The following is a 56,957-nucleotide window of genomic DNA, read 5'->3' as shown; positions in this document are numbered from 1 at the left end:
ACCAGTCTGATCTAGAAAGTCGCACACCGGGCTGGAACACCCGTTTGTCCGGCCACCACGCCGGGTACCAGGTGACTGTGAGTAATGGTATTCGCATTCCCCCGGCTCCCCGGCCGACGACATTCGCGACGCGGATGCCGCGCGCGGCACCGCGGACCGGACCCGATCGAGGTGGCGCGTGATGCGGTCAGAACCCGGTGCGCGATCGGGTCCCGGAGTCCGCCCGGCGAGGCCGGGCTCCGGGCCCGGAACGAGGTTCCCCAGCGCAAAGCGAGGTGTACCAGTGTCAGCACCCCAGCCCGCACGCGGTGAGCAGACCGCTCCCGCTCCCCGTCCGAGCGCGGACTCCGCCTCGGGGGCGTCCGTCGTGGAGGTCCGGGTCGCCGCGGAGGCGTCCCAGTTGTCGGTCCTGCGGGCCGTGACCGGAGACCTCGCGATGCGGGCCGATTTCGACGTGGACTCGATCGCCGACGTGCGACTGGCGGTGGACGAGGCGTGCTCCTCGCTGATCCGGCTCGCCGCGAGCGGACAGACCCTGACCTGCCGGTTCCAGGGCGACGAGCAGGGCCTGAGCGTCTCCGCCTCGGTCGTCAGCGACCATCCGCAGGAGGCCAGGCAGGACACGTTCAGCTGGCGCGTGCTCAGCGCGCTCACCGACGATGTGTCAACCTCGGTGGAATCGGACGCGGACACCGGCAGTGGCCATGTGGTTCGCATCGACTTGACCAAGGGACGGGCACACGAGTGAAGCAGGCGGATTCCGATCACGCTGCGCACTCGCGACATCAACGCTACGACGAACTGGCGCCCCTGTTCGCCGAACTCGCGGGTGTGGATGAACAAGATCCCCGCCATGCGCGGCTCCGGGACCGGCTGGTCACGGCGCACCTGCCGGTGGCGGAGCACATCGCGCGGCGGTTCAGCCACCGCGGCGAAGCGCAGGAGGACCTCACCCAGGTCGCCACCCTCGGGCTGATCAACGCGGTGGACCGGTTCGACCCGGACCGCGGGGTGGACTTCCTGTCCTACGCCGTTCCCACGATCATGGGCGAGGTGCGCAGGCACTTCCGGGACACGGGCTGGGCGGTGCGGATGCCCCGCAGGCTCCAGGAGCTGCACCTGGCGGTGTCCTCGGCCATCGCCCGGCTCTCGCAGGAGCTCGGCCGCGCGCCCACTCCCAGCGAGCTGGCCGAGCACCTCGACATCAGCCGGGACGACGTCTTCCGCGGGCTGGAGGCGGGCAACGCCTACCGCAGCGCCTCGCTGGACGAACTGCTCACCGCCACCGACGAGATCCCGCTGGGCGCGGCGATCGGTTCCGACGACGCCGAACTGCTCGAAGTGGAGAACCGGGAGACGATCCGCCCGCTGCTGGCCGAACTCGACGAGCGGGAACGGCGGATCCTCGTGATGCGGTTCTTCAGGTCCATGACGCAGACCCAGATCGCCGAGCAGATCGGCATCTCCCAGATGCACGTGTCGAGACTGCTGTCCCGGACCTTGACCTGGCTCCGCGACCGCCTCGAAACCGCCGAGTCACCAACGGAGTCGGCCGCTACCGACTGACCGGCCACCGCACCACACCTCCTACGGCGAGGACGTGCTTTGCGGCGAAGCCGTGCAGTGGACGAGCGAAGCGAGTCTGCCTTGCGGCCGAAGGCCGTGCCTGTATTCGCGCAGCGAATAGCCCACGCAAGCAAGGCGACCACCGGCGGGTTCTCAGTCGGTCTCTCGCGAGGACGGCTTTTTCCCTCGTGGCGGAGCCACTCGGGAAAAAGATCCCGCAGCGAGAAGACGACTGAGGTTCCGCCACCCGACCCCTGCTCACGCCAAGAACAAGACATCAAAAAGCGGACATCGCGGGAGCCGAGAGGTCGTGCGCGGCGCCTCCCGTTGCCCGCTCGCCGGGGCCGAACACCGCTGACATGGGCCGCAGCAGCGGGAACTGGTCGCGCAGCACGGCGACCTCGTGGTGCATCCGGTGCAGGTCCGGTGCGGCGACGAGGTCGACGACGATGTCCAGCACGTGATCGGTGATCATGCCGAAGCGCTCGGCGACGTCGGCGATCTGGACGTGCACCCTGCGCAGCACGACGTCGCCGCGTTCCGCGTCCGGCAGGCCCCGCGGGGCTCCGGCACCGAGGCCGCGCCCCACTTCCACGAGGGCCTCCACGCTGGGGAGCTCGGCGTCCATCCGGCGGACCACCATCAGCAGGGCTTCGCGCGCTCGGGCCGACGACACCGATTCGACGGCGCACCTGGCCCGCGCCACCGCCTGCTCGCACCGGTGCAGGTCGCGGAGCAAGGTGTCGACCCGGCCCGGTTCACCGAGCCCGTGATCTCCGCGGATCTCCACTGCCGGTCGGGGCGGCACGACCGGTTCAGGGGGCGCCGACCGCTTCCGCAGCAGGCGGCAGGCCAGCAGCGTGCCCGCCGCGCCGGCGCCACCCGCGAACGTTCCCACTAGCACTGCCAACCAGAAACCGTCCATCTCCAGTTGCGCCTTCCGTTCGGTTTCCGCGTACCACCTTCGCCCCCAAGACGGTCCTGCGGCGGACCCGCCGGGTTCTTCCCGGCATCGCACCCACTTTGCCCGCACCGCCGCGGCGGATCCTGCGGGAAAGTACTCATTCGCGGAAACGGAATCATCACGGTTCGACCGGATCGGCCCGCACCAGGTGCTGCATGTCGGCGAGCACGAACGGCATCGACTCGGTGTGCGCGCCGTAGCGCCCCCCGGTGCCCGTCCAGGGCACTTCGGTGAGGTCGGGCAGGTCGAGCCGGGCCACCGACAGCGTTTCGTCCAGCACCGCGGCCACGTCGGCGCGCACCACGTCGGGGGCCACCGCGCAGTTCGCCGCGGCCAGCCTGCGCTCCACCGGGTGCACCGCGAACAGCTCACCGGTCAGCGGCCACAGCCGTTGCAGCGCGTCGAGCATCCGGGTGCGCGACTCAGGTCCGCCGTCGCCGAGCCTGATCACCCACTGCGCGGCGTGCTCGCGGTGGCGCAGCAGCACCCGCCAGGTCCGCATGGCGATGGCCGACAGGACCGGGTCGCGGGTGCCGGCGAGCCGCTCGAACACGGCGTGGCGCCACGAGGCGAACAGCAGCAACCGGGCGACGGTCAGGGCGAAGTCGCCGCCGGGGCCCGGACCGCAGTCGATCTCGGCGAGCCGGACGTTGCGGAACCGGCTGCTGTCGCGGTGGTAGGCGAGCCCGTCGGCGTCGCGGCCAGCGCCTTCGAGTTCGGCGGCGCGGGCCAGCAGCGGCCGGGCCTGGTCGAGCAGGTCCACGGTGATCGCCGCGAGCGCGGCGCCCTCTTCCAGGTCGGGGCCCCGCACGCCCCACGCGGACAGGCGGTGCGCCAGCAGCAGCGCGTCGTCGCCCAGCATCAGGCAGTACCGCGCGAGGTCCGCGGGGGCCGCCCCGTCCGGCACGGCCCGGTTCTCCGCAGGGGCTGCCGGGACTCCCAGGACCCACTCGGGTCGCTTCGTCTCCGGCGCGGGCGTGTCCTGCCCGCCGGGGTCGGCGGCCGTCGCACCGTCCGATGCCGGCCACCTGTCCGGGTTTCCGGCGGCGGCGACCCGGCCGGACCACCGGTCGTCCGTTCCGAAGTTCATCGTGTCCATGACGCGCTCACCCACCTCGCGGGGGCCGCACCCGGTGGTGCGGGCTGGACCGCTGGTCGCGAGACCACTTGACACTCGCTGGTGCGGCCGTCGGCCCCACCCGGTTCACCCGCTACCGCGGGGTCACCTGAGCCCACTGTGGCCGCCGTGCCGGGCGGCGCGGAAGGGACGGAATTCCCGGTTGTTCAGCGTTCGACCGGCGCGGGACGGCGCAACAGCCAGTGCGCTCCGCCGACGACGACCCAGAGCCCGGCGAGCCAGCCGGCCACCGGCAGCAGGGACAGCACCATGCCGCGGCCCGCGACGCGGACCAGGTCGGGGTTGCGGGTGTCGTACTCGACGCGCACGAACTGGCCTTGTTGCAGGCCACCGGGGTAGAGCACGCCGTCCTGCGGGATGTGCACCCGGCCTTCGGGGGTGCTGAACCGGACGACGGTGCGGGTCAGCGAGGTGTCCAGCACTTCGGCCACCCCGTCGCCCTGGGATTCGGCGATGGTGCGGTCGTCGATGGCGCAGGCCACGACCACGGACAGGCCGAGCACGGTCAGCAGCACGCCGAGGACCAGGACACCGCGGGCGCAGGCTCGTCGAACGCGCCGCGCCGTCCACCGGTGCCCGCCGTCGTCGGTGTCGGTCGCCTCCGGGGGCACCTCGTCGCTCGCCACGATCGCCGATTGTAGGAGCCGGGTCATGACCTCCTCGGGCAGCCGCACCTAGGCTCTACGCGTGGCGACATCCCCGAGTCCGCTGACCGTCCGCACCATCGCGATCCCCGAGGACGACCCGCGGCGCACCGCGGCGCTGCTGGAGCTGCTGCCCGACCGGTCCCCGGTCAGCTGGGTCCGCGGCGGGGAGGGTCTGGTCGGCTGGGGGTGCGCGGCTCGGCTGGACACTTCGGGGCCGGAGCGGTTCGCGGCGGCCGACGCCTGGTGGCACTCCTGGTGCGAACGCGTGGAGGTGCACGACGAGGTGCGGTTGCCGGGCACCGGCCCGGTGGCGTTCACCAGCTTCGCGTTCGCCGATCGGCCGGGCGATTCCGTGGTCGTCGTGCCGGAGGTCGTGGTGGGGTCCCGCGACGGCGTCCGCTGGATCACGACCGTGGGTCAGCCGTCGACGGCTCCTCGGCTGCCGGTGGGCGAGCCCGGCGCGGTCCGCTACGACGCGGGCGCCGTGTCCCCCGAGCGGTACCGGCGGTCGGTGGCCGAGGCGGTGCGGATCTTGGGCCCGGGGGGTTCCGGTCACGCGATCGGCTCGGACGGCGAGGCGGTGCGGAAGGTGGTGCTGGCGCACGACCTGCTGGCGACCACGGCCGAACCGCTGGACGCCCGCTACCTGCTGGGCAATCTCGCGGCGCGCTATCCCGGTTGCTGGAGCTTCGCGGTGGACGGCCTGGTGGGGGCGACGCCGGAGCTGCTGCTGGAGCGCACGGGGCGGCGCATCCGGTCGCGGGTGCTGGCCGGGACGACGTGGCCGCGACCCGGTGTCAGCGCCGACGAACTCGCCTCCACCCTGCTCGGGTCGGCGAAGGACCTGTCGGAGCACGCCTTCGCCACCGAGTCGCTGGCCGCCGAGCTCCGGCCGTTCTGCGGTGAGCTGGCAGTGCCGGAACGGCCGGAGGTGCTGCGGCTGCGCAACGTGTTGCACCTGGCGTCGCACATCACCGGTGAACTGCACGAGCACGCGGCGAGCAACGGCGTGGCGGCGTTGCTGCGGCTGGCTGCCGCGGTGCACCCGAGCGCCGCGGTCGGCGGGACGCCCACTCCCGCGGCGGTCTCGCTGATCGGACGCTTGGAAGGCATGGACCGCGGTCGCTACAGCGGCCCCGTCGGCTGGGTGGACGACGCGGGCAACGGGGAGCTGGGGATCGCGTTGCGCTGCGCGCAGATCGAGGACGGCGGTTCCCCCGGCGGCGCGGGCGGGCGGGCCCGGTTGTTCGCCGGGGGCGGCATCGTCGCCGGTTCCGATCCGGACCTGGAGGTCGCGGAGGCGGCGGCGAAGATGCTGCCGGTCCGCGAAGCGCTCGACGGCCTCGGCTGAAAGCTGCGTCCGGGTGCCGGGACGGGCGCGCCGCCCCGGCACCCGGACGGCTGATCAGTGGTCGTCGTGCACGTGCCGGTGGGTGGCGTCGATCTCGGCCACCGCCTCCGGCACTGCCACCCCGGCCCGGGTGGCCGATGCCGGGACCCCGTTCTCCGGGGTGGCGGCGGGCTTGCCCGGCGTGAACAGCCACGCCTGGAAGAACTCGTCGAGCTGCTTTCCGGAGCGCTGCTCGGTGAGCGCGATGAAGTCCTCCACGGTGCCGGTGGAGTACCGCTTGTCCTCGACCCAGGTGCGCACCACGTCGAGCAGCGCTTCGTCGCCGATGACGTTGCGCAGGGCGTGCAGGGTCAGCGCGCCGCGGTCGTACACGGCGTCGCCGAAGATGTTGTCCGGCCCCGGCTCACCGGGAGCGACCTGCCAGAACGCGTCCTCGGGTGCGGTCGAGTAGTAGTGGTCGAACAGTTCTTGCGCCGTTCCGGTGCCCTGCTGCTCCGACCACAGCCATTCCGAGTAGCTGGCGAAGCCCTCGTTGAGCCAGATGTCGCGCCAGGTGTCCACCGACACCGAGTCGCCGAACCACTGGTGGGCGTTCTCGTGCACGACGACGGACGTGTTGGCCCCGTCCTGGAAGAACTTCGGGCTGTAGGTGGGCCTGGTCTGGTTCTCCAGCGCGAAGTTCAGGCCTTCCGCCGGGACCACGCCGCCCTGCGCCTCGAACGGGTACTCGCCGAACAGCCCGGCGAGGAAGTCCAGCACCTCCGGGGTCCGCTCGACGCTGGCCTTGGCCGCGCCCTCGACCTCGCCGAGGCCGTCGGCGTAGGCGGTGACGAAAGGCTGCCCGAAGGCGCCGGTCTTCGTGTTGATCGCGTACTGGCCGATGCCCAGGAAGGCCAGGTACGTGGCGGTCGGCTTGGTGGTGCGCCACTTCCACGTGGTGCGACCGGCCAGCGTGGAGGTGTCGGTGTTCACGCCGTTGGACAGCACCTCGGTGCCGTCGGGCACGTCGACGGCGATGTCGAAGGTGGCCTTGTCCCTGGGGTGGTCGTTGCCGGGGAACCACCACGCGGAGATCTCCGGCTCGCCGATGGCCAGCGCGCCGTCGGAGGTGCGGATCCACGGGTTGAGCCCGTCGACCTCGACGCTGGAGGGCACGCCGTCGTAGTCGACGACGAACGTGGCCTCGGCACCCGCGGGCAGTTCGGCGGGCGGCGTGACGGTGAGTTCGGTGCCCTGCTGCTGGAAGGCCGAGGGGTTGCCGTTGACCCGGATCGACTTCACCGGCAGCGCGAAGTCGAGGTTGAACGCGGTGAGGTTCTGGGTCGGCTTCGCCACGATCGTCGTGGTGCCGGCGAGCCGGTCGTCCCGCGGTTCGTAGCGCAGCCGCACGTCGTAGTGCGACACGTCGTAGCCGCCGTTGCCGTATTCGGGGAAGTAGGGATCACCCGCCCCCGGAGCCCCCGGACCGCCGGTCCCCGCGGAGGCGGGGGTCGCCAGGAACGCCGCGGCGCAGCACGCGGCCGCCGTCACCCGAAGACCGGTTCGCTTGAACACCAGGGCACCTCCCGAAGATCAGGTCTTTTCCTGCAGCGTACGAAGATGATCTGGGCAGCGCGAGAACCCGGAAGTGCAGGTTTTTTGCCAGACCCGGCCCAACTTCGGCAACGCACACCGAACACCACCGGAACAAGCCCCCCGAAAAGGCAGTGAACACCCCACCAGAGAACGCATTTCCCCAGATCAGAGCCAGCGCCACCACAGCCGGACCCCAACAGCCCGCCACCCGCTCACCAGCTCACGCCGACAGCGACACACACCTTCACAACACCCCCACGAGCTCCCACGTTGTGAGAACCCGCGCTACCCGACCGCTCCGCGAGCGCCGGGGCTTTGATCTCTGTCCTGTCAGCGGCGAAGCCGCTGAGCAGCGACCAGCTTGAGCAAGCCGAACACCCGCGGGTTCTCAGTCGTCTTCTCGCGAGGACAGCTTTTTCCCTCGTGGCGGAGCCACTTGGGAAAAAGATCCCGCAGCGAGAAGACGCCTGAGGTTCCGCCACTCGCCCCTACGCAGGCCAAGATCAAAGACAGCCTTGACCGGGATTTCCCTCGGATCCAGGTCCGGACTCGCCGGTCCGGACCTGGATCCTTGTGGTGGGAGCCGCAGTCAGCGGCCAGGGGCGCGACCGGATCGGGCGCCCCGGTTCGGGTCGGCGAGCTGGTCGCCGGTCGGTCGTGCGGCGGAACGGCAGTCCGGGCACACGCCCCAGTACACGACCTCGGCCTCGTCCACCGCGTACCCGGCGGAGTCGGACGGGGTCAGGCAGGGCGCGGCGCCGTGCACACAGTCGACGTCCTCGGTGCGGCCGCAGCGGCGGCAGACCAGGTGGTGGTGGTTGTCGGCGGTCCTGGCCTCGAACCTGGCCGGGTGACCGGCGGGTTCGATCCTCCGCAGCAGTCCGGCCGCGGTGCACGCGCGCAGCACGTCGTAGACGGCCTGCGTGGAGACCCCGCCGAGCTCGGGTCGCACCGCGCTCACGGCTTGGTCCGCGGTCGAGTGCGGGTGCCCCGCCAGCCAGCGCAGCACCGCGACGCGGGGCTTGGTGACCCGCAGCCCGGCGTCGCGCAACCGCCTGCGGAGGGCGACCGCGTGGCCGTCCGCAGCGTCGGTGTGCCCGGTACCGGGATCGCTGTGCTGGTTCATCGCACCAGCAGTATGCCACGAACAAACTGGAACCAGTCAAAACAATGCCGGTCCGGTGTCGATCCGCGGCCGAACGCGGGTGGTCAGAGCTCCAGGGTGCGCAGCGTCCGGTGCAGCTGGTCGACCAGCGGGCGGCGGCGGGCGAGCAGCTCCGCCGCGTCGGCGTCCGGGGCGACGACGCGTTCGGGCCGCACCAGCTCGGACGCGGATTCCAAGGAGTCGAGTTCGCCGAGCGCCCGCCAACCCAGCAGCACCGCACCGAGCCCGGACCCGCCGCTGCTCTCGGCGAGTTCCAGCTCCATGCCCAGCGCCGCGGAGATCGCGGCGGCCCACACCTCGCTGCGGAACCCCCCTCCGGTCGCCCGCACGGCGCGCACGTGCGCGCCCGCGTCGTGCACGGCCTCCTTGACCAGCGCCAGCTGCTGCGCCACGCCCTCGACGACCGCGCGGGTCATCTCGGCCCGCCCGTGCGACCTGCGCAGCCCCACGAACGCCCCGGTCAGACCCGGCTCCCACCAGGGCGCCCGCTCCCCCAGCAGGTACGGCAGGGCGAGCAGCCCTTCGGCGCCCGGTTCGACGGCCAGCGCCTCGTCGAGCAGGTCGGCGACGTCGACGCCGAACGTGTCGGCCGCCCACTGCCCCACCACGGCACCGTTGCTCACCGCGCCGCCGATCACCCAGAGCCCGTCGGCGAGGGCGTAGCTGAAGGTGCGGCACGCGTCGTCGACACCGGGCCGTTCCCGCACCACCCGCAGCGCCCCGCTGGTCCCGAGCGACAGCGCGGCCACCCCCGGACTGGTGGCACCGACCCCGAGGTTCGCCAGCGGCCCGTCGCCGCCGCCGAGCACCACCGGCAGCCCCTCGGGCAGTCCGGTGGCCGCGGCCATCCGAGCCGTCAGCGGCAGCGACTCGGTCGGCGCCTTGATCTCGGGCAGCTGCTCGGCGCGGACTCCCGCCACCGCCAGCGCCGGCTCGTGCCAGTCCAGCGAGTGCATGTCCTGCAGCCCGCTGCCGGAAGCCAGCGAGTAGTCGGTCACGAACTCGTCGACGAACGCCCCGAACACGAAGTCCTTCAGCGCGCCCCAGCGCTCGACCCCGGCGGTGAGGTCGGTGCGCTGCCCGGTCAGCCAAGCGAGCTTCACCATCACCGACTGGGTGTGCACCGGCGTGCCGGTGGCCCGGTGCAGCTCGGCGGCGGCCCCGGACTCGTCGGCGCGCAGCCGCTTCGCGACCTCGGCGGCGCGGGTGTCGGCCCAGTTGAACGCCGGCGTCACCGGTTCCCCGGCCGAGTCCAGACCCACCAGGGTGTGCATCGCGGTGCTGAACGAGAGCGCCCGCACCTCGTGCCCCTGCTCGCGAGCCCAGGTCACGCATTCGGTGAGCGCCTCGATCGCCGCGTCCCGCACCTGCCGCGGGTCCTGCGTCGCCTCGCCCGTCTCGTCGGTCCGCAACGGGTAGCCGCGCTCGGTCTGGTGCAGCACCTCGGCGTCGCGGGTGGCGGCGACGACCTTCGTCGCCGTGGTGCCGAGATCAATGCCGAGAACGACCGGTGCGGAGCTCATGACCCCAACCTAACCGGGCCGGTCCCGAAAACCGGAAACCCGGTTCCAGGTCATGGCGGACGTCCGGACGAGGCCCAAAGCAAGCCGGCCAAGTCGAAGTCGAACGCATCCCGCCACACCATGCGAACGCCGCCCAACTCCGGGATGGTGCCCCAGTGATGAACCAGAACCGGTGACGATCGGAAATCGAAGCCCCCGAGATCGATCGTCGAGTAGCACGGGATCTCCGCAGCGGCGTACTCGGCGCGCTTCGTCACAAGATCCCGGTCGCGGGAGCCCGGTTCGACGATTTCGACCAGACCAAGCACGTCGGCGGCGGTCAGGTAATCGATGTTCACATCGATCAGCTCGGCGGTGATGATCACGACATCGGGCAGGCGCACCGTCGGCGGATCGGCCGCGGAGGTGATCAGCGGAGGTCGGTAGACGACCTCCAGCGCATCCGGAATCCGGGCCGACAGCTCGCGGCACGCCTTGATGACCGCGCGCTGGTGCAGTGGACGAGACCTCAGCGGGACCGCATGTCCGTGTTGGATCTCGAAGCGGAATTCGCTCTCCGGCAAGGCGAGCCGGTGGGCGAAGGTGGGCACGTATTCGCTATGCGTCATGTTGGTCATGCCTGATACATCGCCACCAGACGAACAGGACTTCAGACCGGCAGAAGATGAACACACGTTCGAGCGAACTGGCGTTCGACACTGAATCCGTCAGGCAAAAGAAGGGCGCCTTCCTCCCGGCCAGGAGGAAGGCGCCCGTCAGCGAGGTCGCGAGGTCACTTCACCAGCGTCTCGGCGATCTCGTAGGTGTTCAGCGCCGCACCCTTGCGCAGGTTGTCCCCGCACACGAAGAAGTCCAGCGTGTTCGTGAAGTCCAGCGCCTGGCGCACCCGCCCGACGTAGGTCGGGTCGGCACCGACGACGGCCGCCGGCGTGGGGAACTCCAGCTTGTCCGGGTCGTCCTGCAGGACGATCGAGGACTGCGCCTCGAACACCCGGTGCGCCTCGGCCACGCTCACCTCGCGCTCGAAGACCGCGTGCACGGCCAGCGAGTGCGTGGTCACCACGGGAACCCGCACGCAGGTCGCGGAGACCTTCAGCTCCGGGATGCCCAGGATCTTGCGGGACTCGTTGCGGACCTTCAGCTCCTCCGAGGTCCACCCGTCGTCCTTGCGCGAACCGGCCCACGGCACCACGTTCAGCGCCAGCGGCGCCTTGAACGGCGTCTCCTCCGGCAACCCGGCGGCGGCCAGCGCCTCGGCGACGTCGCCGCCGCGCGCGCCGACCTGCTTGCCCGCCAGCGCCTCGATCTCCGCGTGGAGCCGGTCGATGCCTTCCTGACCGGCGCCGGAAGCGGCCTGGTAGGAGGACACGACGAGCTCCTTGAGCCCGAACTCGCGGTGCAGCGCACCCAGCGAGGCCATCATGGACAGCGTCGTGCAGTTCGGGTTCGCGATGATGCCGCGCGGCCGCTCGTGCACCTTCTCCGGGTTGACCTCCGGCACCACCAGCGGCACCTCGGGGTCCATCCGGAACGCGCCCGAGTTGTCCACGGCGATCGCGCCGCGCTCGACGGCGATCGGCGCCCACTCCGCGGAGATCTCGTCCGGCACGTCGAACAGCACGATGTCCACGCCGTCGAACGCCTCCGGGGCGAGCTCGACGACGGTGCTCTCCTGCCCGCGCACGGTGATCTTCTTGCCCGCCGAGCGCGCGGAGGCGATCAGCCGGATCTCGCCCCACGGCACGGAGTCGCGGTTGTTGATGATGTCGATCATGACGGTGCCGACGGCGCCGGTGGCGCCGACGATCGCAACGGTGGGAGCCATCAGCGACCACTCCCCGCGTACACGACCGCCTCTTCGTCGCCACCGAGCTCGAAGGCGCCGTGCAGCGCGCGCACCGCGTCCTCCAGCTGGGTGTCCCGGATCAGCACCGAGATGCGGATCTCCGAGGTATTGATGATCTCGATGTTCACGCCCGCGTTGGACAGCGCCTCGCAGAACGTCGCCGTCACCCCGGGGTGCGAGCGCATCCCCGCGCCGACCAGCGACACCTTGCCCACGTGGTCGTCGTAGACGACCTCTTCGAAGCCGACCTCGGACTTGATCTTCTCCAGCTCGGCGACCGCCTCGGCGCCGTTGTCGCGCGAGACCGTGAACGTGATGTCGGTGCGCCCGGAGCTGCTGCCCGAGACGTTCTGCAACACCATGTCGATGTCGACCTCGGCGTCGGCGACCACGCGGAAGATCTTCCCCGCGACGCCTCGGTTGTCCGGCACACCGCGCACGGTGACCTTGGCCTCCGACCGGTCGTGCGCGACGCCGGTGATCATCGCCTGTTCCACGGAAAGGTCCTCCACTGAGCCGGAAATGAGCGTTCCGGGCTTGGGTGAGTACGACGAGCGGACGTGCAGGGTGACGCCGTAGCGGCGGGCGTACTCGACCGCGCGCAGGTGCAGCACCTTCGCGCCGGTCGCGGCCAGCTCCAGCATCTCCTCATAGGTGACGTGCTCCAGATGCTTCGCGTCCGGCACGATCCGCGGGTCGGCGGTGTAGACACCGTCGACGTCGGTGTAGATCTCGCACACGTCGGCGTTCATGGCGGCAGCGACGGCGACCGCCGTCGTGTCCGACCCGCCGCGGCCGAGCGTGGTGATGTCCTTGGTGTCCTGCGCGACGCCTTGGAAACCGGCGACGAGCACCACCTGCCCCTCGGCGAGCGCTTCCTGCACTCGACCTGGGGTGACGTCGATGATCCGCGCGTTCTGGTGCGCCGAAGTGGTGATCACCCCGGCCTGCGAACCGGAGAACGAGCGGGCCTGCTCGCCGAGCGCCTCCACGGCCATCGCGACGAGCGCGTTCGAGATCCGTTCCCCCGCGGTGAGCAGCATGTCCAGCTCACGCTCCGGCGGGGCCGGGTTGACCCGCTGGGCCAGGTCGAGCATCTCGTCGGTGGTGTCACCCATCGCCGAGCACACGACGACCACGTCATTGCCCGCTTTGCGGGTCTCCACGATGCGTTCGGCGACCTTTTTGATCCGGTCGGCACTTTCCAGCGAGGAACCGCCGTACTTCTGGACGACGAGCGCCACGTGAAACTAACCTCCTCGCGCCGTTCCTCGGGTATGGGTGCCCGGAGGAAGCGGTCGTCCCGGGTGCGGGGGTTGTCCCACACTGACGCCGGTGGACGAAGAGCACCAGCGCGGTCACACCGAGTCGATCGGCGTGCCGGGGAGCCCCGCGACCAGCGAGAAGCAGCTTCGACCTGGCTGGTCGAGCGGTCCGTGCCTGGTCGCTCCGCTGCTGCGCCAGCCTACCGAACCGTTACCGCCCAGACCCATAGCCGTGACTGACGACTAACCTGTCAGGCCGGTTTGTCGACAAGGGCGGAGGAGCGGTTTGTCCACCACTCCGGAGGCCGTCGGGCCGCATCGTTCCCGAGGCGGGAACATGGCCGACGACCAGCAAGAACGTCCCGTCGAACGGTGGTGGGAACGGGCCCGCGACGGGGCCGAGGACCTGGGTGCCCGGTGGGCCTTCCTGACACCCGGTGTGGTTTACCTCGCAATCCGCCTGTTCGGGCTGCTGGTGCTCGCCTGGCTGTCCGCGGCCAACGACGAAGCGCTGTCGGACAACCTCAGCGCGTGGGACGGCGAGTGGTACCTGGAGATCGCTTCGCACGGCTACGGCGGCGTCGCGAACAGCATGGTCGACGGGCACGGGAACCGGAATCCGGAGACGCCGCTGGCGTTCTTCCCCGGCTACCCGCTGCTGGTGCAGCTGCTCGACGTGGTGCCGGGGATCAGCCTGGCCGGGTCCGCGGTCATGGTGAGCCTCATCGCGGGGATCGTCGCCGCCTACGGCCTGTTCCGCATCGGGCGCTCGGTGGGCGGTACCGCGGGCGTGGGGCTGCTGCTGGTGGTGCTGTTCGCGGCCTCGCCGATGGCGGTGACGCTGTCGATGGCGTATTCGGAGGCGCTGTTCTGCGCGCTGGCCGTGTGGGCGCTGGTCGGGGTGCTGGAGCGGAACTGGCTGCTCGCCGGGTTGTGCTGCGCGGCTTCCGGCCTGGTGCGGCCGACGGCGACGGCGTTGATCGGCGTGGTGGGGCTCGCGGCGCTCGTCGCGCTGTACCAGCGCAAGGACGGCTGGTGGCCGCTGCTGGGCGCGGTGCTCGCCCCATCGGGCATGGCGCTGTACCTGGGCTGGGTGGCGGTGCAGACCGGTTCGCTGGGCGGCTACTTCGCGTTGCAGCAGCGCGGCTGGTCCACGGCGTTCGACGGCGGCGTGGCCACCGGCAAATTCATGATCGAGTCGTTGACGCAGTACAAGTCGGTGCTGGAGACGTTCACCGTCTGGATCGTGCTGGCCGCGCTGGTGCTGCTGGTGCTGTGCATCCGCTCCCGGATGCCGTGGCCGCTGGTGCTGTTCGCGTTCGCGGTGCTGGCGATGGATCTCGGCTCGGACGGGCTGATGTACTCGAAGGTGCGGCTGATGCTGCCCGCGTTCCCGCTGCTGATCCCGGTGGCGATCGGGCTGGCGCACCGGCGGGCCACGACGGCGGTGTGCTCGGCGGTGCTGCTGGTGTGCTTCGGCGCCTGGTTCGGGGCGTATTCGCTGACGGCGTGGGAGTACGCGATCTGAGCCGCCGCCGGTGCCGCTCCGCTCGGCGGAGCGGCTGACCCCTGCGAGCCGCGATGGAAGGATCGAGTCGTGACCGAGGATTTCGAGGTACCGGACGGGAAGCGGGCGGAGTCGTCCGTCCCGCTGCATCCGCTGCTGGCGGCCCGCTGGAGCCCGCGGGCGCTGGATCCGGACGCGGAGCTCGACGACGCGCGGTTCCGGGCGCTGTTCGAGGCGGCGCGCTGGGCGCCGTCCTGGGGCAACACGCAGCCCGCGCGGTACTTGGCCGGACGCCGTGGCGAGGCGACGTTCGACCGGATCCACGGCACGCTCTCGCGCGGCAACCGGGGCTGGGCGGAGTCGGCGTCGGCGCTGGCGATCGGCGTGGCCCGGACCCTCGACGACGAGGGCGAACCGCTGCCCTACGGCGAGTACGGCGTGGCGCTGGCGACGCAGAACCTGGTGCTGCAGGCGGTTGCGGAGGGTTTGGTGGCGCATCAGATGGCCGGTTTCGACCGGGACGCGGTGCGCGCCGAGTTCGACGTCCCGGCGGGCTTCGATCCGGTGGTGGCGATCGCGATCGGCCGGCCCGGATCGGCCGAGGGGTTGCCGGACCGGTTGCAGGAGAAGGAACGCGCTCCCCGCTCCCGGCGAGCGCTGGCGGAGCTGGTGTTCACCGACCGGTGGGGCGCTCCGCGCTTCTGAGGCGACCGGTTGCGCGTGGCCGTTCACCTGACATTTCCCACGGGAATCCGCGAACCCCATCACCCCCGTGACGTGGGAGGACGACCCGTCCGGCGGTGTTCATCGACGTTTCGCCAACTGGACGGGGCAGTGACGCGCAGTCGATCAATGCGGTATGAATCTCACTCGTGTGGACGAGCACGAGAGTGGCGGCGGAGGCGCTGGACCGCGCCGACGAGCTCGCCACCCTGCGCGCCCGCTACGCGCTGCCCGGCGGGATGATCCGGGTCGACGGCACCAGCGGCGGCCTGCGCCCGAGGTCGACGTCCGCGCGGCTGCGGGAGTTCGTGGAGCACCGCTGGGACCACACCGGCTGGCCGCAGGTCGACGACGGCCTGCGCAGGCAGGCGCGGCTGGCCGCGTCCGCCGTGGCGCCGCTGATCGGGGCGCTGCCCGCGGAGGTCGCGGTCGCCGATTCGACCTCGATGAACCTGTTCAACGCCCTGCGCTCGGCCGCCGCGCTGCGCCCGCAGCGGCGGGTGCTGGCGATCGGGCGGAACTGCTTCGCCGCGGACCACTACCTGGCGCGTTCGGCCGCCGACTTCGCGGGCTGCACGCTGCGGATGGTCGACGACGTGGCCGAGCTGCCCGCGCTGCTCGACGAGCAGGTCGCGGTCCTCGCGATGTCGCACGTCGACCCGCTCTCCGGCGCGGTGCGGGACGCGGCGGCGATCACCGCGGAGGCGCATCGCCACGGCGCGCTGTCGTTGTGGGACCTGAGCCATTCCGCCGGCGCGGTGCGGGTCGACCTGCGGGCGTGGGAGGCGGACTTCGCCGTCGGCTGCGGCTACCGCTACCTCGGTGGCGGTTCCGGGGCTCCGGGCTATTCGTTCACCTCGCAGCAGCGGCGGGAGGAGCTCGCGGCGGTGCAGCGGTGCGGCACGTCGTTCCCGGCGATGCCGCCGACGTTCGCGATCTCGGACCTGCGCGCCGGGCTGGCGGCGCTGGGCGGCGCGACGCCCGCCGCGCTGGCGACGAAGTCGGCGGGACTGGCCACCTACTTCCTGCGCTGCCTGCGGGAACTGCCCGCGGACGTCGCACCGGTCCCGGTGACGGAGGGCTCCCGCGGCGCCCACGTCTGCGTGACCCACCGCCACGCCCACTACGTGGCCCAGGAACTGCTGTCCCGCGGCGTCATCGTGGACCTCGCCGAGCCCACCACTATGCGGTTCAGCTTCGCACCGACCTGGCTTCGCTACGTCGACGTGTGGGAGGCCGCCGACCAGTTGCGGGCCGTCCTGCAGGACCTCGCGGAACGCGTGCGCCCGTGAGCGCGTTCCGCATCCGGTTCCGGTGGCGCAGCCTCAGCGGACGAGCGGGTCCGAGGGCGCGGGCACGGGTCTTCGAACTGGCCGCGGTGGACTGCTTCGCGGACCGCCCGCGGGATCGCGCGAGCGCGGAGATCCCGCTCAGGACACGACTTCGGTGTAGACGTCGGTGAGGCGGTTGCGGAGGGTGTGAGCGGGCGCGTCCGGCTGGATGCGCAGCTGGCGGGCGGCGGTGCGCATCGTCGAGACGATGCGCTGGGTGTGCTCCAGCCGCAGGTCGTCGCCGCCGCGCTCGATCAGCAGCGCGCGTTCGGTCGCGGCGTCCACCAGCCGTTCCAGCACGATGATCGACGGCCACCACACTTCGGCGGCGCGTCCGACCGAGGCGGGCTCCATCAGCTGCTGCTGCAGCGCGGTCCGCAGGTCCGACAGCTCCCGGTAGGTGCGGCGGCGCAGCGCGGACCGGCCCTGGACCCGCCCGGCCATGGACAGCGACACGTACTCGGAGACGGTGTCCACCGCGTCGGCGAGCCTGCCCGCCAGCGCCGGGCTCCGTCCCGGCGGCCACATCAGGTAGCCGATGACGAGCACCAGCACGCAGCCGAGCAGCGAATCCACCAGGCGCACCCGGGGCAGCTGGTCCACGAACAGGTCGCTCTGGTGCATCTGCAGCAGCACGATCATCGTGACGACCATGGTGAACAGCCCGTAGTGCCTGCTCAGCGCCTCGGGGACGAACGCGGCGACCAGCACCGTCGCGATCGCGAGCCCCCACCCGGACGGCACCGCCAGCATCACGAGTCCGGCGATGAGCACGCCGACCAGCGAGCCGATGCCGCGCAGCACGGTGCGGGCGAACACGGACCCGGAGTTCGGCTTGAGCACCAGCGCCACGGTCATCGCGATCCAGTACGAGTTCTGGAACTGCAGCGCGATCCCGATGCCTTCGGCGACCGACAGGCACAGCACCATGCGCAACGTCAGCAGCCACCCGGTGCGGCCGATGCTGATGTTGCTGCGCCACAGCCGCAGGCGCTCCCACGCGCCGAGCCGTTCCCGGTAGTCCGGCAGGTCTGCGTCCTTGGCGCGGCGCCAGGAGTCGATGAGGTCGGCGAGTCCCTGGTCCAGCGCGTGCACCATGATCGAACCGGAGGCGGCGGGCCGGTAGTGCGGCACGGTCGTGCCGTCCCGCACGCAGCGCGCGACGGTGCGCATCGCCTCCAAGGTGGGTTCGGCGGGCCGGATCCGGGCGTGCGCGAGCGCCACCGACGCCTCCACGACGGGGGTGGCGCGGGTGAGGATCACGTACAGCCGGTCGTGCACCCGGCTGCGGGAGATGGAGGCACCGCCGACGAGGATGTCGTGGGCGTTGTCGAGCGCCTTCGTGAGGTCCTGCCGAGCGGTGATCGCGGCATCGGTCCCGGCGGCGTCGAACAGCCGCAGCAGCGCCTCGAAGACCCGCGCGACCGCGCCCCGCGCCGGGGCGGACCGGCGGAACGGCCAGGTCGCGGCGACCATCACCAGCAGCAGGACCTCGCCGGCGACGAACCACGCGATCTGCTCCCCGACGGGGATGCCCGCCGTGACGTGCCCGGTGGCCACGACGCAGAACGTGAGCATCTGGGCGCCCGCCGCCGCGCACAGGTCGTTGACGCGGCTGGAGAGCACGGACGGGATCGCGACCGCGACGACCACCACGGCCGCCCACAGCGCCGTCGGGGCCAGCGCTCCCGCGGCGAACCCGAACCCGCCGCTGAGCACGGTGAGCCCGACGCGGCGGATCCGGTACCGGTAGGAGCCGGTGAGGTCGGAGAAGCTGGCGCACAGCGCGCCGACGGAGACGAGCACCGCTTCGTCGAGCCGGTCGAACGCGATGCCCGCGAGGGTGGGGCCGCCGATGCCGAGGGCGGCGGCCACGATGCGGGTCCAGTCCAGCGGCAGCGGAGCCGGGCGCAGCATCCGGAACAGCCACGCGGGCAGCAGCGCGTGCGAGTACCTGGTGGGTGCGGCGAGCGTTTCGGTCCGTGTCACGCACATCCCTCTCGCTGGTGGGGAATCCGCGCTCCACGCCGAGCGGCTGAGTGCGTGCATTGTCACGCCACTTCGCCACCGGTGGTTCAGCTCAGTGCAAGCATCACACGTTGCGGTGCATCACATCACCGGGTCGGGGTCAGCCGAAGGCCCTGATGATCCGGACCGCGATGGAGGTGATGATCAACCAGAACACCGCGGCGATGCCGAAGTTCACCAGCACGGCCAGTTGCGGGTTCTCCGGCGTGAACAGGTTCGAGAACCCGAGCGCGAGCGGCTGGGACCAGTCGGCCACGAAGCGGGTGATCCCGTTGTCCGGATTGGCGCCGCCGACCGTGAGCACCACGTGCACGGTGAGCACCAGCGCGGCGAGGGTGCCGATCCAGCGGACCACCGAGGCGAGCACTCCGACGACCTGCGCGCGGGTCTTCGCCCAGTCGTACGACTTGCGCAGCCGCCGTCGCCCGCCGCCTGCCCGGTCGCCGTCCTGCTCACCGACGGTCGTTCCACCGACGTTCTCCGACATGCCCGGAAGTGTGACACGCGACAACCCCCGAGAACTACCGCCGGGTAGCTCCCGTAGCTGGCTCGTGACCTGCGCTCACCGAGCGCATCCGGGCCGGTGCTCAGCCGAACACGCGGGCCAGGAGGCTGGCCACCAGGACCCAGAACGCGGCGGCCAGGCCGTAGTCGAACAGCAGCTGGAGCTGGGCGTTGGTCGTCTGGATCAGGCCGGGGAAGAACAGCGCCAGCGGCTCGGCGGCGCCGCGCACCGAATCGGCCAGCCCGTTCTCGCTGGGCAGGTGGAACAGCACCAGGACGATGTGCAGCACCAGGATGACGGCGAGCAGGAAGCCCGCGCCGTTGATCAGGGTGGCGACACCGGAGCGCCCCTTTTTCGCAGCCATGATCCCCAGTCTGCCCTCCCCGGCGACCAGGCCATTCCGCCGCATGGCGGTCGCTGCCGACCCAGCATGTGGGATAGCGGGTTGCGTCCCGGGCACCTCGTGCGGTTAACCTGGCGGACGTGGCACGCGTTCTCCTGCTTCGCCGCCGCGACGGGGTCAGTTAGACCGGCCCCTCGTCGCGGGGTAGCAACCTGTCGGTCGTCTGGTTCGAATTCAGACACCCACCAGCAGGAGACAACGCAGATGACTTCCGCGCAGGAACCGCAAGCACCGTTCGCGGGCAAGGTTCGCACCCCGTCCCGCCCGGCCCCTGCCGATCAAGCTCCGTGGAACCCGCAGCGCGGTTCCTCGATGCCCGTTCACCGCTACCGCCCGTTCCACGAGCTGGTCGAGGACGTATCGCTGCCGGACCGCACCTGGCCGGACCAGCGCATCACCCGCGCCCCGCTGTGGTGCGCGGTCGACCTGCGCGACGGCAACCAGGCTCTGATCGACCCGATGTCGCCCGCCCGCAAGCGCCGCATGTTCGACCTGCTGGTCAAGATGGGCTACAAGGAGATCGAGGTCGGTTTCCCGGCGGCGAGCCAGACGGACTACGACTTCGTCCGCGAGATCATCGAGGACGGCGCGATCCCCGAGGACGTGCGCATCCAGGTGCTGACGCAGTGTCGCCCGGAGCTGATCGAGCGCACCTTCGCCTCGTTGGAGGGCGCGCCGCGCGCCATCGTGCACGTCTACAACTCGACGTCGATCCTGCAGCGCCGCGTGGTGTTCCGCGAGGAGCGCGAGGGCATCAAGAAGATCGCCAAGATGGGCGCCGAGCTGGCGTTGGAGTACGCGAGCAAGTACTCCGACACCGACTTCCGCTTCCAGTACTCCCCCGAGTCCTACACCGGCACCGAGCTGTCCTACGCCGCCGAGGTGTGCGACGCGGTCACCGAGATCTGGCAGGCCACCCCGGACAACCCGGTGATCCTGAACCTGCCGGCGACGGTGGAGATGGCCACGCCGAACGTCTACGCGGACTCCATCGAGTGGATGCACCGGAACCTGGCGCGCCGCGACTCGGTGATCCTGTCGCTGCACCCGCACAACGACCGCGGCACCGGCATCGCCGCCGCCGAGCTGGGCTACCAGGCGGGCGCCGACCGCATCGAGGGCTGCCTGTTCGGCAACGGCGAGCGCACCGGCAACGTGGACCTGGTGGCGCTGGGCATGAACCTGTTCAGCCAGGGCGTCGACCCGCAGATCGACTTCTCGGACATCGACCACATCAAGCGCACCGTGGAGCACTGCAACCAGCTGCCGGTGCACGAGCGCCACCCGTGGGGCGGCGAGCTCGTCTACACCGCGTTCTCCGGCAGCCACCAGGACGCCATCAACAAGGGCCTGGAGGCGGTCCGGGTCGAGGCCGAGCGCGCGGGCGTCGACGTGGCCGACAACGAGTGGGAGGTCCCGTACCTGCCCATCGACCCGAAGGACGTCGGCCGCAGCTACGAGGCCGTGATCCGGGTGAACTCGCAGTCCGGCAAGGGCGGCGTCGCGTACGTGATGAAGAGCGAGCACCAGCTGGACCTGCCGCGCAAGCTGCAGATCGAGTTCTCGAAGCTGGTGCAGGCCCGCACGGACTCCGGCGGCGGCGAGGTCTCGCCGGACGCGATGTGGCAGGTGTTCTCCGAGGAGTACCTGGAGCCGCGCACCCCGCTGGAGCTGGTCTCCCGCTCCCTCAGCGGCGAAACGGGCCACGAGACGGTGACGGCGAAAGTCGTCGTGGACGGCACCGAGCAGGAGATCACCGGCTCCGGCAACGGCCCCATCGCCGCGTTCGTGGACGCGCTGAGCACCATCGGCCACGACGTGCGCGTCATGGACTACAACGAGCACGCCCTCACCGCGGGCGACGACGCGCGCGCCGCGTCCTACCTGGAGTGCGCCGTCGGCGACGAGATCTTCTGGGGCGCGGGCATCGACACCTCCACCGTCACGGCTTCGCTGCGCGCGGTCGTCTCGGCGGTGAACCGGGCCCACCGGTGACCACCGGCTGAACCCCTCCGCGAGGAAGAGCCGCGCCCGCACCCGGAAACGGGGTGCGGGCGCGGCTTTTCGAGGTAGATCGCTCCGCTGAGACTGTCCAGGTATACGACCGGGTCGTACAAGGTCGCGAAGTCGAGCATGGTGAACGCGGTGCCCATCGCGGTGTGGGTAGCCAGCGCGGCGATCTTCGGGAGCGGGCCGGATGCGGACGAAAGCGCTCACCGGCAAGCCGAGCACCGCGGGGGGAAACGAGTTCTGCCTGTGCCGCCCCGCTTGAGAGCCCTTCCGGCCTGCGCGTCCCGCTCACGGGCCTGGGCGGCGGTGGGGTGAACGGATCTCCCCTGCGGTGGCGGAACTTCGAGCGCGACATCCTCGTGTCCTCGGTGGCCTGCGCGGCCTTTCCAGCGGACGACTTTCAAACTGGTTTTAAAGTATGGCTGCCACGGTCGAGACACCATTCTCCGAGCTGATCAACCACCGAAGGCCACGCTCGCGAAGCTCGACACCCATCCGGCTCACACGATGCGCCTGCGCCGCCGCGGCGACGAGGACCTGATGTTGACCACAGCCGCCCATGCCGCGCAGGAGACCGAGCTGGTCTCGGCGACCACGCGCATGTTCGTCGCCATGATGCGGCACGACAAGGCGGCGCTGAGCCTGCTGGTGGACGTCGTTCCCGAAGCCTTCCCCTGGGTGCGCTTCCTGCCCGCCGAAGACGTCCGAGCCTTTGTCGTGGAGCTGGTGGAAACTCTGCGCGCAGCTGAATCGGTCGACAACCACGCCCCGGTTGTCCAGGTCATCACGGAATGGCGGCACACCGCCGAGGTACACGCCGACCCCGAGCTGTTCTCACAGCTGACCAATGATGCCGAAGACCACGGTACGGCGACCATCCCTCCGGGCGCATGAACCAGACGAGGCGCAAGCACCGAGTCGCTCCCCCTGCTGGGCCGGACAAGTGGGAGGTCCGTTGCGGAGACAACAAGGCAGGAAAGGGCTGGGACGAACTGCGCCAGGCCGCGCCGGCCAATACCCGGTGGGCTTGGGAGCAGATGAGCTCTGCTCCCGCGCCGTCGCCGCCGACACCGCGCCACCATCCCATGAAGGGATCACTGCGAACCGGCACGTTCGAGGGTCGAACGCTGCCGCTGTGGCAGCTCGAGGTCACCGGGGCCGCCCGGGTCTGGTACCTGCTGGACGTGGATCGGGCGACCGTGTGGGTCGTCGGTGCGGGCACCGCGCACCCGAAGGCGACCGAGTGATGATCAGGAGTCCGGGCGGCGGTGGGCGCCGACTCCTCTGGGGTCGACGAGGTCGCGGAGGTCGCGGCCGCCGGGTTCGAAGGTGGGGAGACTGCCGACGAGGATCGTCTCGCCCGGGGTGAACGGATCTCCCTTGCGGTGGCGGAACTTCGAGCGCGGCATCCTCGTGTCCATGATGGACAGGCCGGTCAGCCAGGCGGAGAGGCCGCGGTGGTTCGCGGTGCACCACACCGCGATCGCGGTGCCCGCGATGAAACCGGCCGCCACCCGGTTCAGCTCGCCCGGACCGAGGTCGGCGAAGCCGATCAGCAGCACGTACTGACCGCTGCCGAACAACAACCGGATCAGCAGCCGCGCCTTGCCGGGCAGCGCACCGTCGGGCAGCGCCGGTCGCAGCAGCACCGCGCGCTGCCCCAGCGTGCCGCCGCTGCCGATCAAGGTCGGCACCAGCAGCACCAACGCCCCCGGCAGCCAGGCGTTCAACACGGCCCGCGCGGGCTCCGGCAGCGCCACCGACGGCGACGCCCCGGTGGTCAGGACCAGCACCGCCACGGCCGCGCCGTGCAGCGCGGCGCCGGTCAGCGTCACCGCCGCCGCATCGCAGGCCATGCCCAGCAAGCGGCGTCCCGGCGTCACCCGGCGCGGCGTGAGCGGGCGCTCAGGGGGCTTCCCGCCGACCAGTTCCAGCACCGGCGTCAGCAGCAGGCCGAACGCGGCGCCCGCCGTGTTCATCAGCAGGTCGTCCACGTCGAACAGCCGGTACGCGCACGGGTAGAGGAACCAGACCCCGGTGAGCTGCGTCGACTCGATCAGCAGCGAAGCGCCGAACCCGACCGCGATCGTCCCGAACCGGCCGAACCGGAACAGGTGCCGCACGAACATGCCCAGCGGCACGAACAGCGCCACGTTCAGCAGCGCCTGCCCCACCATCTGGTCCCGCACCAGCGCACCCGCACCCCAGCTGGCGGCGCGGACGTCGTCGAGGAAGTGCAGCGGAACCAGTTGCGGCGCGTACTCGTCGGTGGCGCAGAAACCCGGCGACACCTCGGGAAGCGGCAGCAGGGTGTAGGTCATCAACGCCCAGCAGTGCACGACGAAGCCGAGCACGACCACCAACCTGCCGACGCCGATGTCGCCGCGCCAGCGGTATTCGCGAGCCACGAACGGGACGAACAGCAGCACCGCCAGCAGGACGCCGAACACGATCGCCGTCACCGCGGGCGTCACCCGGTCGATCAACTCCACTCCTCGAAAAACTCGGCGCCTGGCGGAGGGCGCTCGCTCGGCCGGGCGCCCGGCGTTCTGCGCCGCCCCACCATTTCGCACCGTGCGCCGAGATCCCATCCATCCGTGTCGAATGACGCAATCCCGCCGCCGACCGCAGTGCGCGCACACCCGATCACCCTCCGCAGGAATTCACGTCGTCGCTGGCAGGAGCGTCGGAATTCGCATTTTCGAGCGGGCGCGGGGAGCCGGATCATGCATAGCGCGGCGAGACGCCGAACAGCGCAACATTCGATTCGCGGAATCCGCCTTCCGGACTACCGGTACCGCCGGGCGGACCGTCCCCACCGGCGCATCCACTCAACTAAAGGAGGTAGTCGCGGGCGATCATGAAGGGCGAAAATGTCAGCGCGGCAAAAGGTTGCTGTGATCAGACTCACCCCTGGGGATATTCGGGAGAGCGGCCGGTAGGCCTCCGGCCTGTCGGGGCCGGCCGCTTTCCCAGCGCGACGCTCCGCGTCGCCCGCCCGGCCGGTTCGCGAAGTTGATCACGATTGCCACCCGATCGGTCCACGCCACTTGTCGCTTCCCGCCGCGCGCGGTTCAGTCGTCCTTTGCCGCACTGGCTCCCGGATCAAGCCCGAGGTGGACTGGACGACATGCTGCCGACCGACGACCACAGCGAAGACCTCCGATGGCGGATTCCCTGCCGTGACTCGGGGGGCGAGAATCGCACCGTGTCGGTCCTGGTCATGGGCGACCGAGTGGCCGTCGTGCTCCCACCCGGCGACACGCTGATCTTCGACGCGGACGAGGCGGACGATTTCGCGGCGCTGCTGGACAAGGTGTCGACCTTCACCGAACCGTCCGCCTGAACCCGCGGGAGCGCTCATGGCCCTGATCGACGCGGACCTGAGCTTCGACCCCCGCGACCCGTACTTCCCGCTGCCCGGTGAATCCGGCGACGTCCGCTGGGCCGTGCAGATCTTCACCACCGGCAACGGGTACGCCCTCGACCCCGCGAGCACCCGGTTCCACGACGGGCACCTGCGCTGCGACCGGCTCGCGCTGCTCGGCGGGCAGCGCACCGCCGAAGGCGGTGCCGACATCGACGTGCACCGGCGCGGCGACCGCGTCGAGTGGTCCATCGCCGTCCGGCACGCGGAACCGGTGAAAGCGGTGAAGCTGCTGCTCGCCGGGCTCGGCGACCTGCCGTGGTGGGCGGCGAACACCGGACGCGGGCAGGAGCACGGCGCCGGCGGACGGCGCTTCCAGCTCGACTACCCCGGCCCGGACTGGGCGACGCCCTGGGCGGCGAGCGGCGAAGTGACGCTGAGCGTGCGCGATCCGCTGGTGCGGCGCCAGATCCTGCACGTGCACCGGCCGGCCTACGCGCCCGGCCGGATCGTCGAGCTGGTGCACGTGCCCGCCGCCTCCGCGCGAACGCCCCGGTACCAGGTGCCGCCGATCCTGCTGCGCCGCAACGTGTCCGTCCCCGACGACGACCTCGACGAGCACCTGTCCTTCGTGGAACGCGCGCACCGGCTGCAACCGTGGGAGCGGCGCCGCGACGTGCCGGACTGGCTGCGGGACGTCGCGCTGGTCGTCACGCTGCACGGCCAGCACTGGACGGGGCACGTGTTCAACACCTTCCCCGCCATGGCCGAGGCGCTGCGCTTCGTCACCGGGCACATCGAGCCGCACCGGGTGCTGGCGTACCTGCCCGGCTGGGAAGGCCGCTACTACCACGACTACCCGCGCTACCGGCCCGGCGCGGACCTCGGCGGGGAGCGGGGGTTCCACGAGCTCACCGACGCCGCCCGCGCGCTCGGGGTGCGGCTGATGCCGATGTTCGGCGGCCACGGGGCCAACGTCGCGCAGTACGCGGATTGGCGGAGCTCGGTGTTCCAGAACGACACCGGGCGCTACGTGGAGCTGCTCAACCGGCCCGACTGGGACGGGGACCGCACCGGCGAAGGCGATCAGGTCTTCCTCAACCCCGGCGAGCCGGGATTCCGGTCGCACCTGGTCGATTCCGTGTCGGCGATCGTGCGGGAGTTCGGCGTGGACGCGGCGTTCTTCGACACCGTCGGCTACTGGTTCAACGATCCGCGGTACGAGCTGGTGGACGGCTACCGGCGGCTCGCGGGGGAACTCCGGCGGCGGCACCCGGAGCTGCTGCTGGCGGCGGAGGGCTGGTGGGACGCGTTGTCCGGCCTCTTCCCGCTGAGCCAGCAGTGGTTCGGCGTGGACCGGGACCTGCGCGCGCCGCAGGTGCTGACGCGGTACGCGCGCACCACCGGCCACCTCGCGGAGGGCACTCCGGGGCCGGGCAGCACCGGGGTGCACGAGAAGGGGTTCGTGCCGCGGCCCGCGGACGTGGCGCGTCCCGGCCACATCCCCGTCGTGAGCATCGCCGGGGACACCCTCCCCGACCACGCCCCCGAGGTGGCCGCCATCGCCCGCTGGGCCCGCGAGCACGGCGCACCCTGATCCGCGACCGCGCTCGGGTGACCCCGCAATTTCGCGAGAAATTGAACACCCCCGCGTGCCGGACCGACCACCAGGCAGAAGATCACCCCAGCTCAGAAGCGAAACCTCGGCTTCGGTGAGCGGCGGCGCCGCGTTCGGGTGATTCGACTTCTCTCGAAATCTCGCGACTCGTCCCCAGCCGTTCAGGTGGTGATGGCCGTGGATTCGGCGCGGAGGGCCGCGAGGACCGCGTGCACGGCGGGACGGCCGGAGCCACCTCGGCGGGTGAGGGCCTCGACGTTGCGACCGGCGCGCACGCCCGCGAGCGGGCGCATCACCAGGTTCGGGTTCTCCACCAGGTAGCGCGGCAGCAGGGCCACGCCGTGCCCGGCGGCCACCAGCGCCTCGGTGATGCGGAAGTCGTTGACCCGCTGCACCACCTCCGGCCGCGTCCCGGTGCGCACCGCGAGCGAACGCAGCACGTCGTCCACGGGGAACCCGACGTTGACGCCGATCCACGGCTCCCCCGCCAGCTCCGTGAGCTCCACCCGCGCGTTCCCGGACAACCGGTGTCCCGGCGGCAGCGCCACGTCCAGCGGTTCGCGGTAGAGCGAAGTGATCTCCGCGCGCCCCGCGTCGAACGGCGGCGCGTGATCATCCCGGTGGGTCACGACCACGTCGAAGTCCGCGAGCAGCCCCGGAACCTCGGCCGAGGTCATGTCGACGTCGCGGAACTCCAGGCGCAGCTGCGGCTCGGCCGCGAGCCGCCGCAGCAGTCCGGGCAGCACCAGCAGCGCGCCGGACGGGAACATCGCCAGCCGCACCGTGCCGCGCGGCGCGGACCGGAAGCTGTTGAGCTCCGCGTCCATCCGGTCCATCGCGGCGAGCACCTCGTCGGCCCTGGTCACCAGCGCCCAGCCCGCGTCGGTGAGCCGCAGCCCCCGCCCGGCGGGTTCGGTCAGCGGCACGCCCGCCTCCGCCTGCAGCGCTCTGATCTGCTGGGAGACGGCGGAGGGCGTGTAGTCCAGCGCCTTCGCGACCGCGGTCACCGTTCCCCGATCGGCCAGCTCGCGCAGCAACCGCAACCTCCGCACTTCCATGAAGCAAAGCTACATGGATGGTGCAGACAATATTGCTTGTCCTTCACAGAACAGCCGAGCACGCTCGCAAGCGTGAACGCCAGAGACCGTCTCCTCGCCGTGTTCGTAGCCGTGCTGTGGGGGATCAACTTCATCGCCATCGACTTCTCGCTGCGGTGGTTCCCGCCGATGTTCTTCGCCGGGCTGCGCTTCGCGGTGATCGCGGTCCCGACGCTGCTGCTGGTGCCGCGTCCCGACGTGCGGTGGCGGTGGCTGCTGGGCTACGGGCTCGGCTTCGGCACCTTGCAGTTCGCGTTCCTGTTCCTCGCACTGGAATCGGGGATGCCGACCGGGCTCGCGTCGCTGGTGCTGCAGGCGTCGGCTCCGTTCACCGTGCTGCTGGGCGGAATCCTGCTGCGGGAGAAGATCCGCGCGACGCAGGCCGTCGGCATCGTCGTGGCCGTGCTCGGCATGGCGGTGATCGGCTGGCACCGGGCGCAGGCGGCGGCGCTGCTGCCGGTGGTGCTCACGCTGTGCGGAGCGCTCGGCTGGGCGTTCGGCAACCTCTGCAACCGCCAGGCGAAGGCGTCGGACCCGCTGCGCCTGACGCTGTGGATGTCGATCGTGCCGCCGCTGCCGATGTTCGCGCTCTCCGCGCTGGTCGAGGGCCCGAGCCTCGGGTGGCGCGCGCTCGCCGGTTCGTTCACCTCCGCCACGGGCTGGGCCGCCCTGGGCGGACTGGCGTTCACCGCGGTGCTGGCGACGGTGCTCGGTTCGGGGATCTGGACGGCGTTGATGGCGCGGCACCCGGCGAGCACGGTCGCCCCGTTCTCGCTGCTCGTCCCGGTCGTGGGGGTCAGCTCGGCCTGGCTCGTCCTGGGCGAGCGGCCACATCCCGTCGAGCTCCTCGCGGGCGCGGTCGTCATCGCCGGAGTCCTGCTCGGCAGCCTCCAGCCCCGCTCCACCCCGACCCCCTTGCAACCGACCGGCACCACCGAACCGGAACCCGCACGCCCCGCATGAGCCCCACGACGCCCGGAAAGTGGAATTGCAGATGCTGCAGATAGCAGTAAGCTGGCAGTGGGCAGAGGAGGCACCATGACCCTGATGTTCGAGCTGGCACGGCCGGACGCCTCAACCCGCGAAGCCTCGTCGAGGCTGCAGCGGGGCGTCGAGGAGGTGGTCGACTCCCGGCAACAGCATTCCGCCACGCTGGTCTTCGTCGTCGACGGACGGCAGGTGCACTACGAGGTGCCTGCAGCAGTGCTCGACGCGCTGCTGCACACCGCTCGCGAGCAAGCCGAAGGACATCGCGTCCGCATCATCGCGCCCGACGCCGAATCCGAGATGACGCCGAACGAAGCGGCCGGCTACCTCGGGATCTCCCGCCCGCTGCTGGTCAAGTTGCTGGACAGGGGGACGATTCCCGCTCGCAACAAACCAGGGAGCTCGCACCGCATGATCGCGGTCGCGGACCTCGACGCTTACCTGGAGAACAAGACGTCCAGGCAGAACAGGCTCTCCGACGCGATGGACACCATTGCCGAGCAGGACCTCTACCTGCCGTAGCAAAGAACGACGGTAAACCGTGGCCGACGACGAACGGGTGTTCCCCGATACGAACACCCTGTACCCCTATTACATCTGCGACCTGCTGCTGCGGTGCGATGTCGAGGGCCTGTTCGAGATCAGGTGGACCGAGGACCTCTTGGCCGAGATGATCCGGGTACTGCCCCGCTCCGGGCGCAAGAGCGAGACTGCGGTCAAGCGGCTCTGCCAGGCGATTCGTGAGGCGTTCCCGGACCGGGAAGTGCCTCGGGGCGAGTACGAACATCTGATCAACGACATGCCCGGCGCCGATCCCGACGACCGGGTGCACTCGGCAGCTGCCATCGCGGGCAGCGCGACGGTACTGCCGACCAGGGACCGCAGAGGATTCCCACACGATCAGCTCGTGCTGTGGGGACTACGGGTCACCGGCGTCGACGAGTTCCTGTGCGAGCAGTTCGATCAGTTCCCCTACGACCTCGTACGCGTGCTAGACGCTCAGGTGGCGAGTTTGACCAGGTCTCGGCTCAGCCGTCCGCAACTGCTGAGCGCCTTGCGGATGAACGCACCGCGATCGCCGACCGCGTCCAGCACCACCTCGCAACGAGCTAGCGAATCCTCGCGAGGTGGCTCGTCGAGCGGAACCTCGGCGACGCCGAAGCCGCCGACGTCCGCCCGAACCGGCCTGGAGCCGTCGAGAGCACCACGTCAGGTCGCTGGTTCGGTGGTGGGGAGGGGGGTGAGGTCGGGGGTCTGCTCGGTGGCGGGGTGCAGGAGGCCGTCGCGGATGGCTTCGGCGTGGTGGCAGGCGACGCGGTGGCCGCCGCTGATCGTGCGCAGCTCGGGGCGTTGCGAACCGCAGCGGTCCGGGTTGCTCCACGGGCAGCGGGTGTGGAACCGGCAGCCCGCCGGTGGCGCGGCGGGTGAGGGCAGGTCGCCGGAGAGCAGGATCTGCTCGCGGCGGTCCTCCACCTCCGGATCCGGCACGGGCACCGCCGACAGCAGCGCGCGGGTGTACGGGTGCAGCGGCTCGGCGTAGAGGTCGTCCGAGGCCGCCTCCTCCACGAGCCCGCCGAGGTACATCACGCCGACCCGGTCGGCGATGTGGCGCACCACGGCGAGGTCGTGCGCGATGACCAGGTAGGTGAGGCCGAACTCGCCCTGCAGGTCTTCGAGCAGGTTGACGACCTGCGCCTGCACGGACACGTCGAGCGCCGAGACCGGTTCGTCGGCGACGATCAGCTCCGGGCCCACCGCGAGCGCCCGCGCGATGCCGATGCGCTGGCGCTGGCCGCCGGAGAACTCGTGCGGATACTTGCGCAGCGCGGAGACGGGCATGCCGACGGCGGTGAGCAGTTCGCGGAGCCTCGTCGCCGTCGCCTCCCGGCCGCGGTCGAGCCCGTGCGCGCGCATCCCCTCCACCAGCAGCGCCTCCACGGATTGCCGCGGATCCAGCGAGGACAGCGGGTCCTGGAAGACCATCTGCATCCGGCGGCGCATCCGGCGCAGCGGTTCGCCCTTCATCGCGGACAGGTCGGTGCCGTCGAACACGACGCTGCCCGCGGTGGGCCGCTCCAGGCGCAGCAGCGCTCTGCCCAAAGTGGACTTCCCGCAGCCGGATTCCCCGACCAGGCCGTAGGTCTCGCCGCGCCGGATGCTCAGCGACACCCCGTCGACGGCGTAGACGTGGCCCACGGTGCGGTCCAGCACGACGCCGCGCTTGATCGGGAAGTGCACGGCGAGGCCGGTGACCTCGACCAGCACCTCGGGGTCCGGCCCGGCGTCGCTCCCGGTGGATTCGTTCGTCATGACAGCTCCGCAGTGCTCACGGCGTTCTCCCGGACCGGGTTGTGGCAGCGCAGCAACCGCGCCCCCACGTCCACGCTCACGTCCGGCGGCTCCTGTTCGCAGATCTCCAGCGCGTTCGGGCAGCGCGGGCAGAACGCGCAGCCGGTGTCCCACGGGATGTTGTCGCTCACCGACCCGCGGATCGGCGAAAGCCGTTGCCCCCGCGGCGAATCCAGCCGGGGCACCGAGGCCAGCAGCCCGGCGGTGTAGGGGTGGCGCGGCCGGGCGAACAGCTCGTGGCGGGTAGCCCGTTCCACGACGCGGCCCGCGTAGAGCACGTTGACCTCGTCGCACAACCCGGCCACCACGCCCAGGTCGTGCGTGATCATGATCAGCGCCGTGTCGGTGTCGGCGACGAGCTTCGCCAGCAGGTTCAGGATCTGCGCCTGGATCGTCACGTCCAGCGCGGTCGTCGGCTCGTCGGCGATGAGCAACCGCGGCCGGCACGCCAGCGCCATCGCGATCAGCGCGCGCTGCCGCATGCCGCCGGAGAGCTGGTGCGGGTACTCCTTGAGCCGCCGGGTCGGGTCCGGGATGCCCACGCGGCGCAGCAGGTCCGACGCCTCCGGCATCGCCTGCTTGCGGCTGAGGCCGCGGTGGCGCTCGATCACCTCGGAGACCTGCAACCCGATTGGCACCACCGGGTTCAGCGAGCTCAGCGGGTCCTGGAACACCATGCTCAGGTCCCGCCCGCGCCGCCGGTCGAGCTCCTTCTTGCCGAGCGCCAGCAGGTCCGTCCCGTCGAACCGCACCGAGCCGGTCACCTCCGCGCCGCGCTGCGGCAGCAGGCCCATGATCGCCAGCGAGGTGACGGACTTGCCGCACCCGGACTCCCCGACCAGGCCGACGGTGCGGCCCGGTTCGACGTCGAAGGAGATGCCGTCGACCGCCGTCATCGGCGGCTCACCCCGGCGCGCGAACACCACCGACAGGTCGCGGACTTCCAGCAATGCCATATCCGAGGTCCTCACACGGGAAGGTCGGCGATCAACGTCGCCGCTTCGGGTCCAGGGCGTCCCGCAACGACTCGCCGACCAGGGTGAACCCGAGGGCGACGAGGATGATGCAGCCCGCGGGCCAGAACGCCAGCTGCGGATGCGAGTCGATGACGTCCTGCGCACCGCCCAGCATCTGGCCCCACTCGGGAACCGAGTCGTCGGCCGCGCCGAGCCCCAGGAACGACAGCGCGGCGGCGTCGATGATCGCCACCGCCAGCACCAGCGTGGCCTGCACGACGACCGGTCCGAGCGCGTTGGGCAGCATGTGCCGGAACACGATGGCGCTCTCCCGCACGCCCAGCGCCCGCGCGGCGAGCACGTGATCGCTGGCGCGCTGCGCGAGCATCGTGCCCCGCAGCAACCTGCCGAAGATCGGCACCTGCACGATCGCCACGGCCAGGATCACCGTGAACTGGCTCTGCTGCGCGAACAACGCCCCGATGGACACCGCCAGCAGCAGCGACGGCACCGACAGCAGCACGTCCACGGCGCGCATCACCAGCGCGTCCACCCAGCCGCCGAACGCGCCCGCCAGCAGCCCGAGCACCAGCCCGCCGCCGAGCCCGATCACGGTCGCCAGCAGCGCCACCAGCAGCGTCTGCTGCGAGCCGAGCAGCAACCGGGAGAACAGGTCCCGGCCGTACTGGTCGCCGCCGAGCGGATGTCCGGGCTGCGCGGGCGGAATCGTGTTGTCCGCGCGCGACACCTGGTTCTCCAGCAGGTGCAGTCCCGGGTCGTGCGGCGCCAGCAGCGGTGCCAGCAGCGCCAGCAGCACGAACAGGCCGATGATGGTGGCTCCGACGAGGAACACCGGGCTGCGCCGCACCCGCCGCCACGCGGAGGCGACCAGGCTGACTCCGACGTCGGGCGCCGCTCCGGCGAGCTCGTCGATGCGCGTCTTGCGCGTGGTGGGGGTCGTCATGGTCACCTCGCCCGCAATCTGGGGTCGATCAGCGCGTACGAGAGGTCGACGAGCAGGTTGACCAGCACGTACACCATCGCCGCCGCGAGGATCACCACTTGCAGCACCGGGAAGTCCTTGCGTTCGAAGCCGACGGCGACGGCTTGGCCGATGCCCGCGATGTTGAACACCCGCTCGGTCAGCACCGCGCCCGCCAGCAGCGCCCCGGTCTGCAGGCCGATGGTGGTGACCACCGGGAGCATCGCGTTGTGCAGCACGTGCCTGCCGCGGATCACCATGGCGCTGAGGCCCTTCGCGCGGGCGGTGCGCACGTAGTCCTCGTCGAGCACGTCGAGCACCGCCGCCCTGGTGATCCGGAAGATCACCGCGAACGGGATGGTGGACAGCGCGATCGCCGGCAGGACCAGGTGCACGAACGCGTTCCACGACGCGTCCCACTCGCGGGTCAGCAGCCCGTCGAGGATGTAGAAGCCGGTGACGTGGGTGGCCTGGATCCCGGTGTCCTGCCTGCCCGACGCGGGCAGCACGCCCAGCTGCACGGCGAACACGAACTTCAGCAGGAACGCCAGGAAGAACACCGGCACCGCGACGCCGACCAGCGACCAGGTGATGCTGATGTTGTCCCACCAGCCGCCGCGGCGCCGCGCCGCGAGGTAGCCGAGCGGAATGCCCACGGCCACCGCCAGCAGCAGCGCGAACAGCGAGAGCTCGATGGTCGCGGGGAACCGGGTCAGGAAGACCTCCAGCGCCGGCGCGCCCCGCTCCACCCCGGTGGAGGTGCCGAAGTCACCGGTGAACGCGCGCAGCAGGAACTTCCCGTACTGCACCCAGATCGGCTGGTCCAGGCCGAGCTGCGACTCCAGCTGGGCGCGGGCCTCCGGGGTGGCCCGGTCGCCGAGCAGCGCCGAAACGGGCCCGCCGGGCAGCATGCGCAACCAGCCGAACAGCAACATGGACAGGACGAAGACGACGAGCACCAGCTGTGCCAGTCGCCGGATCGTGTAGCGGAGCAAGCGTCCCCCGTTGAGCGGTCGTGAACTGCGGAGCGGGGGCCGGACGCGACCGCGGGACCCGCGCGGTCACCTGCGGACGGGTGCGCGTCCGGCCCCACCTGGTCACCCGGTGACGCTGACCCCGGCGAACTCCTCAGCGGTCAGCGGCGACGGGACCAGGCCCTGCACCCGCTCGCTGACCACGATCGCCGGCGGCGAGTGCGACAGCGGCACGGCGGGCAGGTAGTCGCTGAGCAGCTTGCGGTTGACCTCCTGGTAGAGCGCCTCGCGGCGCGCGTCGTCGGGTTCCGCGTCGGCGGTCCGCAGCTCCGTCGCGAGCTGCTCGCCCCACGGGGACGCCGCGGTGTAGAAGCGGTTGTCCGGGGTGCCGAAGAACGTGCCGATGAAGTTGTCCGGCGTGTTGTAGTCGCCGGTCCAGCCCAGCAGGAACACGTCGGCGCGGGCGTTGTCCACGTCGTCGATGTAGCCGCCGTTCCACGGCTTGCTCACCGCGTTCACCGTGATCCCGGCTTCGCGGAGGTCCTCGGCGAGCGCGTTGAAGATGCCCTGCGGGTCCGGCATGTACGGCCGGGTGACCTCGGCGGGCCAGTAGAAGTTCAACGTCAGGTCCGACGCCCCCGCCTCGGCGAGCAGCTGCTTGGCTCGTGCCGGGTCGTGCGGGTACTGCTGCACGTCGTCGGCGTAGCCGTCGACGGTGTCCGGGTAGAACTCCTTCGCGACCTCGGCGCCTTCCGGCAGGTTCGCCTTGACCAGGTTCTCCCGGTCCACCGCGTGCGCCAGCGCCTGGCGGACCCGCAGGTCCCGCAGCGCCGGGTTGTTCTTCTGCGTGATGCCCAGGTACATGATGTTGAACGGGTCGCGGACCTCGACCTTGTTTCCCGCGTCGCGCAACGCCTTCAGGTCGGCGGCGTTGGGGAAGTCGTAGGCGTCGATGCCGCCGGATTCGAGTTCCTGCTTGCGCGTCGTCTCGTCCGGGATGATCCGGAACGTGAGGTCGTTGAGCTTGGCCTTCTCGCCCCAGTACTCGTCGTTGCGCTCCAACCGGATCGCGGCGTTGCCCGAGTCGTAGGAGGCGAACTTGAACGGCCCGGTGCCCGTGGGGTGCGCGCTGGCGTACTCGGGGTAGGCGAAGCTGTCGCCCACGGCCCGCACGTCGTTGGCCTTGTAGCGCTCCATCGCCGTCGGCGACTGCATGCTGAACGACGGAAGTCCCAGCAGGTCGGGGAACTTCGAGGTCGCGCGCGTCAGGTGCACCGTGGCGGTGGTGGCGTCCGGGGACTCGCACGACGCGTACAGCGAAGGCTTCGCGCCGTCGGAGAAGCCGCCGAAGTTCTCGATCCAGTAGTACGACAGCGCGTTGTTCTGGCCCGCGCCGGTCTGGTCGTACCAGCGCTCGAAGTTCTTGCAGACGGCCTCGCCGTTGAAGTCGGTGCCGTCGTGGAACTTCACGCCCTGGCGCAGGTGGAACGTCCAGGTCTTGCCGTCGGGGCTGTGCTCCCAGCGCTCCGCGAGTTCGGGTTCGACGTCCGCGGTGCCCTCCTTGAACCCGACGAGACCCTCCATGATCTGGCGGGTCACCCGGAACGTCTCCCCGTCGGACGCGTAGAACGGGTCGAAGAGGTCCGGGGCGCCGGCGGCGCCGAAGGTGAGGCTGCCGCCTTCACCACCGCCTTCGCCGCGCTGCGATTCGGCGCATCCTGCCGCTGCGACCGCTAATGCGCAGGTGAATCCCACTACGGCGGTCCGACGCCGGACGCTGGTCGAACGGAGCGGCCTCGACGGAGCTCTCATCTAAGCACCTCGATGTGTCTCAAGTCTCACATTGTCGAGAACAGTAGTCCGCCGCGCCGCCCCTTTGGAGTAGTTGAGGTTACGATCTCGCTACTCGCGCGGGCTTCGCGCACTTCTTTTTCCCGCGAGTTCCCGAAATACTGGGAATTCGGCCTCCGCTCTCGCAGCGCGTCCTCATTTCGGACCGATCACGTCCGCTGACCTCGAAAGATCCTCGATGACCCCGGCAGATGATCCGAGGACGATCAATTAACCCGGACGGCGCAACGAATTGTGGACCGTTCACCTGAACCGCGATGCGCGGCGAGAAGCCGGAAACGAGCACCGGCGAAGATCGAATTGCGTCCCGTCGCGGGATCAGCCCGGCGGGCGGGCGTGGACGTCGGCGCGGGCTCGGGTGCCGTCCGCGGCGAACCACTCGCGCTCGAAGCGCTGCCAGCGGCGCAGTTCACGACGGGAACCTTCACCGTCGCGGGCCACGGCGCGCTCCAACCGCAGCGACTCCGCCGCCTCCACCCAGACCGCCGTGGACAGATCGGGTGCTACCTCAGCGCGAGCAGCGGAAACCCCTTCCAGCACCAGGATTCGCGGCACCGCCACCTCGACGCGAGCCCCGAGCACCGGCCGCCCGCCCGGCCACTCCGTGCGCCGGTAGCTCCCGGCGCGCCCCGCCCGCAGCGGTTCGAGCACGCCGTCCCGCAACCGGGGCCACCACTGCACGGGCTCGTCCCACGTGGCGAAGTCATCGGTGCGGATCAGCCGCACCCGGCCGGAATCGGCGCCGCCGTCCAGGCGGGCCACCAGCAGGTCGGCGAACGTGGACTTGCCGGAACCCGACGGCCCGTCCACCGCCACGAGCCGCACCCCGCCGAGCCGGGCCGGAGCCGCCCGGGCGTGCTCGGCCGCCGCGACGAGGGCCGCCGCGAAGTCGCTCATCGCGCACCACGCGGCGAGCACCGCGCGGGCGGGCGCACGTCCCGCCCGCGCGCGCTCACATCGACCGGCGCCCCGACAGGGCGCGCCCCAGCGTCAGCTCGTCCGCGAACTCCAGGTCACCGCCCATCGGGAGCCCCGAAGCCAGTCGCGTCACGTTCAAACCGGGGAAGTCCCGCAGCATCCGCACCAGGTACGTCGCCGTGGCCTCCCCCTCGGTGTTCGGGTCCGTCGCGATGATCACCTCGGTGATCTCGTCGGTGCCGATGCGCGTCAGCAGCTGCCGCACCCGGAGCTGGTCCGGCCCGATTCCCGACAACGGATCCAGCGCCCCGCCGAGCACGTGGTAGCGGCCCTTGAACTCGCGGGTGCGCTCCACCGCGAGCACGTCCTTGGGCTCCTCCACCACGCACACCAACGACACGTCGCGGCGCGCGTCCTGGCAGATCCGGCACTTCTCCTGCTCGGAGACGTTGCCGCAGACCTCGCAGAACATCACGCCTTCCTTGACCTTCTGCAGCACCTCCTGCAGCCGGGTCACGTCCGCCGGTTCCGCCGCCAGCAGGTGGAAGGCGAGGCGCTGGGCGCTCTTCGGACCGATGCCGGGCAGCCTGCCCAGCTCGTCGATCAAGTCCTGGACCGGACCTTCGTACACTGTGGACGCTCCGTCACATGCCGGGCAGGCCGAGGCCGCCCAGTCCCTGACCGCCCAGCGCGCCGGTCACCGGACCCATCTTCTCGGCCTGCAGCTCCTGCGCCGCGCGGTTCGCGTCGCGCACCGCGGCCACCACCAGGTCCGAGAGGGTCTCGGTGTCCTCGGGGTCGGCGGCCTTCGGGTCGATGTCGACCGACTTCAGCTCGCCCGTGCCGCTGACGACCGCCGTCACCAGGCCGCCGCCCGCGGTGCCGGTGGCCTCCGCGTCGGCGAGTTCCTGCTGCGCGGTCATCAGCTGCTGCTGCATCTGCTGCGCCTGTTCCATGATCTGCTGCATGTTCGGCTGGCCACCCGGTTGCACCGTGGTCCTCCCAGAGCTGTTCTTGGTCACCGCTGGAGTTCGCCGCGTGGCGTTCGCACCCGGCGTTCCGGTCGCGTGACCGGTCCGAACCCAGCGTGGGCACGTGCCCGAACCGGGCACACCACCAGGGTAGTCGTGCCCCGCCGCCACCCGGCGCAACCACCCAGCATGTCCCCCACGCCGCCCACCGACCGCGGTGAACGGACCGCTTGTCCAACGGGATCGGACGAACGGGCCGTTCACCGCACCACGCACCCTGCACCTCGGAAATGCAGTGAACGGACCGTCCGTCCAACGGGATTGGGCGAACGGTCCGTTCACCCGGACCCGCAGCCCGGGGCGACGGCTCGGTTGAGCTTCCGAGGCCCTGGCAGGGGTGGAGTGAACGGACCGCTTGTCCAACGGGATCGGACGAACGGGCCGTTCACTCGAAACCGGCGCGGCCCCAGCGGACGGCACCTCCGCGTCGTGGTGTGGAGCGGATGGGGTGAACGGACCGTTCGTCCAACGGGATTGGGCAAGCGGTCCGTTCACTCACGGGGCCGTGCGCTGCCGGTTCCGCTGCGCGCCGGAATCCGCCATCGGGATGCCGAGGCGCCGCCGACCACCGCAACGATCGAGGTGTTGATCATCACCTACCGGTCGATCACCGCGGCGGGTGTGCGTGACAAGGTGAGCGCATGGCGGTGGACATGGTGCGGTTGCTGGAACTGGCGAGCTGGCGGGCGTTCGACGTGGACGAGGCGGGACGAGTGCTCGCCGGGTCAGACGAATCGGGCTCCACCCAGCTCGTGGAGCTGTCCCCGAACGGCCGCGTCACGGCGCTCACCGCCCTGTCCGGTGCCGTCACCGGCCGCTACCTGCCCGGTGAGCGGGCGGCGATCATCCAGCACGACACCGGCGGCAACGAACGCGGCCAGCTCTCCCTGATGCGCCTGGACCGCCGCCGCACCCGGCCCGCCGAACTCGGCGACCTCCAGCCGCTGGTGCGCGACCCGAGGTACGTCCACCGGCTGCTCGACGTGCTGCCCGGCCGGCTCGTGTACTCCACGAACAGGCGCAACGGGGTCGACTTCGACGTCGTCATCCGCAGCGCGGTCACCGGCGAGGAAATCGTCGTCTACGACGGCGGCGGCATGGTGCAGGAGGTCGTCGCCTCCCCCGACAGCCACTACCTGGCGCTGACGCTGCCCGGGGCACAACCGATGTCCGACCGGATCCTGCTGGTCGACACGATGCCCGCGACCGCCGACGAGCGGTTCCGCCCCCTCACCGGCCTCGGCGAGCACACCCGCAGCACCCACATCCGCTGGCTGCCCGACGACTCCGGGCTGATCGTGAGCACCAACGCCGACCGGGACCGCACCGGTGTCGCCCGCCTCGACGCGCGCACCGGGCAGCGCACGTGGCTGGTGACCTCCGAGGAGCACGACCTGCTGGGCTGGTTGTCCCCGGACGGGCGCACGCTGCTGGTGCAGACCAACGAGGACGGCGCCGCGAGGCTCGCGCTGCACGACGCGCGGACCGGGGAGCTGCGCCGCTCGGTGCCGCTGCCCGGCGACGGGTGGTGTTCGTTCCCGCTGCCCGCACCGGTGTGGTCGCCGGATTCGCGGCTCATCGCCCTCTCGTTCAGCTCGCCGGAGGTGCCCGGCGACGTGCTGGTGATCGACGCCGAGCAGGAGGCGCCGCCGATCACGATGACCGACTCCGCCGCCGCGCTCGCCGGTGAACGGCTCGCGACGCCGACCGCGCACCGGGTGCCCGGCGCCGAGGTGCCCTGCTTCGTCTACGAACCCGCCGAGCCGACCGGCTCCTCCGTGCTGATGATCCACGGCGGCCCGGAAGGCCAATCGGTGCGCACGTTCAACCCCGTCGTGCAAGGACTCGCCGCGCAAGGGCACACCGTGCTGGTGCCGAACGTGCGCGGCTCCACCGGCTACGGCAAGAGCTGGTACAGCGCCGACGACGGGCGCAAGCGGCTGGACTCGGTGCAGGACTTGGCGGCGTTGCACGAGTGGCTCCCGCAACTCGGCCTCGACCCGGCCCGGTCGGCGTTGTGGGGCGGTTCGTACGGCGGGTACATGGTGCTGGCGGGCCTGGCCTTCCAGCCGCGGCGGTGGGCGGCCGGGGTCGACATCGTGGGCATCTCGTCGCTGGTGACGTTCCTGGAGAACACCTCGCCGTACCGTCGGGCGCACCGGGAGCGGGAGTACGGATCGCTGGCCGACGACGCCGATTTCCTGCGCGAGGCGTCGCCGCTGACGCACGTGGACGAGATCTCCGCGCCGCTGTTCGTGATCCACGGGGCGAACGACCCGCGGGTGCCGCTGTCGGAGGCGGAGCAGCTCGCGGAGGCGGTGCGCCGCAACGGCGTCGAGTGCGAACTGCTCGTGTTCGACGACGAGGGCCACGGCTTGGCGAAGCGCTCCAACCGCTTGAACGCCTACCCCCGCGCCCTGGCGTTCCTCACCCGCCACCTCATCTGACCCCCGCGCGCCCACTCCCGGAGTGAGCGGCCCGTTCGTCCCATCCCGTTGGACGAACGGTCCGTTGCCCTGCCCAAAGCACCCTCCCGACGCAGACCCGATGAGAGTGAACGGACCGTTCGCCCAATCCCATTGGACGAACAGGCCGTTCACCCCGCCCAGAGCACTCGCCCGCGCCGTCGGGACCCACTGGTGCGTGAGTGAACGGACCCTTCGCCCAAACCCGTTGGACAAGCGGCCCGTTCACTCCGTCGACCTTGAGCCGCGCCGGAACGCCGATCGCGGCGGCAGCGCCTCGGTTCGGAGTGAACGGACCCTTCGCCCAATCCCGTTGGACGAACAGGCCGTTCACCCTGCCCAAAGCCCGTCCCGACGCAGACCCGATGAGAGTGAACGGCCTGTTCGTCCAATCCCGTTGGACGAACGGGCCGTTCACTCAGTCGCGAGCGTGGCGGGGGTGGTGTGCTCGGGAGCTGCGGTTCCGCGCACGAGAAACGGCGCACGCCCGGATCCGGGCGTGCGCCGTTCTTCTTGCTGCTGCGGGATGTGCCCCGGTCAGTCGTCGATCTTGCGGGCGCCGAGTTCGGCGGCGAAGAGCTCGACGGCCTCCTCCTCGCGGTCGCGGCGCGGAGCCGCTTCGGCCTCCGAGGCCGGGGAGGAGCCCGCGATCATGGCTTCCTCGTCCTCGTCGTCCGGCGGCGGTGCGGGCGGGAGGGCGTCTTCCGGTGGCGGCTCGTCGTCCGGCGGCGGCTCCGGCGGCGGCGGGATGTCGTCGGAAGACGACCGCGCACGGCCGTTGGCCCCGGACGGCCGCGCGGGGCGCTCCGGGGCGGATTTGCCCTGGCCACCGTTGCCGGAGTCCGGCGCGGGCTGCTGCGCCTGCGCTTGCTGCCGGGCGGCGCTCGGGCGGCTGTAGGTCGGCGGAGCGGCGGGCGGCGGCGGTTCCTTCTTCGCACCGTTGCCGGCCGAGCCCGCACCGGCGGGGCGCTGCGGAGCGGGCGCGGACCCTGCTTCGACGCACCGCACCTCGTAGTCCGGCCCCGCGCCGAGCACCTCGCTCATCGCCTCGCGCACGAAGTCGATGCGGCGCTGCTGCGCGAACTGCTTCACCAACCCGGAGGTGGGCATCGTCAGCACCAGCGCGCCGTCGACGTAGTCGTGCACCGTGGCGTTGAGCAGCAACGCCTGCGTCGGCCGATTGCGCTGCGCCACGGCCCGCAGCAGGTCCGCCCACACCCGGCGCACGTCGGCGGCGCCGAAGCCTGCGGAGTGCGCGGCGCCCGGTTCGGCGACGGCGGGCTCGGACGGTTCGGACTGCGGGGGCGCGGCAGCGGGGCGAGCCGGTTCCTGCGACGCGGCGGGAGCGCTCGGGCGTCGATCCGCGTCGCCGTTCGCGGCGGGCGCCGGGGCGGCGGGCTGTTCAGCGGGAGCGGCGGGTTGCTGCTGCGCGACCGGCTGCTCGGGCTCCGGTTCGCGCTGCTCGTTCGCGGGCCGCTGCTCGGCCGCCGGCCGTTCGACCGCAGGCCGTTGCTCGGCGGGCTGCTCGGCGGCGGGTTCGCTCGCGGCCTTCGGCGCGGCGGCCGGCGCCTGCCGGTCCGCGCCGTCGGAGCCGCCGGACGCCTGCCGGTCGCTGGGCCGCTGGAACACCCGCCGACCACCTGCCGGAGCCGCCTCCGCAGCGGGAGCGGCAGTGGCAGCGGGAGCGGGAGCGGGAGCCGAGGGAGCAGCGCCGGATTCGGCCGGAGCCGCCGGGGGCGCCAGCGTCATCCGCCGCTCGACCTGCTCGACGCGTTGCAGCAGCGCGCTTTCCGCCTCGGACACGGCGGGCAGCATCATCCGAGCGCACAGCAGTTCCAGCAGCAACCGAGGAGCGGTCGCCCCGCGCATGTCCTGCAGCCCGGTGTGCACGATCTCCGCGTACCGGGACAGCGTGGCCGCGCCGAGCTGCTCGGTCTGGCTCTGCATCTTGGTGAGCTCGTCGCCCGCCGTGTCGATGAGCCCGCGGGTGCCCGCGTCGGGCACGGCGTGCAGCAGCACGAGGTCGCGGAGCCGGTCGAGCAGGTCGGCGGCGAAGCGGCGCGGGTCGTGCCCGGCTTCGACGAGCTTGTCCACGGTGCCGTACACCGATCCGCCGTCGCCTGCGGCGAGCGCGTCGACCATGTCGTCGATCAGCGCCACGTCGGTGACGCCGAGCAGCGCCACGGCCCGCTCGTAGGTGACGCCTTCGTCCCCGGCCCCGGCGAGCAGCTGGTCGAGCACGCTGAGCGTGTCGCGCGCCGAGCCGCCGCCCGCGCGGATCACCAGCGGGTACACGGCCGGTTCGACCTGCACGCCTTCGTCGCCGCAGATGCGTTCGAGCAGGTCGCGCATGACGCCGGGCGGCATCAGCCGGAACGGGTAGTGGTGCGTCCGGGACCGGATGGTGGTGAGCACCTTGTCCGGTTCGGTCGTGGCGAACACGAAGATGAGGTGTTCCGGAGGTTCCTCGACGATCTTCAGCAGGGCGTTGAAGCCCTGCGTGGTGACCATGTGGGCCTCGTCGATGATGAAGATCCGGTACCGCGACTGGGCGGGCGCGAAGAACGCCCGATCGCGCAGTTCGCGGGTGTCGTCGACGCCACCGTGGCTGGCCGCGTCGAGTTCCACGACGTCGACGCTGCCGGACCCCTCCGGGGCCAGCGCCACGCACGAGTCGCACTCACCGCACGGGTCCGGCGTCGGGCCTTGGGCGCAGTTCAACGACCGGGCGAGGATGCGCGCGCTGGAGGTCTTGCCGCAGCCGCGCGGCCCGGAGAACAGGTAAGCGTGGTTGATGCGCTGCGCCGACAGTGCGGTGCGCAGCGGTTCGGTGACGTGCTCTTGGCCGACGACCTCTGCGAAGGTCGCCGGACGGTACTTGCGGTAGAGGGCGAGCGCCACGGTCGAGACCCTACGCGGTGGCACCGACAGCCCGGATCGGGGCGGACCCGGATCGGGACGCGGGTGCGGCGGCCGGGGAAAAGTAAGCGGGACCCCGCGCACCCGCCAGAGCCCGCTTACCCTTGCTGCCTTCCGGCCCTGGGGGAGTTCACAGGATGGACGTCGCACGGAGTCCCGCCAAGAGTCTAACGCGTCCGCTCCGGGGCTGTGAACGCTCCCCCATCGGGGTCGCTGTCACGCTCACCACCTGGGCCGGTGATCGCCTGTTTCGCCTGTTTCGGGCATGATCTGCGGCATGTCTCAGCGGATCACTTTTGCCGGTCGCCGGGTCCTCGTCCTCGGCAGCGCGGTCGCGGCCCTCGCGCTGACCGCGTGCACGCCCCCTGGCGAGCCGTCCTCCCAGCCGCCCGGTCCGGGCACGCCTCCGCCGCCGGCGGAGCAGACGCAAACCGGTGGCGGCGACGCGAAGACCGGTTCGTTCGAAGGCACGCTGGCGCAGCCCGGCGGCCAGGGTTCGGCCTTCACCTACAACCCGGCGCTCGCGCCGGCGGGGGCGAAGGTCAAGGCCACCGTCGAGGGCTCCGAGCAGTCCACGGTGGTGGACTTCGAGGTCACCGGCTTGCAGCCGAACCGCGGTTACGCGGTGCACGCGCACGTCAACGCCTGCGGCCCGACGGGCGACGCGGCGGGACCGCACTTCCAGAACAAGCAGGACCCGGCCGCCTCGCCGCAGAGCCCGTCCGCGGACCCGGCGTACGCCAACCCGCAGAACGAGATCTGGCTCGACCTGCAGACGGACGCGCAGGGCGCGGGGCAGGCTTCGGCGAACGTGCCGTTCGGCATCACCGGCGAGCGCGCGCCCAAGTCGATCGTGATCCACGAGGAGTCCAACACGAACACCGCCGCCGGCCAGGCCGGCAAGGCCGGTGGCCGCGCGGCCTGCTTGAACATCGAGTCCTGAGTCCGGAGGCCGGTCGGCGCGGGGGAACTCGCGCCGACCGGCCCGCACGCTCCGGCGGCCGCCTCGCCGTCGCGGGATGCGGCGGGACATCGCGGGTATCCGATGAGTTCCACGTCCGCCGGGGGTCTACCCGGTGGAACGTGAGCCAGAGCTCTCCAGGAGGCCCGCCATGCGCATGATCTTCGTGAACCTGCCGGTCAAGGACGTGCAGCGTTCGAAGGCGTTCTTCGCCGAACTCGGCTTCGGCTTCAACGACGAGTTCTCCGACGAGAAGACGATCTGCATGGTCGTCGAGGAGAACATCATGGTGATGATGCTGGAGCACGACCGCTTCGCCGAGTTCGTCAACGGCGACATCAGCGACGCCACGACGACGACCGAGGTCCTCAACTGCCTCAGCGTCGAGACCCGCGACCAGGTCGACGACCTCGTCGCCAAGGCCATCGAGGCGGGCGGCAAGCCGTGGAAGCCGAGCTCCGAGATGGGGCCGATGTACGGCGGGAGCTTCCAGGACGTCGACGGCCACGTGTGGGAGCTGATGTACGCCGGGAGCTGAACCTCTCGTGACCGGGCGTTTCCCCGTTCAGCGGTGGGCGGGCGGAGATCGTCGGTGGTGGCGCCTAGCCTCGGCCTGGACTCCGATCGGAAGCCGAGGACCCCGTGCCGCTCGAACTGGACCCCGAACTGAAACCGGCGATGGAGGCGTACTTCGCGAACCGCCCCGCGCCCGAGGCCCGCGGCGACGCGCTCGCGATCCGACGCCAGATCGAGACGGCGATGAGCGCGGCCGCCGCGCTGCCGCCGGTGCCGGGCGTGTCCAGGAGCGACTTCACCGCGACCAGCGCCGACGGCGCCGAGATCGCGCTGCGGTGGCTCGCCCCGGACGGCGAACGGTCCGGCTCGGCGGTGGTGTGGCTGCACGGCGGCGGGATGGTCTTCGGCGACGTCGATCCGTGCCTGCCGCAGGCCGCCCGGCTCGCCGCCGCCTCCGGGGTCCCGGTGCTCGCCGTGGACTACCGGTGCGCGCCCGAGCACCCCCACCCCGCGCCCGTCGAGGACGCCTACGCGGCTTCGGCCTGGCTGCACGAGCACGCCGCCGAGCTGGGGGTCGACCCCGCGCGCATCGCGATCATGGGTGAGAGCGCGGGCGGCGGTCTCGCCGCGGGCGTCACGCTCCTGGCGCGGGAACGCGGGTTGCCGCTGGCCCGACAGGTCTTGATCTACCCGATGCTCGACGACCGCAACATCGAACCGGACCCCGAGCTGGAATCGCTGGCGACCTGGTCCTACGACCGCAACTTCACCGGCTGGCACGCGCTGCTCGGCGACCTCGCGGGCACCGCGGACGTCCCCGCGATCGCAGCGCCCGCCCGCGCCGACGATCTCAGCGGCCTGCCCCCGGCCTACGTGGACGTCGGCGACCTCGACATCTTCCGGGACGAGGACATCGAGTACGCCCGCAGGCTCGCCGCCGCGGGCACGCCGGTGGAACTGCACGTGCGGCCGGGGTGCCCGCACGCGTTCGAGAGCGCCGTCCCGGAGGCGGCCGTGGCGCAGCGCTCGCAGCAGGATCGGATCCGGGTGCTGCGCGCGCTCTGAGCGGTGTCGCGCCCGCGCGGTCGATCTTCGCCGCCGCTGGTCAGCACGCGGGGGACCCCTGCACGAGCTGATCATCGGCCTCACGTACACTTCCGCGTGGAGGATTGGCCGAGCGGCCTAAGGCGCACGATTGGAAATCGTGTTGGGTTAATAGCCCTCACGGGTTCGAATCCCGTATCCTCCGCCGATCGGAAGGCCCGGTGCTCAGCGAGCACCGGGCCTTCCGCGTTTCGCGGACCCGGATCCGCACGACCCCGGCGCCCACCGAACGCCGTGGCGCGACCTCGGCTCGGGCCGCTGCGGCATCGCCCGCGCCGCTAGGCCGAATCGCCCAGCTCCTGCACTTCACCTTTCGACGCGTCCCGCTGCGGTTGCCCCATAACTCCCCCCTTCGTCACCCAGTGACCACAGCGTACTCACTTTGAGTGACCCCCAGTAGAGGAAGTTCCCAGGAGCGGTGAACCAGTCGAAGATCGTCTTGCCCAGCGGGGACGGCCTCGCACAACATCGAGCCCCGGAGCGGACGAACGCGCACCGGGGCTCGGCTCACCCGAACTCTGATCAGGCCGCTTCGATGGTCACCGCACCGACCACGGTCGGCGTCGGGACCACGTCACCGTCCTCGCGAATCCCTTCCAAGTGGAATTCGACGGCCTCGCGCATGAGCAAGACGCATTCCTGATAAGTGGCGGCCGCTGCGGCGACTCCGGGGAGGTCAGGAGCCCAGGAGCTGAAGCCCCCCTCGTCGTCCCGCTCGACGAGCACGAGATATTCGCTCACTACGGCCTCCGATCGAGTCCAGCCTGCTTCAGGATGCTCGCCTCGGTGCGCGGGTGCAACGTATCGCTGGGCTTTCCGGCTACCGTCACCTTCCCCGGCTTGACCGGGTGCTGATACTGGCGATGACTGCCACGGGTTCGTTTCAGCACCCAACCGTCCGCCTCGATCCACTTGAGCAACTCCCCCACTTTGAACGGCAACGGCGATCCTCTCGCTCGCGGTGAGATACTCGAATCTCCGCGAAACTCTGATCACCCTTGTATCGGGTCTCACCTCCCGGAACCTGAGCGGCGCCACCTGATCGAAGTCCTTCTTTTCCTTGCGTTCCAAGGAAAACCAAGCGGCGGATCACCGCATGCGGATGAGTTGGGGGTCGTGGTCGCTGGCCTGGTCGGCGAACTCGGCGTTGATGTGCACGACGTCGTAGTCGACCTCGCCGACGCCGGGGGTGATCAGGACGTGGTCGAGGGCTTGGGCGTTGCCCTCGTAGACGTAGCTGTAGCGCTCGGTCGGCGGCAGCGACGCCGCGGGCGACGACAGCAGCCCTCCGTCGGTCAGCGCGGACACCGCCGGGGAGAAACCGAAGTCGTTGAGGTCGCCGGTGACCAGGACCTTCGCCTGCGGGTCGATCGCCACCAGGTCGGCGACGAACCCACGCACCAACCGGGCCTGCGCGATCCGCTGCTGTTCCGAGCTCCGCACCGGGGGCTGCACACGACCGTGCAGCGGCTGGTCGCCGCCCTTGGAGGTGAAGTGGTTCGCGACCACGAACACCTGCTCGCCGCGGAAGGTGAACTCGCCGACGAGCGGCTTGCGGCTGGCCCGCCACGCGTCGTCACCCGGCGCGATCCGGCCGGGTGAGGCGCTCAGCCCCGCCCGCTCACCGGATTCGACGGCCTCCACGGGAGTTCCCGCGTCCCCGCCGGGACGGTCCACGAAGGACACCCGCGCCGGGTCGAACAGGAACGCCACCCGGATGTTGCCGCCCGGTTCGCCGCCGTCGGCCCCGTCGACCGGGTCGATCTGCCGCCACTCGTAGTGCGGCCCGCCGGCCGCTTCGATCGCGTCGGCGAACCGGCCCAAGGTCCGGTCCGCGGTGACCACGCCGTCGTCGGTGGCTCCGGTGTCGTCCTGCACCTCCTCCAGCGAGATCACGTCGGGGGCGGCGAGGTTCGTGGTCACGCCGTGGGCGAGCCGGTCGAACTTGCCCTGCTCGTCGGTCGCGGAGAGGTTCTCGACGTTGTAGGTCGCCACCACCAGCTCGTCCTCGCCCGGCGGGCGGGTGACCTCCGGGCGCACCCCGACGGGCCGGTGCTCGCCCAGCGCCGTCGCCGCCAGCAGGTAGCCGCCGAAGCGGCTGTAGTCCAGCGGGCCTTCGGTGCGCCCGGCGAGCTGATCGCCGACGTTCGCCGCCGGAGCGGGCGCGCCGATCGGCTCCACCTTCAACCGCCCCGAGTTCTGCTGGTCGTAGCCGGTGTAGGTGGTGGTGCCGCGCTCGCCCGTGTTCTGCCCGGGCTTCGAGGTGACGGTGAGCGCGCCGTAGGAATCCGCTGGCCCGACGACGCGGGCGTCCTCGACGGCGATGGCCATGTGCTCGCGGGACTCGTAGAAGTCCAGCGCGAACCGGGCCGGGTCCAGCGGTAGCGCGTCCAGCTCGCCGTCCGGCGCGTACGCCTCCGGCACCGAATCCGGGGTGATCGGTTCCGCCGCGGGGACCGGCGCGGTGCCGGTGACCTGCCACGTCGCACCGGCGAGCTCGGTGACCGACTGGTTCGGCGTGGTCTCCGGCTGCTCGCCGTCACCGACCGCGTAGTACTCGGCGACGGTGCCGGACACAGACACCGCGTCGCCCACCGCGACCCGCGGCGCCTCGTCGGGGGTGTAGACGAACAGGCCCTCGCTGGTGCGCGGATCACCGTCCGGATTCGGGTCCTGGAACCAGAAACCCGGCGAATTCCCCTCCGGGCGCACCGCCGTGACGACACCCCGGACCCCCGCGACCTCCTGGCCCAACAGCGGGGAAACCCGGCCTGCGCCTTGGACGTCGTGGATCCGGACCTCCGCCGCGGCGGCGGAGCCCGGCAGCACCACCAGCACCCCGCACGCGGCCAACGCTCCGGCCAGCACCTTCGACGATCCGTGCACGAGCTCACTCCCCTGTCACTCGACGATCAGTCGAGGACAGACGGTACTGCGCCGGGGTGACCGAAGACCCCAGTTCGCATGGCGAACCGGCGACGCACGGGTCCGCACCGCCGAAGCGGCGCGGACCCGCAGGAGGCTACGAGCGGCTTTACATCGGGCCACCAAGCTAGACCTGCGGTGCCAGGAAGTCCCTCTTGCCGATGTCTTGGAGAACCTGGTCGAGCGACTTTTCCACCTCGCGTGTCTCCTCCCCGACAGCGGTCAGCACTGCGTCGAGCTTGATGAGGGTGTCGTCAGCGATGCTGTACCACTCGCTGCCCACGGGCGTCGATGATGTGGAATCGAGGTGAGTACCGATCGTCTGGATCGCAGCGGCTGCCGCTCCCACGATCGCGCCAACGACAGCTCCATGAGCTCCGCCGGTCGGCGCCCCGATAGTGAACCCGGTGGCGATGGCGCTGATCACGGTCGTCAGGGAGCTCGCGGGGGACGACCTCCTGGCAAGTTCGACGCTCTCGTCGATCGCGCGAGTGGCATTGTCGATGAGATCCAAGTATCTCTGACGCGCCTGATCGATGACGGCTTCATGGGCCTCCATGACGCACTGCATTGCAAGGGCGGCTGAATACTGACGCGCCATAGAATCCGAGAGCCGCCTCAGGTAATGGTTTTTGAAATTGTACGAGGCACTTCTAGAATCGCCCGACCAACCATCAAGCATGCGCCTAATATCTCCGATCGGCCCCGCGTTCTCCAGTTCATAATGGACCAAAACAGTGCGCACTTCGCTCTCGATACGCTCGATCACAGGCGTCGTACCACCTGAAATAAGACCCATCCCGCGAAATGTGTTGTAGTACTGGTCGAATCGAACCATCCGCTCCTCGGTCATATCGCCCATGTAAACGAAGCTCTCCTGGAACTTCTCGTTCGACACCCGCTTGAACTCCTGATCAGCGGATTCCGCGTCCGCAAAGAACGCTCGGTCGTCCTTCGGCATGGCGAATCACCCTCCGATCTGGTCACCACTGACGAACTGGAGCAGCTTCTCGAGCTCAGCTGAAGCCCGCGCATCGGACTCCTCGTACTCGTCAGCGGTCCGCAGGAGCGCCTCAGCCGCATCTTCCACCCGGCTCGTCGAGGTCGTCATCCCCTCAACTATGCCGGCACTCACCTGGTGCCACTTCCCACCCAGCACACCGAACGGCGATACACCAGGACCAAGGAACCAGCCCCCACCAAACGCTCCGGCAGCGGACTCGTCCGCACCTTCGAATCCAACGCGCGCCGATCTGATGTCGTCAGCTATCTGCCTCAGTATCTTGGCCGAATCCCGGATCGCACCGGTGTCGTGGGAATAGCTCGAACCATCTTCCGTCATGATACGTGATCAGCCCCCAATGTTGATCAGCTTCATATCCGACACAGGGCGGCGCCACGCATCTGCTGATCGGCAGGGCGGATCCGGACGCGGGCCGATTCGGCCGCGCGTCCAGATCGAACACGCCCTGCGTCCCCCAGCTCGATCCCCCTGATCGATGCCCGACCGCCTTGCGATGAACCGAACATATCGGACGGAACACCGCTCGGTCGCGGTTTTCGGGGAGATCGGGAAGATCTCGGCGACGAATTGCTCCAAATGGGGACGATCCAGCGCTTTTCCCTACGGCACCCGGATCTGCGGGCGGTAGACGTCGAACCAGGTGGCGATGTCCAGGGCGCGGTCGAGCTTCTCCCGCTCGTAGTCGGGCAGCACCGCCGGCGGCGTGTTCACCGTGACCTCGAACCACTTGCGGTAGATCACCTGGAACATCGGGTGGTCCTGGGCGAGCAGTTCACGGCCCATCGCCTGCAACTTGCCCGCGTAGCCGGGGTCCTGAGTGGACGGGTACGGGCTCTTCACCCGCTTCAGCACCGACTGCGGCAGCACGTCCCGCGTCGCCGCGCGCAGCAGGCTCTTCTCCCTGCCGTCGAAGCTCTTCATCGCCCACGGCGCGTTGTAGACGTACTCGACCAGGCGGTGGTCGCAGAACGGGACCCGCACCTCCAGGCCGACGGCCATGCTGATGCGGTCCTTGCGGTCCAGCAGCGCCCGCAGGAACCGGGTGAGGTGCACGTGGCTGATGACGCGCATCCGCGCCTCGTGCGCGCCCTCCCCCGGCAGCGGCTCGACCTCGGCCACCGCGTCGCGGTAGCGGTCCTTCAGGTACGTCATCAGGTCGATCCCGCGGTCCAGGTCCGGGTCGAAGAACTCCGAGACGGCGGGCCCGCCGTCGTCCTCGGAGGCCTCGCCCGCGGCCAGCACCGGCACCATCCACGGGAAGATGTCGGCCTGCTGCGCCACGGGGTCGTGGAACCACGGGTAGCCGCCGAACAGCTCGTCGGCGGTCTCCCCGGACAGCGCGACCGTGGAGTGCTCGCGAACGCCCTGGAACAGCAGGTACAACGACACGTCGGTGTCGGCGGCTCCGACCGCGAAGTCCTTCGCCGCGATCACCCGCCGCCGGGTGGCCGGGTCGGCCAGCGCCGCGTCGGAGAGCACGATGTCCCGGTGCACCGATCCGACGTGGTTCGCCACGTCGTGCACGAACGGCGAGTCCGGGGTGGCGCGCATGTCGTCGGGCTGGAAGTTGTCGGCGAGCCCGACGAAGTCCACCGAGAAGCTGCGCACCTTCTCCCCCTGCGCGGCCAGCTGCTGCGCGGACAGGGCGGTGAGCGCGCTGGAGTCCAACCCGCCGGACAGCAGCACCCCGAGCGGCACGTCGGCGGTGAGCTGGCGCCGCACCGTGTCGTCGAGCAGCCCGCGGATGCTGCTGATCGTCGTGTCCAGGTCGTCGGGGTGCTCCGCGGTGCGCAGCTTCCAGTACGTGCGCTCGCGCAGGCCCGCGCGGTCCACGACCACGAGCGTGCCCGGCACCACCTCGCGCATCCCGGCCCAGATCGCGTGCCCCGGTGTCTTGACGCCGCCGAGCAGTTCGCTGACGCCGTCGGCCTCCACGACGGGCTCGACGTCGGGGTGGGCCAGGATCGCCTTCGGCTCCGAGCCGAACAGCACGCCGTCCCCGGTCTCCTGGAAGTAGAACGGCTTGATGCCCATCCGGTCGCGCACCATGACGAGCTTCTCGTCCCGCGCGTCCCAGATCGCGAAGGCGTACATGCCGTTGAGCCGGTCGACGAGCGCCTCGCCCCATTCGAGGTAGGCGTGCAGCACCACCTCGGTATCGCTGGAGGTCCGGAAGCGGTGCCCGCGAACGCGGAGTTCTTCGCGCAATTCCGCGAAGTTGTACGCCTCACCGCTGTAGGTCAGCACGACCGATCCGTCGGGGGTGTCGACCCGCATCGGCTGCGCACCGCCTTCGAGGTCGATCACCGCCAGCCTGCGGTGGCCCAACGCGACGTGCCGGTCCAGCCAGATCCCCGCCGCGTCCGGTCCGCGGCAGGCCATCGTTTCGGTCATCGCCTCGACGACGTGCCTCTTCCGGTTCAAGTCGTCGCCGAACGACACCATTCCCGCGATTCCACACATGTTCCGCGCTCCTCCGCCGATGGAGCCTGCTCACCGGCCCCCTCCCGGAGCATTCCGCTTCCATTCTCGGAATTTCACCAAATATCGGCCTCGAGTTCGCGCGGGATTTCCCTGCGCCAGTCGCGATTCCTCGGAATCGGCAGCGCGGACACGCCCGAACGGCGCATCGGACGTTCCACCCGGAAATGCGAGAGCGACCTTCTCGCGGACGCGGAAGCAGATCCGGACGCGCACCCGGCGCCGGGACGCTGCGGCCGGACAGCCGTTCGCCCTCCGCTCGAGCGCCCCGTCCGGGGCACGCGCGCGAAGGGCGACGTCCGCGAGGGATCAGCGACGACTCACGCGACCCACAGCTGAACAGGCGGATTCGGACCGGGCTCCGCGGGACGGTAGCTGCAGCTCGTCCACCGGCCTTCCTTCTTCCCGACCTCGCACGCCTTGGCGGCCAGGTCGTGCGACGGGTAGGTGCGGTAGTACGACGGGGCGGCCGAGGCCGGTCCGGCGAGCGTGAGCATGCCGACCACCACCGACGCCACGAGCAGAGCGCTGCGCTTCATCGAGAAGAGTCCTCTCAGTTCCGGGAAGTGCTTCGCCACCGAACCTAGGACGCCGCGAACCTCGCCCCCGAAAGGATGACGGCTCCACCCGAACAATTAGGGAATCCCTCCGACCAGCCGTTTCTCCACAGCGCCGAAGTATGCCGCTACGGCCGGGCTTCAGCCCCTTTCCCAGCCTGATGAATCGACGAATTGCCTGAACGGGCAAACCTTTTTCCCCGATTTCCTCCGTTCGATTCGCATTGCCGCTCAGTTGCGAATCGCGAGTTCCGCCGCGCCCGTCGCCACCCCGGCGAACCACGGCACGGGCACGGGCACGGGCACGGAAGATCCTCTGCCCGACCCGACCAACCGCCCCTGGCGCGGCACCGGGCTCACCCCGCTCGGCGACATCGCCGCGAACGGCCGCGACCTGGGCTCGAACGCCGAAGAGCCGGTCCCCTCGCGGAGGGAACCGGCTCTTCGCTGGCGGTAGCGGTGGGATTCGAACCCACGGAGGCTCTCACCTCACGCGCTTTCGAGGCGCGCTCCTTCGGCCGCTCGGACACGCTACCGCCGACAAGGCTACTGGACGCCTGTTCGGCATCCGCAGACGGGGTCAGCGATCAGCGGAACCGCCGGTCCCGCCGCCGGAACCCTTGAACTTGTCCTGGACGTCCTGCACGGCGCCGGCCGCCTTGTCCTTCACGTCCTGGCCGGTCTCCTTCACCTTGCCCTCGACCTGGTCGCGCTTGCCGGCGTCGCGGAGCTCGTCGTTGCCGGTCGCGCTTCCCGTGGCCTCCTTGGCCCGGCCGGTCAGCTGCTGAGCTTGGTGCTTGACCTTGTCGAACACACCCATGGGTGACTCCTTCCGCAGGGTTCGTCACCGTGGGAGTACCCCACTTGATCCGCCATCACGCACAGGTGAGGCAGGTCACCGCCTGCCGTCGAAGAACTCCTCCAGCAGCGCGGCGCAGTCCGCGGCGAGCACGCCGCCGACGACCTCCGGGCGGTGGTTGCTGCGGCGATCCCGCACCACGTCCCACAACGAGCCGACGGCGCCCGTGCGCGGCTCCCACACGCCGAACACGACACGGCTCACCCGCGACAGCACCAGCGCGCCCGCGCACATCGTGCACGGCTCCACGGTGACCGCCAGGGTGCATTCGGAGAGCCGCCAGCCGTCGCCCCACGCGCGGGCGGCGGCGCGCAGCGCCAAGATCTCCGCGTGCGCCGTCGGGTCGGCAGCGGCTTCCCGCCGGTTGTGCTCGCGAGCGAGGATCGTCCCGTCCGGGGCCGCCACGACCGCGCCGATCGGCACGTCACCGGTGCTCAACGCACCGGGAGCGACCTCCAGCGCCGCGCGCACCAGCTCGGTGTCGCGGGCCGTCACTGGTCCAGCTTCTCCAGCACGCCCGCGAACTGCTCCCCGAAGCCGCAGCGCTGAGCGATCATCTCCAGCTGCTCGTCCGGGTACAGGTCGACCTCTTCGATGATCACCAGGAGTTCACCCTCGGGCAGACCGATGTCGGAGAGGATCGAGAGGTTGCCCTCCGGCCACACCTCGTCGTCGTCCTCATCCGGGGCGTCCGCGCGCAGCAGGTCGAGCACGTCGGCGGCGATGTCGTAGTCCAGCGCCGCCGCGGCATCCGAGAGCAGCAGGTCCACCCCGCCGGGGATCGGGCGGATCAGGACGAAGAACTCGTCGTCCACATTGCACATGCCGAACACCGCGCCGGTGGAGCGCAAGTCGCGCAGCGCCGTGATCGTGGTGTCGAGCCCACCCAATACCGAGCCGTCCAACGCGCTGCACCGCCACCGGCCGTCCTCACGAACAACGGCAACGGCGAAGCCCGCGACCGGCTCCTGCCCTGTCATGCGCCCAACCGTAGAGCGTGCCGGTGCCACCCGAAAGCACTATTGCGCGCTCGTGACCTTCAGCACCGCGATCGGGGGTGCACAACCGCACGACCGGGTGGCCCGCGCACGCACCGGAGTCGGGCAGGATGTGGTCATGCGGGCCGTGTGCGTGATCGGACTGGGATTGATCGGTGGCTCGGTGCTGCGCGCCGCCACCGCCGCCGGACGCCCTGGTTGGGGTGCCACCGCGGGGGCGGACGACGCCGTCAGAGCCGGTGACGACGGCTACGAGGTCACCGGCATCGAGGACGCGCTGCGCCGCGCGGCGACCGAGGACGCCCTGATCGTCATCGCCACTCCGGTGACCGCCGTGCGCGACGTGCTGCGCAAGATCGCGTGGCACGCGCCGGAGGCCCGGCTCACCGACGTGATCAGCGTGAAGGACGCCGTCGACGCCGAGGTGCGCAGCCTGCTGCCCGGCGCCCGCTACGCCGGTGGGCACCCGATGGCGGGCACCGCGTCGTCAGGGTGGGCCGCCGGCGGCGCCGACCTGTTCCGGGGTTCGCCGTGGGCCGTCGCCGTCGAGGAGGGCACCACGCTCGACGCGTGGCGCGACGCGGCCGCGCTCGCGCTGGACTGCGGCGCCCACGTCGTGGCGGTCTCCGCCGCCGAGCACGACTCGGCGGTCGCCCGCATCTCGCACCTGCCGCACGTGTTCGCGAACATCCTCGCCGCCGTCGGCGCCGACGGCGGGCCGCTCGCGCTGTCGCTGGCGGCCGGTTCCTTCCGGGACTCCACCCGCGTCGCCGCGTCCGAACCGGAGCTGGTGCGGGCCATGACCGAGGGGAACCGGGTGGCGCTGCTCGACGCCGTCGACGACGCGCTCGGCAGGCTCGGCGCGGCGCGCGGCTCGCTCGCCTCCTCCGGGGCGTTGAAGACGACCGTCGACGGCGGTCACGCCGCCCGCGGCGAACTCGACCGGCTCAGCGACGGCGAGTGGACGCGCAGCACGGTGCCGCTGCGCGGCGACCGCGATCTGCGCAAGCTGCGCGACCTCGGCGCCCGCGGCGGACGGGTCACCGCGCTCACCGAGAAGGCCGCCGAGGTGGAACTCCCCGCGACCGAATAGGCCCCGCGCGGACCTTTAACGACGCCACCCGTTCGGTCAGCATGGGGCCATGGCCCGCGCCTACGTCCTCGACGCCGCCCGCACCCCGTTCGGCCGATACCGGGGGGCGCTGTCCGGGATCCGCGTCGACGATCTCGCCGCGCTGCCACTCACCGAACTGCTGCGCAGGCACGGGCCCGCGGGCAGCGGACGGCTGGACCCGGCGCGGGTCGAGGACGTGCTCTACGGCAACACCAACGGCGCGGGCGAGGAGAACCGCAACGTGGCGCGGATGGCCGCGCTGCTGGCGGGGCTGCCCACGACCGTCCCCGGCGTCACCGTGAACAGGCTGTGCGCCTCCGGCGGGGAAACCCTGGTGCAGGCGGCACGAGCGGTGAAGGCCGACGAGGCCGAGCTGCTCATCGCGGGCGGGGTGGAAGGCATGAGCCGCGCGCCGTTCGTGGTGCCGCGCGCCGACCGCGCCATGCCGGACCGGATGGAGACGGCGTCGACCGCCGCGGGCTGGCGGCTGGTGAACCCGCGGATGCCGTCGGCGTGGACGGTGCCGCTGGGGCACGCCGCGGAGCGGACCGCACTCGACCTGAGCATCACCCGCGACCAGCTCGACGGGTGCGCGCTGCGCTCGCACCGCCGGGCCGCCGCCGCGTGGGACGCCGGACTGCACGACGGCTTCACGTTCCCCGTGACCACGCCGGACGGGACGGTGGTGCGCCGGGACGAATCGGTGCGCCCCGACACCGACCTGCGCAAGCTCGGCAGGCTCGGCCCCGCGTTCTCCCCCGACGGTCCCGTCACGGTGGGGAACTCGGCTCCGCTCTCGGACGGGGCGCTGGCCGCGCTGATCGGCACCGAGCAGCAGGCGGAGCGGCTGGGCGTGCGGCCGTGGGGCGAGCTGGTGGGCTCGGTGAGCACCGGTACCGATCCGCACCACTTCGCGCTGTCCGCGGTCCCCGCGATCCGAGCGCTGCTGCGCAAGCTCGACGTCACCGCGGCCGACGTGGACCTGTGGGAGATCAACGAGACGTTCGCCGCGGTCGTGCTCGCCGTCCTCGAACACCTGCCGGGCGTGGACCGGGAACGCGTCAACGTGCACGGCGGCGCCCTCGCCTACGGCCACCCGCTGGGAGCCTCGATGCCCCGCATCGTCCTCGACCTCTGCCGCCACCTCCGCCACCGCGGCGGCGGCCTGGGCATAGCGGCGGCCTCGGTGGGAGTAGGCCAAGGAATGGCCATCGCCATCAGGGCTTGAGGCCTTCTGCCTGGCCTTCGTAGGTGGTCGTTCTGCGGAACCTCAGGTGTCTTCTCGCTGCGGGATCTTTTTCCCAAGTGGCTCCGCCACGAGGGAAAAAGCCGTCCTCGCGAGAAGACACCTGAGAAC

General features: G+C 70.8%; 53 protein-coding genes, 2 tRNA genes and 1 other RNA gene (1 of these 56 running past the window's edge). 21 read left to right on the top strand and 35 right to left on the bottom strand.

What is annotated here, in order from left to right:
• The 3 genes from ACWD38_RS08135 to ACWD38_RS08125 all read left to right on the top strand — a co-directional run.
• Positions 1–15 carry the 3' portion of a vitamin K epoxide reductase family protein gene (locus ACWD38_RS08135; protein ID WP_184481148.1) on the top strand. It extends 615 nt beyond the left edge of the window, so 15 of the gene's 630 nt are visible here — the last part of the coding sequence; its start codon lies off the left edge, out of view; it ends in the stop codon at positions 13–15.
• Between the two features lie 268 nt (positions 16–283).
• Entirely contained in the window at positions 284–748 is a 465-nt protein-coding gene (locus ACWD38_RS08130; protein ID WP_343071513.1) for an ATP-binding protein, read from the top strand.
• Entirely contained in the window at positions 745–1,566 is an 822-nt protein-coding gene (locus ACWD38_RS08125; protein WP_450123655.1) for a SigB/SigF/SigG family RNA polymerase sigma factor, read from the top strand. The genes ACWD38_RS08130 and ACWD38_RS08125 overlap by 4 nt, the downstream gene beginning before the upstream one ends.
• A 277-nt stretch (positions 1,567–1,843) precedes the next feature.
• Here the strand turns inward: ACWD38_RS08125 and ACWD38_RS08120 are convergent, their stop codons facing one another.
• From ACWD38_RS08120 to ACWD38_RS08110, 3 genes are all read right to left on the bottom strand, one after another.
• Positions 1,844–2,470: a hypothetical protein gene (locus ACWD38_RS08120; protein ID WP_343071676.1), complete on the bottom strand. Its 627-nt coding sequence runs from the start codon at positions 2,468–2,470 to the stop codon at positions 1,844–1,846.
• 178 nt (positions 2,471–2,648) lie between these two features.
• Positions 2,649–3,629 carry a 1,2-phenylacetyl-CoA epoxidase subunit PaaC gene (paaC, locus tag ACWD38_RS08115; protein WP_246456642.1) on the bottom strand — a complete coding sequence of 327 codons (981 nt, stop codon included), beginning with the start codon at positions 3,627–3,629 and terminating at the stop codon, positions 2,649–2,651.
• Between the two features lie 185 nt (positions 3,630–3,814).
• Positions 3,815–4,321: a DUF3592 domain-containing protein gene (locus ACWD38_RS08110; RefSeq protein ID WP_246456641.1), complete on the bottom strand. Its 507-nt coding sequence runs from the start codon at positions 4,319–4,321 to the stop codon at positions 3,815–3,817.
• A gap of 34 nt (positions 4,322–4,355) precedes the next feature.
• Here ACWD38_RS08110 and ACWD38_RS08105 point away from each other — a divergent pair, with 34 nt between their 5' ends.
• Positions 4,356–5,666 (top strand): isochorismate synthase, encoded by a 1,311-nt coding sequence (locus tag ACWD38_RS08105; RefSeq protein WP_450123654.1) that lies wholly within the window; start codon positions 4,356–4,358, stop codon positions 5,664–5,666.
• Positions 5,667–5,720: 54 nt separating this feature from the next.
• Here ACWD38_RS08105 and ACWD38_RS08100 read toward each other — a convergent pair whose 3' ends face one another.
• The 6 genes from ACWD38_RS08100 to ACWD38_RS08075 form a co-directional block, all read right to left on the bottom strand.
• On the bottom strand, positions 5,721–7,220 hold the full coding sequence (locus tag ACWD38_RS08100) for a M1 family aminopeptidase (protein ID WP_184476062.1): 1,500 nt from the start codon (positions 7,218–7,220) through the stop codon (positions 5,721–5,723).
• Between the two features lie 610 nt (positions 7,221–7,830).
• Positions 7,831–8,367 carry a Fur family transcriptional regulator gene (locus ACWD38_RS08095; RefSeq protein ID WP_450123653.1) on the bottom strand — a complete coding sequence of 179 codons (537 nt, stop codon included), beginning with the start codon at positions 8,365–8,367 and terminating at the stop codon, positions 7,831–7,833.
• 83 nt (positions 8,368–8,450) lie between these two features.
• Positions 8,451–9,929: a gluconokinase gene (locus ACWD38_RS08090; protein WP_184483666.1), complete on the bottom strand. Its 1,479-nt coding sequence runs from the start codon at positions 9,927–9,929 to the stop codon at positions 8,451–8,453.
• 50 nt (positions 9,930–9,979) lie between these two features.
• Complete coding sequence (locus tag ACWD38_RS08085) at positions 9,980–10,546, bottom strand: Uma2 family endonuclease (RefSeq protein WP_450123652.1); 567 nt, start codon at positions 10,544–10,546, stop codon at positions 9,980–9,982.
• Between the two features lie 155 nt (positions 10,547–10,701).
• Positions 10,702–11,754, bottom strand: a complete 1,053-nt coding sequence (locus ACWD38_RS08080; RefSeq protein ID WP_184483671.1) for an aspartate-semialdehyde dehydrogenase — start codon at positions 11,752–11,754, stop codon at positions 10,702–10,704.
• Positions 11,754–13,019 (bottom strand): aspartate kinase, encoded by a 1,266-nt coding sequence (locus ACWD38_RS08075; protein WP_184483673.1) that lies wholly within the window; start codon positions 13,017–13,019, stop codon positions 11,754–11,756. The genes ACWD38_RS08080 and ACWD38_RS08075 overlap by 1 nt, the downstream gene beginning before the upstream one ends.
• Positions 13,020–13,377: 358 nt before the next feature.
• On the opposite strand from ACWD38_RS08075, the gene ACWD38_RS08070 reads away from it, so the two are divergent.
• From ACWD38_RS08070 to ACWD38_RS08060, 3 genes are all read left to right on the top strand, one after another.
• Positions 13,378–14,568, top strand: coding sequence for a mannosyltransferase family protein (locus ACWD38_RS08070; RefSeq protein WP_450123651.1), 1,191 nt, complete (start codon positions 13,378–13,380; stop codon positions 14,566–14,568).
• 69 nt (positions 14,569–14,637) lie between these two features.
• A complete protein-coding gene (locus tag ACWD38_RS08065) occupies positions 14,638–15,252 on the top strand; it encodes a nitroreductase family protein (RefSeq protein ID WP_450123650.1) in 615 nt (204 codons plus the stop codon).
• Positions 15,253–15,437: 185 nt separating this feature from the next.
• Complete coding sequence (locus ACWD38_RS08060) at positions 15,438–16,562, top strand: aminotransferase class V-fold PLP-dependent enzyme (protein WP_343071615.1); 1,125 nt, start codon at positions 15,438–15,440, stop codon at positions 16,560–16,562.
• Between the two features lie 138 nt (positions 16,563–16,700).
• Here the strand turns inward: ACWD38_RS08060 and ACWD38_RS08055 are convergent, their stop codons facing one another.
• The 3 genes from ACWD38_RS08055 to ACWD38_RS08045 all read right to left on the bottom strand — a co-directional run bounded on the left by ACWD38_RS08055 (position 16,701) and on the right by ACWD38_RS08045 (position 19,498).
• Positions 16,701–18,590 (bottom strand): FUSC family protein, encoded by a 1,890-nt coding sequence (locus tag ACWD38_RS08055; protein ID WP_343071616.1) that lies wholly within the window; start codon positions 18,588–18,590, stop codon positions 16,701–16,703.
• A 139-nt stretch (positions 18,591–18,729) separates the two neighbouring features.
• Positions 18,730–19,116, bottom strand: coding sequence for a hypothetical protein (locus tag ACWD38_RS08050; protein WP_184483683.1), 387 nt, complete (start codon positions 19,114–19,116; stop codon positions 18,730–18,732).
• A gap of 100 nt (positions 19,117–19,216) precedes the next feature.
• Complete coding sequence (locus ACWD38_RS08045; protein ID WP_184483685.1) at positions 19,217–19,498, bottom strand: hypothetical protein; 282 nt, start codon at positions 19,496–19,498, stop codon at positions 19,217–19,219.
• Between the two features lie 243 nt (positions 19,499–19,741).
• Between ACWD38_RS08045 and leuA the strand changes: the two genes are divergently transcribed.
• From leuA to ACWD38_RS08030, 3 genes are all read left to right on the top strand, one after another.
• Positions 19,742–21,532: a 2-isopropylmalate synthase gene (gene leuA / locus ACWD38_RS08040; protein WP_450123649.1), complete on the top strand. Its 1,791-nt coding sequence runs from the start codon at positions 19,742–19,744 to the stop codon at positions 21,530–21,532.
• Between the two features lie 522 nt (positions 21,533–22,054).
• Positions 22,055–22,441: a DUF6247 family protein gene (locus ACWD38_RS08035; protein ID WP_450123648.1), complete on the top strand. Its 387-nt coding sequence runs from the start codon at positions 22,055–22,057 to the stop codon at positions 22,439–22,441.
• 191 nt (positions 22,442–22,632) lie between these two features.
• Positions 22,633–22,794 carry a hypothetical protein gene (locus tag ACWD38_RS08030; RefSeq protein ID WP_246457105.1) on the top strand — a complete coding sequence of 54 codons (162 nt, stop codon included), beginning with the start codon at positions 22,633–22,635 and terminating at the stop codon, positions 22,792–22,794.
• A 3-nt stretch (positions 22,795–22,797) separates the two neighbouring features.
• On the opposite strand, the gene ACWD38_RS08025 is transcribed toward ACWD38_RS08030, so the two are convergent.
• Entirely contained in the window at positions 22,798–24,033 is a 1,236-nt protein-coding gene (locus ACWD38_RS08025) for a VanZ family protein (protein WP_184483693.1), read from the bottom strand.
• Between the two features lie 722 nt (positions 24,034–24,755).
• Between ACWD38_RS08025 and ACWD38_RS08020 the strand changes: the two genes are divergently transcribed.
• Together ACWD38_RS08020 and ACWD38_RS08015 are read left to right on the top strand one after the other, a co-directional pair.
• Entirely contained in the window at positions 24,756–24,893 is a 138-nt protein-coding gene (locus tag ACWD38_RS08020; RefSeq protein WP_246457106.1) for a hypothetical protein, read from the top strand.
• 16 nt (positions 24,894–24,909) lie between these two features.
• Positions 24,910–26,511 carry a hypothetical protein gene (locus tag ACWD38_RS08015; RefSeq protein WP_450123647.1) on the top strand — a complete coding sequence of 534 codons (1,602 nt, stop codon included), beginning with the start codon at positions 24,910–24,912 and terminating at the stop codon, positions 26,509–26,511.
• A 182-nt stretch (positions 26,512–26,693) separates the two neighbouring features.
• On the opposite strand, the gene ACWD38_RS08010 is transcribed toward ACWD38_RS08015, so the two are convergent.
• Complete coding sequence (locus tag ACWD38_RS08010; protein ID WP_184483699.1) at positions 26,694–27,590, bottom strand: LysR family transcriptional regulator; 897 nt, start codon at positions 27,588–27,590, stop codon at positions 26,694–26,696.
• Between the two features lie 72 nt (positions 27,591–27,662).
• Between ACWD38_RS08010 and ACWD38_RS08005 the strand changes: the two genes are divergently transcribed.
• Together ACWD38_RS08005 and ACWD38_RS08000 are read left to right on the top strand one after the other, a co-directional pair.
• On the top strand, positions 27,663–28,592 hold the full coding sequence (locus tag ACWD38_RS08005) for an EamA family transporter (RefSeq protein ID WP_450123646.1): 930 nt from the start codon (positions 27,663–27,665) through the stop codon (positions 28,590–28,592).
• Between the two features lie 75 nt (positions 28,593–28,667).
• A complete protein-coding gene (locus ACWD38_RS08000) occupies positions 28,668–29,138 on the top strand; it encodes a helix-turn-helix domain-containing protein (protein ID WP_184483703.1) in 471 nt (156 codons plus the stop codon).
• Positions 29,139–29,825: 687 nt separating this feature from the next.
• Here the strand turns inward: ACWD38_RS08000 and ACWD38_RS07995 are convergent.
• From ACWD38_RS07995 to ACWD38_RS07960, 8 genes are all read right to left on the bottom strand, one after another.
• The gene (locus ACWD38_RS07995) at positions 29,826–30,926 is read right to left on the bottom strand and encodes an ABC transporter ATP-binding protein (protein ID WP_450123645.1); all 1,101 of its coding nucleotides are present in this window, start codon (positions 30,924–30,926) and stop codon (positions 29,826–29,828) included.
• Positions 30,923–31,921, bottom strand: a complete 999-nt coding sequence (locus ACWD38_RS07990; protein ID WP_184483707.1) for an ABC transporter ATP-binding protein — start codon at positions 31,919–31,921, stop codon at positions 30,923–30,925. The genes ACWD38_RS07995 and ACWD38_RS07990 overlap by 4 nt, the downstream gene beginning before the upstream one ends.
• 31 nt (positions 31,922–31,952) lie before the next feature.
• Complete coding sequence (locus tag ACWD38_RS07985) at positions 31,953–32,885, bottom strand: ABC transporter permease (protein WP_450123644.1); 933 nt, start codon at positions 32,883–32,885, stop codon at positions 31,953–31,955.
• Positions 32,886–32,887: 2 nt separating this feature from the next.
• Positions 32,888–33,898, bottom strand: a complete 1,011-nt coding sequence (locus ACWD38_RS07980) for an ABC transporter permease (protein WP_450123643.1) — start codon at positions 33,896–33,898, stop codon at positions 32,888–32,890.
• 102 nt (positions 33,899–34,000) lie between these two features.
• Entirely contained in the window at positions 34,001–35,689 is a 1,689-nt protein-coding gene (locus ACWD38_RS07975; protein WP_184483713.1) for an ABC transporter substrate-binding protein, read from the bottom strand.
• 357 nt (positions 35,690–36,046) lie between these two features.
• On the bottom strand, positions 36,047–36,625 hold the full coding sequence (locus ACWD38_RS07970; RefSeq protein ID WP_450123642.1) for a uridine kinase family protein: 579 nt from the start codon (positions 36,623–36,625) through the stop codon (positions 36,047–36,049).
• 55 nt (positions 36,626–36,680) lie between these two features.
• Positions 36,681–37,277, bottom strand: a complete 597-nt coding sequence (gene recR, locus ACWD38_RS07965; RefSeq protein ID WP_184483715.1) for a recombination mediator RecR — start codon at positions 37,275–37,277, stop codon at positions 36,681–36,683.
• A gap of 13 nt (positions 37,278–37,290) precedes the next feature.
• Positions 37,291–37,638, bottom strand: a complete 348-nt coding sequence (locus ACWD38_RS07960; RefSeq protein WP_184485895.1) for a YbaB/EbfC family nucleoid-associated protein — start codon at positions 37,636–37,638, stop codon at positions 37,291–37,293.
• Positions 37,639–38,318: 680 nt separating this feature from the next.
• On the opposite strand from ACWD38_RS07960, the gene ACWD38_RS07955 reads away from it, so the two are divergent.
• Entirely contained in the window at positions 38,319–40,124 is a 1,806-nt protein-coding gene (locus tag ACWD38_RS07955) for an alpha/beta hydrolase family protein (RefSeq protein WP_184483718.1), read from the top strand.
• A 555-nt stretch (positions 40,125–40,679) separates the two neighbouring features.
• Here ACWD38_RS07955 and ACWD38_RS07950 read toward each other — a convergent pair.
• Positions 40,680–43,043: a DNA polymerase III subunit gamma and tau gene (locus ACWD38_RS07950; RefSeq protein WP_450123641.1), complete on the bottom strand. Its 2,364-nt coding sequence runs from the start codon at positions 43,041–43,043 to the stop codon at positions 40,680–40,682.
• An 82-nt stretch (positions 43,044–43,125) separates the two neighbouring features.
• Positions 43,126–43,222, bottom strand: an RNA gene (gene ffs / locus ACWD38_RS07945) — signal recognition particle sRNA small type.
• 116 nt (positions 43,223–43,338) lie between these two features.
• On the opposite strand from ffs, the gene ACWD38_RS07940 reads away from it, so the two are divergent.
• The 4 genes from ACWD38_RS07940 (at position 43,339) to ACWD38_RS07925 (ending at position 45,787) form a co-directional block, all read left to right on the top strand.
• Positions 43,339–44,004 (top strand): superoxide dismutase family protein, encoded by a 666-nt coding sequence (locus tag ACWD38_RS07940; RefSeq protein WP_184483722.1) that lies wholly within the window; start codon positions 43,339–43,341, stop codon positions 44,002–44,004.
• 169 nt (positions 44,005–44,173) lie between these two features.
• Positions 44,174–44,560: a VOC family protein gene (locus tag ACWD38_RS07935; RefSeq protein WP_184483724.1), complete on the top strand. Its 387-nt coding sequence runs from the start codon at positions 44,174–44,176 to the stop codon at positions 44,558–44,560.
• Between the two features lie 104 nt (positions 44,561–44,664).
• Positions 44,665–45,603, top strand: coding sequence for an alpha/beta hydrolase (locus ACWD38_RS07930; protein ID WP_343071618.1), 939 nt, complete (start codon positions 44,665–44,667; stop codon positions 45,601–45,603).
• 98 nt (positions 45,604–45,701) lie between these two features.
• Positions 45,702–45,787 (top strand) — tRNA-Ser (locus ACWD38_RS07925).
• Positions 45,788–46,164: 377 nt separating this feature from the next.
• Here the strand turns inward: ACWD38_RS07925 and ACWD38_RS07920 are convergent.
• The 11 genes from ACWD38_RS07920 to ACWD38_RS07870 form a co-directional block, all read right to left on the bottom strand.
• Positions 46,165–46,383 carry a type II toxin-antitoxin system HicB family antitoxin gene (locus ACWD38_RS07920; RefSeq protein ID WP_184483726.1) on the bottom strand — a complete coding sequence of 73 codons (219 nt, stop codon included), beginning with the start codon at positions 46,381–46,383 and terminating at the stop codon, positions 46,165–46,167.
• Positions 46,383–46,583, bottom strand: a complete 201-nt coding sequence (locus ACWD38_RS07915) for a type II toxin-antitoxin system HicA family toxin (RefSeq protein WP_184483728.1) — start codon at positions 46,581–46,583, stop codon at positions 46,383–46,385. Before ACWD38_RS07915 ends, ACWD38_RS07920 begins: the two co-directional genes overlap by 1 nt.
• Positions 46,584–46,731: 148 nt before the next feature.
• Complete coding sequence (locus ACWD38_RS07910; RefSeq protein WP_450123640.1) at positions 46,732–48,528, bottom strand: endonuclease/exonuclease/phosphatase family protein; 1,797 nt, start codon at positions 48,526–48,528, stop codon at positions 46,732–46,734.
• Between the two features lie 166 nt (positions 48,529–48,694).
• Entirely contained in the window at positions 48,695–49,528 is an 834-nt protein-coding gene (locus ACWD38_RS07905; RefSeq protein WP_450123639.1) for a hypothetical protein, read from the bottom strand.
• A gap of 6 nt (positions 49,529–49,534) precedes the next feature.
• The gene (locus ACWD38_RS07900) at positions 49,535–49,909 is read right to left on the bottom strand and encodes a hypothetical protein (protein WP_450123638.1); all 375 of its coding nucleotides are present in this window, start codon (positions 49,907–49,909) and stop codon (positions 49,535–49,537) included.
• A gap of 282 nt (positions 49,910–50,191) precedes the next feature.
• On the bottom strand, positions 50,192–52,054 hold the full coding sequence (asnB, locus tag ACWD38_RS07895; RefSeq protein WP_184483732.1) for an asparagine synthase (glutamine-hydrolyzing): 1,863 nt from the start codon (positions 52,052–52,054) through the stop codon (positions 50,192–50,194).
• Between the two features lie 338 nt (positions 52,055–52,392).
• A complete protein-coding gene (locus ACWD38_RS07890; RefSeq protein ID WP_184483734.1) occupies positions 52,393–52,611 on the bottom strand; it encodes a hypothetical protein in 219 nt (72 codons plus the stop codon).
• A gap of 466 nt (positions 52,612–53,077) precedes the next feature.
• Positions 53,078–53,165 (bottom strand) — tRNA-Ser (locus ACWD38_RS07885).
• Between the two features lie 44 nt (positions 53,166–53,209).
• Positions 53,210–53,449 carry a CsbD family protein gene (locus tag ACWD38_RS07880; protein WP_184483736.1) on the bottom strand — a complete coding sequence of 80 codons (240 nt, stop codon included), beginning with the start codon at positions 53,447–53,449 and terminating at the stop codon, positions 53,210–53,212.
• Positions 53,450–53,524: 75 nt separating this feature from the next.
• Complete coding sequence (locus ACWD38_RS07875) at positions 53,525–53,983, bottom strand: nucleoside deaminase (protein WP_184483738.1); 459 nt, start codon at positions 53,981–53,983, stop codon at positions 53,525–53,527.
• Positions 53,980–54,468 carry a tRNA adenosine deaminase-associated protein gene (locus ACWD38_RS07870; protein ID WP_184483740.1) on the bottom strand — a complete coding sequence of 163 codons (489 nt, stop codon included), beginning with the start codon at positions 54,466–54,468 and terminating at the stop codon, positions 53,980–53,982. The genes ACWD38_RS07875 and ACWD38_RS07870 overlap by 4 nt, the downstream gene beginning before the upstream one ends.
• A gap of 136 nt (positions 54,469–54,604) precedes the next feature.
• On the opposite strand from ACWD38_RS07870, the gene ACWD38_RS07865 reads away from it, so the two are divergent.
• Positions 54,605–55,579: a prephenate dehydrogenase gene (locus tag ACWD38_RS07865; protein WP_184483742.1), complete on the top strand. Its 975-nt coding sequence runs from the start codon at positions 54,605–54,607 to the stop codon at positions 55,577–55,579.
• A 49-nt stretch (positions 55,580–55,628) separates the two neighbouring features.
• Positions 55,629–56,828 carry a thiolase family protein gene (locus ACWD38_RS07860; protein WP_184483744.1) on the top strand — a complete coding sequence of 400 codons (1,200 nt, stop codon included), beginning with the start codon at positions 55,629–55,631 and terminating at the stop codon, positions 56,826–56,828.
• Positions 56,829–56,957: the final 129 nt, after the last annotated feature.

This window comes from Saccharopolyspora sp. NPDC002578 (genome assembly GCF_053592695.1).
The sequence above is the reverse complement of the archived record's forward strand: the minus strand, read 5'-3'. Positions and strand labels throughout refer to the sequence as shown.

Bases quoted from the DNA above. Each gene is read 5' to 3' on its own strand.
- ACWD38_RS07865 (WP_184483742.1), top strand. From the start codon at position 54,605: ATGCGGGCCGTGTGCGTGATCGGACTGGGATTGATCGGTGGCTCGGTG.
- ACWD38_RS07990 (WP_184483707.1), bottom strand. From the start codon at position 31,921: ATGGCATTGCTGGAAGTCCGCGACCTGTCGGTGGTGTTCGCGCGCCGG.
- ACWD38_RS08035 (WP_450123648.1), top strand. From the start codon at position 22,055: ATGCGCCTGCGCCGCCGCGGCGACGAGGACCTGATGTTGACCACAGCC.
- ACWD38_RS07985 (WP_450123644.1), bottom strand. From the start codon at position 32,885: ATGACGACCCCCACCACGCGCAAGACGCGCATCGACGAGCTCGCCGGA.
- ACWD38_RS07880 (WP_184483736.1), bottom strand. From the start codon at position 53,449: ATGGGTGTGTTCGACAAGGTCAAGCACCAAGCTCAGCAGCTGACCGGC.
- ACWD38_RS08090 (WP_184483666.1), bottom strand. From the start codon at position 9,929: ATGAGCTCCGCACCGGTCGTTCTCGGCATTGATCTCGGCACCACGGCG.
- ACWD38_RS07900 (WP_450123638.1), bottom strand. From the start codon at position 49,909: ATGACGGAAGATGGTTCGAGCTATTCCCACGACACCGGTGCGATCCGG.
- ACWD38_RS07995 (WP_450123645.1), bottom strand. From the start codon at position 30,926: ATGACGAACGAATCCACCGGGAGCGACGCCGGGCCGGACCCCGAGGTG.
- ACWD38_RS07970 (WP_450123642.1), bottom strand. From the start codon at position 36,625: ATGAGCGACTTCGCGGCGGCCCTCGTCGCGGCGGCCGAGCACGCCCGG.
- ACWD38_RS07935 (WP_184483724.1), top strand. From the start codon at position 44,174: ATGCGCATGATCTTCGTGAACCTGCCGGTCAAGGACGTGCAGCGTTCG.
- ACWD38_RS08010 (WP_184483699.1), bottom strand. From the start codon at position 27,590: ATGGAAGTGCGGAGGTTGCGGTTGCTGCGCGAGCTGGCCGATCGGGGA.
- ACWD38_RS08095 (WP_450123653.1), bottom strand. From the start codon at position 8,367: ATGAACCAGCACAGCGATCCCGGTACCGGGCACACCGACGCTGCGGAC.
- ACWD38_RS08050 (WP_184483683.1), bottom strand. From the start codon at position 19,116: ATGTCGGAGAACGTCGGTGGAACGACCGTCGGTGAGCAGGACGGCGAC.
- paaC (WP_246456642.1), bottom strand. From the start codon at position 3,629: ATGGACACGATGAACTTCGGAACGGACGACCGGTGGTCCGGCCGGGTC.
- ACWD38_RS08000 (WP_184483703.1), top strand. From the start codon at position 28,668: ATGACCCTGATGTTCGAGCTGGCACGGCCGGACGCCTCAACCCGCGAA.
- ACWD38_RS08085 (WP_450123652.1), bottom strand. From the start codon at position 10,546: ATGACCAACATGACGCATAGCGAATACGTGCCCACCTTCGCCCACCGG.
- ACWD38_RS07890 (WP_184483734.1), bottom strand. From the start codon at position 52,611: ATGAAGCGCAGCGCTCTGCTCGTGGCGTCGGTGGTGGTCGGCATGCTC.
- ACWD38_RS08015 (WP_450123647.1), top strand. From the start codon at position 24,910: ATGGCCCTGATCGACGCGGACCTGAGCTTCGACCCCCGCGACCCGTAC.
- ACWD38_RS07975 (WP_184483713.1), bottom strand. From the start codon at position 35,689: ATGAGAGCTCCGTCGAGGCCGCTCCGTTCGACCAGCGTCCGGCGTCGG.
- ACWD38_RS07870 (WP_184483740.1), bottom strand. From the start codon at position 54,468: ATGACAGGGCAGGAGCCGGTCGCGGGCTTCGCCGTTGCCGTTGTTCGT.
- ACWD38_RS07905 (WP_450123639.1), bottom strand. From the start codon at position 49,528: ATGCCGAAGGACGACCGAGCGTTCTTTGCGGACGCGGAATCCGCTGAT.
- ACWD38_RS07940 (WP_184483722.1), top strand. From the start codon at position 43,339: ATGTCTCAGCGGATCACTTTTGCCGGTCGCCGGGTCCTCGTCCTCGGC.
- ACWD38_RS08110 (WP_246456641.1), bottom strand. From the start codon at position 4,321: ATGACCCGGCTCCTACAATCGGCGATCGTGGCGAGCGACGAGGTGCCC.
- ACWD38_RS07955 (WP_184483718.1), top strand. From the start codon at position 38,319: ATGGCGGTGGACATGGTGCGGTTGCTGGAACTGGCGAGCTGGCGGGCG.
- ACWD38_RS08070 (WP_450123651.1), top strand. From the start codon at position 13,378: ATGGCCGACGACCAGCAAGAACGTCCCGTCGAACGGTGGTGGGAACGG.
- leuA (WP_450123649.1), top strand. From the start codon at position 19,742: ATGACTTCCGCGCAGGAACCGCAAGCACCGTTCGCGGGCAAGGTTCGC.
- ACWD38_RS08045 (WP_184483685.1), bottom strand. From the start codon at position 19,498: ATGGCTGCGAAAAAGGGGCGCTCCGGTGTCGCCACCCTGATCAACGGC.
- asnB (WP_184483732.1), bottom strand. From the start codon at position 52,054: ATGTGTGGAATCGCGGGAATGGTGTCGTTCGGCGACGACTTGAACCGG.
- ACWD38_RS08080 (WP_184483671.1), bottom strand. From the start codon at position 11,754: ATGGCTCCCACCGTTGCGATCGTCGGCGCCACCGGCGCCGTCGGCACC.
- ACWD38_RS08030 (WP_246457105.1), top strand. From the start codon at position 22,633: ATGAAGGGATCACTGCGAACCGGCACGTTCGAGGGTCGAACGCTGCCG.
- ACWD38_RS07860 (WP_184483744.1), top strand. From the start codon at position 55,629: ATGGCCCGCGCCTACGTCCTCGACGCCGCCCGCACCCCGTTCGGCCGA.